The 54,672-nt window shown below is 40.7% G+C and carries 67 protein-coding genes, 1 tRNA gene and 2 pseudogenes; 50 read left to right on the top strand and 20 right to left on the bottom strand.

All coding sequences use genetic code 11. From position 1 onward, the window contains the following. Window positions 1-1,097: 1,097 nt before the first annotated feature. The 6 genes from ACFIKX_RS08860 to ACFIKX_RS08835 all read right to left on the bottom strand — a co-directional run bounded on the left by ACFIKX_RS08860 (window position 1,098) and on the right by ACFIKX_RS08835 (window position 5,224). Window positions 1,098-1,310 carry a hypothetical protein gene (locus tag ACFIKX_RS08860; RefSeq protein WP_375610233.1) on the bottom strand — a complete coding sequence of 71 codons (213 nt, stop codon included), beginning with the start codon at window positions 1,308-1,310 and terminating at the stop codon, window positions 1,098-1,100. Then, window positions 1,303-1,515 carry a hypothetical protein gene (locus ACFIKX_RS08855; RefSeq protein WP_375627760.1) on the bottom strand — a complete coding sequence of 71 codons (213 nt, stop codon included), beginning with the start codon at window positions 1,513-1,515 and terminating at the stop codon, window positions 1,303-1,305. The genes ACFIKX_RS08860 and ACFIKX_RS08855 overlap by 8 nt, the downstream gene beginning before the upstream one ends. Next, window positions 1,439-1,675, bottom strand: coding sequence for a hypothetical protein (locus tag ACFIKX_RS08850; protein ID WP_273790902.1), 237 nt, complete (start codon window positions 1,673-1,675; stop codon window positions 1,439-1,441). The genes ACFIKX_RS08855 and ACFIKX_RS08850 overlap by 77 nt, the downstream gene beginning before the upstream one ends. Then, a complete protein-coding gene (locus ACFIKX_RS08845) occupies window positions 1,672-2,334 on the bottom strand; it encodes a lysozyme (protein WP_375611604.1) in 663 nt (220 codons plus the stop codon). The genes ACFIKX_RS08850 and ACFIKX_RS08845 overlap by 4 nt, the downstream gene beginning before the upstream one ends. Window positions 2,335-3,030: 696 nt before the next feature. Continuing rightward, window positions 3,031-3,957, bottom strand: coding sequence for a YopJ/AvrA family T3SS effector serine/threonine acetyltransferase (locus tag ACFIKX_RS08840; RefSeq protein ID WP_375627759.1), 927 nt, complete (start codon window positions 3,955-3,957; stop codon window positions 3,031-3,033). Window positions 3,958-4,279: 322 nt separating this feature from the next. Then, window positions 4,280-5,224, bottom strand: coding sequence for a YopJ/AvrA family T3SS effector serine/threonine acetyltransferase (locus tag ACFIKX_RS08835; protein ID WP_375627758.1), 945 nt, complete (start codon window positions 5,222-5,224; stop codon window positions 4,280-4,282). A gap of 968 nt (window positions 5,225-6,192) precedes the next feature. Here ACFIKX_RS08835 and ACFIKX_RS08830 point away from each other — a divergent pair. Further along, entirely contained in the window at window positions 6,193-6,372 is a 180-nt protein-coding gene (locus tag ACFIKX_RS08830; protein WP_375627757.1) for a hypothetical protein, read from the top strand. 601 nt (window positions 6,373-6,973) lie between these two features. On the opposite strand, the gene ACFIKX_RS08825 is transcribed toward ACFIKX_RS08830, so the two are convergent. Continuing rightward, window positions 6,974-7,540 (bottom strand): hypothetical protein, encoded by a 567-nt coding sequence (locus tag ACFIKX_RS08825; RefSeq protein ID WP_375627756.1) that lies wholly within the window; start codon window positions 7,538-7,540, stop codon window positions 6,974-6,976. A gap of 1,822 nt (window positions 7,541-9,362) precedes the next feature. Here ACFIKX_RS08825 and ACFIKX_RS08820 point away from each other — a divergent pair. From ACFIKX_RS08820 to ACFIKX_RS08740, 17 genes are all read left to right on the top strand, one after another. Further along, window positions 9,363-9,884 (top strand): hypothetical protein, encoded by a 522-nt coding sequence (locus tag ACFIKX_RS08820; RefSeq protein WP_375627755.1) that lies wholly within the window; start codon window positions 9,363-9,365, stop codon window positions 9,882-9,884. Window positions 9,885-9,892: 8 nt separating this feature from the next. Then, window positions 9,893-10,447: a hypothetical protein gene (locus ACFIKX_RS08815; protein WP_375627754.1), complete on the top strand. Its 555-nt coding sequence runs from the start codon at window positions 9,893-9,895 to the stop codon at window positions 10,445-10,447. Window positions 10,448-10,495: 48 nt separating this feature from the next. After that, the gene (locus ACFIKX_RS08810; RefSeq protein WP_375627753.1) at window positions 10,496-11,050 is read left to right on the top strand and encodes a hypothetical protein; all 555 of its coding nucleotides are present in this window, start codon (window positions 10,496-10,498) and stop codon (window positions 11,048-11,050) included. Between the two features lies 1 nt (window position 11,051). Further along, complete coding sequence (locus tag ACFIKX_RS08805) at window positions 11,052-11,249, top strand: hypothetical protein (RefSeq protein ID WP_375627752.1); 198 nt, start codon at window positions 11,052-11,054, stop codon at window positions 11,247-11,249. A gap of 61 nt (window positions 11,250-11,310) precedes the next feature. After that, window positions 11,311-11,541 (top strand): hypothetical protein, encoded by a 231-nt coding sequence (locus ACFIKX_RS08800; RefSeq protein WP_375627751.1) that lies wholly within the window; start codon window positions 11,311-11,313, stop codon window positions 11,539-11,541. Window positions 11,542-12,631: 1,090 nt separating this feature from the next. Beyond that, a complete protein-coding gene (locus tag ACFIKX_RS08795; RefSeq protein WP_375627750.1) occupies window positions 12,632-13,150 on the top strand; it encodes a hypothetical protein in 519 nt (172 codons plus the stop codon). Window positions 13,151-13,159: 9 nt separating this feature from the next. Next, window positions 13,160-13,711, top strand: a complete 552-nt coding sequence (locus tag ACFIKX_RS08790; protein WP_375627749.1) for a hypothetical protein — start codon at window positions 13,160-13,162, stop codon at window positions 13,709-13,711. 57 nt (window positions 13,712-13,768) lie between these two features. Next, window positions 13,769-14,326, top strand: coding sequence for a hypothetical protein (locus tag ACFIKX_RS08785; protein ID WP_375627748.1), 558 nt, complete (start codon window positions 13,769-13,771; stop codon window positions 14,324-14,326). A 198-nt stretch (window positions 14,327-14,524) separates the two neighbouring features. After that, window positions 14,525-14,884, top strand: a complete 360-nt coding sequence (locus tag ACFIKX_RS08780; RefSeq protein ID WP_375627747.1) for a hypothetical protein — start codon at window positions 14,525-14,527, stop codon at window positions 14,882-14,884. 597 nt (window positions 14,885-15,481) lie between these two features. After that, window positions 15,482-15,733: a hypothetical protein gene (locus ACFIKX_RS08775; protein ID WP_375611617.1), complete on the top strand. Its 252-nt coding sequence runs from the start codon at window positions 15,482-15,484 to the stop codon at window positions 15,731-15,733. A gap of 161 nt (window positions 15,734-15,894) precedes the next feature. Continuing rightward, window positions 15,895-16,089 (top strand): hypothetical protein, encoded by a 195-nt coding sequence (locus tag ACFIKX_RS08770; protein WP_375611618.1) that lies wholly within the window; start codon window positions 15,895-15,897, stop codon window positions 16,087-16,089. Between the two features lie 387 nt (window positions 16,090-16,476). Then, window positions 16,477-16,833, top strand: coding sequence for a hypothetical protein (locus ACFIKX_RS08765; RefSeq protein WP_375627746.1), 357 nt, complete (start codon window positions 16,477-16,479; stop codon window positions 16,831-16,833). A gap of 229 nt (window positions 16,834-17,062) precedes the next feature. Continuing rightward, complete coding sequence (locus ACFIKX_RS08760; RefSeq protein ID WP_375627745.1) at window positions 17,063-17,425, top strand: hypothetical protein; 363 nt, start codon at window positions 17,063-17,065, stop codon at window positions 17,423-17,425. Between the two features lie 230 nt (window positions 17,426-17,655). Further along, window positions 17,656-18,021 carry a hypothetical protein gene (locus tag ACFIKX_RS08755; protein WP_375627744.1) on the top strand — a complete coding sequence of 122 codons (366 nt, stop codon included), beginning with the start codon at window positions 17,656-17,658 and terminating at the stop codon, window positions 18,019-18,021. A gap of 28 nt (window positions 18,022-18,049) precedes the next feature. Continuing rightward, entirely contained in the window at window positions 18,050-19,186 is a 1,137-nt protein-coding gene (locus ACFIKX_RS08750) for a DUF6990 domain-containing protein (RefSeq protein WP_375627770.1), read from the top strand. 88 nt (window positions 19,187-19,274) lie between these two features. Then, window positions 19,275-19,649: a hypothetical protein gene (locus tag ACFIKX_RS08745; protein ID WP_375627743.1), complete on the top strand. Its 375-nt coding sequence runs from the start codon at window positions 19,275-19,277 to the stop codon at window positions 19,647-19,649. A 10-nt stretch (window positions 19,650-19,659) separates the two neighbouring features. Next, window positions 19,660-20,235 carry a hypothetical protein gene (locus tag ACFIKX_RS08740; RefSeq protein WP_375627742.1) on the top strand — a complete coding sequence of 192 codons (576 nt, stop codon included), beginning with the start codon at window positions 19,660-19,662 and terminating at the stop codon, window positions 20,233-20,235. Between the two features lie 1,743 nt (window positions 20,236-21,978). Here ACFIKX_RS08740 and ACFIKX_RS08735 read toward each other — a convergent pair. Next, on the bottom strand, window positions 21,979-22,443 hold the full coding sequence (locus ACFIKX_RS08735) for a short-chain dehydrogenase (RefSeq protein ID WP_375627741.1): 465 nt from the start codon (window positions 22,441-22,443) through the stop codon (window positions 21,979-21,981). A 68-nt stretch (window positions 22,444-22,511) separates the two neighbouring features. Beyond that, the gene (locus ACFIKX_RS08730; protein WP_273790873.1) at window positions 22,512-23,075 is read right to left on the bottom strand and encodes an NADPH-dependent FMN reductase; all 564 of its coding nucleotides are present in this window, start codon (window positions 23,073-23,075) and stop codon (window positions 22,512-22,514) included. 602 nt (window positions 23,076-23,677) lie between these two features. Between ACFIKX_RS08730 and ACFIKX_RS08725 the strand changes: the two genes are divergently transcribed. From ACFIKX_RS08725 to ACFIKX_RS08685, 9 genes are all read left to right on the top strand, one after another. Beyond that, window positions 23,678-23,860 carry a hypothetical protein gene (locus ACFIKX_RS08725; RefSeq protein ID WP_375627740.1) on the top strand — a complete coding sequence of 61 codons (183 nt, stop codon included), beginning with the start codon at window positions 23,678-23,680 and terminating at the stop codon, window positions 23,858-23,860. Window positions 23,861-24,058: 198 nt separating this feature from the next. Next, entirely contained in the window at window positions 24,059-24,592 is a 534-nt protein-coding gene (locus ACFIKX_RS08720) for a hypothetical protein (protein ID WP_375627739.1), read from the top strand. Between the two features lie 30 nt (window positions 24,593-24,622). After that, window positions 24,623-24,772 (top strand): hypothetical protein, encoded by a 150-nt coding sequence (locus ACFIKX_RS08715; RefSeq protein WP_375621752.1) that lies wholly within the window; start codon window positions 24,623-24,625, stop codon window positions 24,770-24,772. A gap of 115 nt (window positions 24,773-24,887) precedes the next feature. Next, window positions 24,888-25,424, top strand: coding sequence for a hypothetical protein (locus tag ACFIKX_RS08710; protein WP_375627738.1), 537 nt, complete (start codon window positions 24,888-24,890; stop codon window positions 25,422-25,424). Between the two features lie 30 nt (window positions 25,425-25,454). Continuing rightward, entirely contained in the window at window positions 25,455-25,592 is a 138-nt protein-coding gene (locus tag ACFIKX_RS08705) for a hypothetical protein (protein ID WP_375627737.1), read from the top strand. Window positions 25,593-25,720: 128 nt separating this feature from the next. Beyond that, window positions 25,721-26,278 (top strand): hypothetical protein, encoded by a 558-nt coding sequence (locus tag ACFIKX_RS08700; protein ID WP_375627736.1) that lies wholly within the window; start codon window positions 25,721-25,723, stop codon window positions 26,276-26,278. 147 nt (window positions 26,279-26,425) lie between these two features. Continuing rightward, the gene (locus ACFIKX_RS08695; RefSeq protein ID WP_375627735.1) at window positions 26,426-26,632 is read left to right on the top strand and encodes a hypothetical protein; all 207 of its coding nucleotides are present in this window, start codon (window positions 26,426-26,428) and stop codon (window positions 26,630-26,632) included. Between the two features lie 348 nt (window positions 26,633-26,980). Continuing rightward, window positions 26,981-27,352, top strand: a complete 372-nt coding sequence (locus ACFIKX_RS08690; RefSeq protein WP_375627734.1) for a hypothetical protein — start codon at window positions 26,981-26,983, stop codon at window positions 27,350-27,352. A 17-nt stretch (window positions 27,353-27,369) separates the two neighbouring features. After that, entirely contained in the window at window positions 27,370-28,539 is a 1,170-nt protein-coding gene (locus ACFIKX_RS08685) for a DUF6990 domain-containing protein (protein ID WP_375627733.1), read from the top strand. Window positions 28,540-29,461: 922 nt separating this feature from the next. Here ACFIKX_RS08685 and ACFIKX_RS08680 read toward each other — a convergent pair. Beyond that, window positions 29,462-29,785, bottom strand: a complete 324-nt coding sequence (locus tag ACFIKX_RS08680; protein ID WP_375613621.1) for a hypothetical protein — start codon at window positions 29,783-29,785, stop codon at window positions 29,462-29,464. A gap of 517 nt (window positions 29,786-30,302) precedes the next feature. Between ACFIKX_RS08680 and ACFIKX_RS08675 the strand changes: the two genes are divergently transcribed. The 4 genes from ACFIKX_RS08675 (at window position 30,303) to ACFIKX_RS08660 (ending at window position 31,773) form a co-directional block, all read left to right on the top strand. Continuing rightward, window positions 30,303-30,497, top strand: coding sequence for a hypothetical protein (locus ACFIKX_RS08675; RefSeq protein WP_375661242.1), 195 nt, complete (start codon window positions 30,303-30,305; stop codon window positions 30,495-30,497). Continuing rightward, a complete protein-coding gene (locus tag ACFIKX_RS08670) occupies window positions 30,484-30,630 on the top strand; it encodes a hypothetical protein (RefSeq protein ID WP_375661241.1) in 147 nt (48 codons plus the stop codon). The genes ACFIKX_RS08675 and ACFIKX_RS08670 overlap by 14 nt, the downstream gene beginning before the upstream one ends. Before the next feature lie 678 nt (window positions 30,631-31,308). Then, complete coding sequence (locus ACFIKX_RS08665) at window positions 31,309-31,512, top strand: hypothetical protein (RefSeq protein ID WP_375627732.1); 204 nt, start codon at window positions 31,309-31,311, stop codon at window positions 31,510-31,512. Between the two features lie 33 nt (window positions 31,513-31,545). Then, entirely contained in the window at window positions 31,546-31,773 is a 228-nt protein-coding gene (locus ACFIKX_RS08660; RefSeq protein WP_375627731.1) for a hypothetical protein, read from the top strand. Window positions 31,774-33,773: 2,000 nt separating this feature from the next. Here ACFIKX_RS08660 and ACFIKX_RS08655 read toward each other — a convergent pair. Further along, window positions 33,774-34,343 carry a hypothetical protein gene (locus ACFIKX_RS08655; protein WP_375627730.1) on the bottom strand — a complete coding sequence of 190 codons (570 nt, stop codon included), beginning with the start codon at window positions 34,341-34,343 and terminating at the stop codon, window positions 33,774-33,776. Between the two features lie 174 nt (window positions 34,344-34,517). Between ACFIKX_RS08655 and ACFIKX_RS08650 the strand changes: the two genes are divergently transcribed. The 6 genes from ACFIKX_RS08650 to ACFIKX_RS08625 all read left to right on the top strand — a co-directional run bounded on the left by ACFIKX_RS08650 (window position 34,518) and on the right by ACFIKX_RS08625 (window position 37,549). Then, complete coding sequence (locus ACFIKX_RS08650) at window positions 34,518-34,685, top strand: hypothetical protein (RefSeq protein ID WP_375627729.1); 168 nt, start codon at window positions 34,518-34,520, stop codon at window positions 34,683-34,685. 356 nt (window positions 34,686-35,041) lie between these two features. Then, a complete protein-coding gene (locus ACFIKX_RS08645) occupies window positions 35,042-35,506 on the top strand; it encodes a hypothetical protein (protein WP_375627728.1) in 465 nt (154 codons plus the stop codon). 57 nt (window positions 35,507-35,563) lie between these two features. Then, entirely contained in the window at window positions 35,564-36,181 is a 618-nt protein-coding gene (locus tag ACFIKX_RS08640) for a hypothetical protein (RefSeq protein WP_375654124.1), read from the top strand. A 31-nt stretch (window positions 36,182-36,212) separates the two neighbouring features. Continuing rightward, window positions 36,213-36,536, top strand: a complete 324-nt coding sequence (locus ACFIKX_RS08635; protein ID WP_375627726.1) for a hypothetical protein — start codon at window positions 36,213-36,215, stop codon at window positions 36,534-36,536. Window positions 36,537-36,591: 55 nt separating this feature from the next. Next, window positions 36,592-36,834, top strand: a complete 243-nt coding sequence (locus ACFIKX_RS08630; protein WP_375627725.1) for a hypothetical protein — start codon at window positions 36,592-36,594, stop codon at window positions 36,832-36,834. A gap of 31 nt (window positions 36,835-36,865) precedes the next feature. Further along, window positions 36,866-37,549 (top strand): hypothetical protein, encoded by a 684-nt coding sequence (locus ACFIKX_RS08625; protein ID WP_375627724.1) that lies wholly within the window; start codon window positions 36,866-36,868, stop codon window positions 37,547-37,549. Between the two features lie 31 nt (window positions 37,550-37,580). On the opposite strand, the gene ACFIKX_RS08620 is transcribed toward ACFIKX_RS08625, so the two are convergent. Then, entirely contained in the window at window positions 37,581-37,835 is a 255-nt protein-coding gene (locus ACFIKX_RS08620) for a hypothetical protein (protein ID WP_375627723.1), read from the bottom strand. Between ACFIKX_RS08620 and ACFIKX_RS08615 the strand changes: the two genes are divergently transcribed. After that, the gene (locus tag ACFIKX_RS08615; RefSeq protein WP_375627722.1) at window positions 37,834-38,046 is read left to right on the top strand and encodes a hypothetical protein; all 213 of its coding nucleotides are present in this window, start codon (window positions 37,834-37,836) and stop codon (window positions 38,044-38,046) included. The genes ACFIKX_RS08620 and ACFIKX_RS08615 overlap by 2 nt on opposite strands. A 114-nt stretch (window positions 38,047-38,160) precedes the next feature. Here ACFIKX_RS08615 and ACFIKX_RS08610 read toward each other — a convergent pair. Both ACFIKX_RS08610 and ACFIKX_RS08605 read right to left on the bottom strand, forming a co-directional pair. Beyond that, window positions 38,161-40,845 (bottom strand): annotated as a pseudogene (locus ACFIKX_RS08610) (toprim domain-containing protein); the annotation flags it as partial. Window positions 40,846-40,997: 152 nt separating this feature from the next. Further along, window positions 40,998-41,180, bottom strand: a complete 183-nt coding sequence (locus tag ACFIKX_RS08605) for a hypothetical protein (protein WP_375627721.1) — start codon at window positions 41,178-41,180, stop codon at window positions 40,998-41,000. 32 nt (window positions 41,181-41,212) lie between these two features. Between ACFIKX_RS08605 and ACFIKX_RS08600 the strand changes: the two genes are divergently transcribed. Continuing rightward, window positions 41,213-41,482 (top strand): hypothetical protein, encoded by a 270-nt coding sequence (locus tag ACFIKX_RS08600; protein WP_375627720.1) that lies wholly within the window; start codon window positions 41,213-41,215, stop codon window positions 41,480-41,482. Between the two features lie 166 nt (window positions 41,483-41,648). Here ACFIKX_RS08600 and ACFIKX_RS08595 read toward each other — a convergent pair whose 3' ends face one another. Further along, window positions 41,649-42,719, bottom strand: a complete 1,071-nt coding sequence (locus ACFIKX_RS08595) for a YdaU family protein (RefSeq protein WP_375627719.1) — start codon at window positions 42,717-42,719, stop codon at window positions 41,649-41,651. Window positions 42,720-43,135: 416 nt separating this feature from the next. Here ACFIKX_RS08595 and ACFIKX_RS08590 point away from each other — a divergent pair, with 416 nt between their 5' ends. The 8 genes from ACFIKX_RS08590 (at window position 43,136) to ACFIKX_RS08555 (ending at window position 47,608) form a co-directional block, all read left to right on the top strand. Beyond that, entirely contained in the window at window positions 43,136-43,453 is a 318-nt protein-coding gene (locus ACFIKX_RS08590; RefSeq protein ID WP_273790852.1) for an XRE family transcriptional regulator, read from the top strand. Between the two features lie 312 nt (window positions 43,454-43,765). Further along, a complete protein-coding gene (locus tag ACFIKX_RS08585) occupies window positions 43,766-44,155 on the top strand; it encodes a hypothetical protein (protein ID WP_375627718.1) in 390 nt (129 codons plus the stop codon). Window positions 44,156-44,157: 2 nt separating this feature from the next. After that, a complete protein-coding gene (locus ACFIKX_RS08580; protein WP_273790850.1) occupies window positions 44,158-44,346 on the top strand; it encodes a hypothetical protein in 189 nt (62 codons plus the stop codon). A gap of 595 nt (window positions 44,347-44,941) precedes the next feature. Beyond that, a complete protein-coding gene (locus ACFIKX_RS08575; protein WP_375627717.1) occupies window positions 44,942-45,115 on the top strand; it encodes a hypothetical protein in 174 nt (57 codons plus the stop codon). 73 nt (window positions 45,116-45,188) lie between these two features. Beyond that, a complete protein-coding gene (locus ACFIKX_RS08570; protein ID WP_375627716.1) occupies window positions 45,189-45,368 on the top strand; it encodes a hypothetical protein in 180 nt (59 codons plus the stop codon). Window positions 45,369-45,851: 483 nt separating this feature from the next. Beyond that, window positions 45,852-46,616, top strand: coding sequence for a lambda exonuclease family protein (locus tag ACFIKX_RS08565; protein ID WP_375627715.1), 765 nt, complete (start codon window positions 45,852-45,854; stop codon window positions 46,614-46,616). Between the two features lie 210 nt (window positions 46,617-46,826). After that, window positions 46,827-47,054 carry a hypothetical protein gene (locus tag ACFIKX_RS08560; RefSeq protein WP_375627714.1) on the top strand — a complete coding sequence of 76 codons (228 nt, stop codon included), beginning with the start codon at window positions 46,827-46,829 and terminating at the stop codon, window positions 47,052-47,054. Between the two features lie 260 nt (window positions 47,055-47,314). Continuing rightward, window positions 47,315-47,608 (top strand): hypothetical protein, encoded by a 294-nt coding sequence (locus ACFIKX_RS08555; RefSeq protein WP_375627713.1) that lies wholly within the window; start codon window positions 47,315-47,317, stop codon window positions 47,606-47,608. A 428-nt stretch (window positions 47,609-48,036) separates the two neighbouring features. Here the strand turns inward: ACFIKX_RS08555 and ACFIKX_RS08550 are convergent. The 4 genes and pseudogenes from ACFIKX_RS08550 to ACFIKX_RS08535 form a co-directional block, all read right to left on the bottom strand. Beyond that, window positions 48,037-48,276, bottom strand: a pseudogene (locus ACFIKX_RS08550) (DnaJ domain-containing protein); the annotation flags it as partial. A gap of 229 nt (window positions 48,277-48,505) precedes the next feature. Then, on the bottom strand, window positions 48,506-49,003 hold the full coding sequence (locus tag ACFIKX_RS08545; protein WP_375627712.1) for a hypothetical protein: 498 nt from the start codon (window positions 49,001-49,003) through the stop codon (window positions 48,506-48,508). Between the two features lie 230 nt (window positions 49,004-49,233). Next, window positions 49,234-49,767 (bottom strand): hypothetical protein, encoded by a 534-nt coding sequence (locus ACFIKX_RS08540; RefSeq protein WP_375627711.1) that lies wholly within the window; start codon window positions 49,765-49,767, stop codon window positions 49,234-49,236. 94 nt (window positions 49,768-49,861) lie between these two features. Next, window positions 49,862-50,599, bottom strand: a complete 738-nt coding sequence (locus ACFIKX_RS08535; RefSeq protein WP_375611651.1) for a hypothetical protein — start codon at window positions 50,597-50,599, stop codon at window positions 49,862-49,864. A gap of 509 nt (window positions 50,600-51,108) precedes the next feature. On the opposite strand from ACFIKX_RS08535, the gene ACFIKX_RS08530 reads away from it, so the two are divergent. Then, window positions 51,109-51,261: a hypothetical protein gene (locus ACFIKX_RS08530; protein ID WP_375611652.1), complete on the top strand. Its 153-nt coding sequence runs from the start codon at window positions 51,109-51,111 to the stop codon at window positions 51,259-51,261. 1,142 nt (window positions 51,262-52,403) lie between these two features. Here ACFIKX_RS08530 and ACFIKX_RS08525 read toward each other — a convergent pair. Beyond that, window positions 52,404-52,478, bottom strand: a tRNA-Thr gene (locus ACFIKX_RS08525). Between the two features lie 176 nt (window positions 52,479-52,654). On the opposite strand from ACFIKX_RS08525, the gene ACFIKX_RS08520 reads away from it, so the two are divergent. Together ACFIKX_RS08520 and murA are read left to right on the top strand one after the other, a co-directional pair. Further along, on the top strand, window positions 52,655-52,807 hold the full coding sequence (locus tag ACFIKX_RS08520; RefSeq protein WP_375607050.1) for a hypothetical protein: 153 nt from the start codon (window positions 52,655-52,657) through the stop codon (window positions 52,805-52,807). A gap of 176 nt (window positions 52,808-52,983) precedes the next feature. Beyond that, the gene (murA, locus tag ACFIKX_RS08515; RefSeq protein WP_375613603.1) at window positions 52,984-54,279 is read left to right on the top strand and encodes a UDP-N-acetylglucosamine 1-carboxyvinyltransferase; all 1,296 of its coding nucleotides are present in this window, start codon (window positions 52,984-52,986) and stop codon (window positions 54,277-54,279) included. Window positions 54,280-54,672: the final 393 nt, after the last annotated feature.

The following is a 54,672-nucleotide window of genomic DNA, read 5'->3' as shown; positions in this document are numbered from 1 at the left end:
TTTATGCATGCATCGTTAAAAAATCCTGTGTTTGTGCTTCATAAGGTGAGAGGTCACTACGGTTTTTATGAACCAACGCAATCATTAAAAGTCAGTAGTTAAAAAGAGTCAGTAGTTAAGAGTTAGTACCTATTGAGCGTTGGAAAGACAGAGTTGAAAAGAGCATGATGGGGCTGGTTTGTTTTTTTATGAATAAGATGCTGGTATTTCAAGCTTTTGCATAGGAGAATAAGCATCTCTCTGTTTCGTTGATCTCTGAAATGGGGAGACTGCTCCATTTGAGAAGCTTAAAGATAAAAGCTAATTTTTTGCCTTGCTCTCATCTTTTTTTCGGTAAGCTCATCACCTAAACTGGAGTCAAACCCATGTTGTTATACTCAAGTTCTGTTTGTTGCCTATATTGTGACAGAAAATTCTTGAGTGGGGAGCAATTTTTGAACTAAGGGGACCATGACAGGTAGCCGAAAAAAATCATGACAGACAGTAGGCGTGCTTATTTTAGAATTTTTAATGCTTCTGATGATAAAGGCACGCGAAATTCTGTTGTAGCCTCATGCCTTCTTTTCATATTTTCGAGCCAAGGATTTTCCATATATTCTCTTCAACTTGACCTTTATGCATAGAACATAAGGGAATTGGGAGGGTGGAAATTGGGAGGCAGGGAATTGAGAGGCAGGGCATTGGGAAGGTGAGAGGAGCCGGCTTGCTTTTTTATTCAACGTAAAGATGAGAGGCTTTATGTAAGGCTACCATTACATTGCTTGTTTATGCACTTCTTTAAAAGAAATGTCTTTTAATACAAATTCTTGGCAATGCTATTTATGAAGAGTATAAAATCATTTGGATATCAATAGTTTATTAAAAAAATGTATGTTGGTATGATCCTTTTCTTATGTTACCAAAGTTGCTGACTTACGCGTTGGTTAAAAATCTCTCTTCATACCCCTAAATTCATTTCATGAAAGTGTTTGTGAAGAGTGTATAAAAATTTCTCGTGAGACATGAAAAATCATCAATAAAATCTCCATGTTTTCAAAAAATAACGAATGGCTTTTTATATTTAAAAGATTTAACACGTCTCACGTTTTTTATTTATTTTAGAGCTGAATATTCGATTTTTGTGTAAAAATACTTCCCAGCACATCTACGATCCGTGAAAAATCAAGTGCTAATAAGAAAATGATGAATATAATCCATTTCGTATAGCGTGACATCATTTTTACACTTTTATACGTTGTGATGATTTCTTGTAGGACTTCTTTTTCCTTTTCTGTAAGCTCTGTTTGTTTTTCCGTTTTTTTTCTAGCCATGTTTCCACCCACACATGTGTTCCCCTTGTTTGTTATGCTTTAAAATATCTCTTGCGAGATTTGAACTGATGATATTGAGATCTTTGTTGTCTAAATAAATGGGCATCCAACCAACGCAAGAAAAAGGCTCATTGATTGTTTTTATCGCGCAACCAGTGAGTAAGAGCAGCGCGTACATCAGCATCACTTTTTTGATTAATTTCATTTTCCACCTCTAGCCGTGTTGTTGATGACTTTAGCGTTTTTTCTATTTGCTTTTGTTGTTCAACCTTCTTTCCAAGAGTGAAAGCTTTTGCTAAAGCGATAAAAAAAGCGGTCAGAGCCGCTCCTGTTATCATCAGATTTTTTTTCAACCACCACATCATAAGCGCTGCTCCCGAAACCGTTTTGCCACAAAGAAAATGCCAACGCAGGCGGCTAAAACCATAATGGTTGCTAATGCCCATTGGATGGGACCATTGCCTGCCAATAAGCCCCCAAGTCCAGAAAAAGAACCAATAATCGGTGTAAGCGCTTCTGCTTTGAAAAATCCCATTGGAGCTTGCGTTTCTACAGTTTGGTAGTTGGGAGAAACATAAGCCCCTTTTGCCCATAATCCCGATTCTGCTGCACGACGGTGCACTAAACCGTGAAGACGTTTTCCTCCTGCTTTAGTCCACTTTTGTAACTCAGCAGGGACGGCTTCATATTCGCCATTATTGAGTTTTTTGAGCAGGGTCGAATTACAAAAAGCCGATGTTCCTATATTATAGCAAAACGATACGAGCGCGGCGAATTGTTCATCCGTTAAAGAAACCGTCACATGTTTTTCAACGGTATTTTCAAATTGTCTTAAATCTTGAGAAAGAACTTCTTCTGCTTGTTTTTCAGTAATGATCATGCCCTTGTGAACGAACGGTTTGCCAGCCGCGCTGGTATGACCATAGCCAATTGTCCACACCCCGATGGCATCTTTATAGGCTTGTAAACGCAATCCTTCCCATTGTTTAATGAGCGCAAGCCCTGCTGATGATATTTTTCTCATTTGCTTCTCCATAAAATAAAGCCTCACGTTAACGTGAGGCTGGTTGACAGATTAAAAATGAATTTTTTCACGCTTCAAAAACAGAAGAGATGTGAAACTTTTATGAAATCAAAAGGTTGGTTATGACATCTTAGGGAATGGGGGAATGGTTGGTCAAAAGGGATAATAGTTGGGTAAGTGGAATAATGGCTGGGCAAGAGGAGTAATAGTTGGGCTGGTGTTTTCCGTTAAGAGAGGTTGTAGATTTTAAGAGCTTGTCCTGGTGTTTTTGATGGAGCCTTCTTGGGGTGCGGGAAGCTGTTTGGTTGATGCACGATAAGCGTGATCTATTGCGGTTGTGTTCGTCGTATGGCATTGATGTGGGGGGCTTGAGATACGAAGTGGTTACTCTCAGAAAAACAAGACATATGCTTTTACTGAAGACGAAAGCATTAAATATTTTATGTATCAAGCGTTTTGCTTATCCAAAGAGTCTCATTATTACACAGAGCTTTGGGCTAACAAGAGCTGTGGAATTTTGATACAATTTTAAGAGGGGCTGGTTTTTATAGGACAATGGTGCTTTTTCCCTTTAAGGGAAAAGTTGTTTGCTATTTTTGTTTTATGAGCGCAAAAGCTGGTTTGCTTAGAGAAATCTTAGCCGTAAAGCAGCCTCTCTTCGTTCTTTGATGAATAGGAATATGGAAAAAGCCTCAATTACATCGTTAAAGATTTGTATTCAGTGAGCCTTTTTTGGTGGGAGGAAACGGAAACAGTTTTTCCCTCTGTTTCTCTTAAGTTTTTTTCAAATCTCTCCCTCAGGGTTTCGCCTTTTTTGTTGACTGTTTCATGTTCAGCATCGGGATTGGCTTTTAAATAGTGTTCTAGACGTCTTCTTCCTTGTGTGTGTTTATAAAAAGTGGTTGGAAGATAGGAATCTAACTTTTCAGCAGATAAAGATGAATTGGGTTCACATAATACACCCTTAACATTATCTTTGTGCAATCTTGCTAATTTATCAGATTCAAGATGAAGCTTTTTGGCAAGGCTTAAGCTGAACATCCCGCATTCAGAAGAGCTTCGCTGAATATCCATTTCTGCCGTGGTAAAAGAATAAGGAGGCAGTTGAAGACATTGAAGGGTTTGATTTATTTTTATCCCTAGTTTGCAAGCCGTGATATTCTGAAAGGTTGTAGGTTCAAGCATAATCAAAGAGATTTTGTCATCAACTTTTTTATAATCAAGGACGGCAAAGTGGATTTTGCTTCCCGAATTGACTATAAATCGGGCAGATTTTGCGTCGCTCTCAACGACTTCTTTTAGTGCGTGCGAAAACTCTTCTGCTGTAAGAGCCAATTTGAGATTCATTTCTGGATATTTGCTGTTTGCTTTTTCTACGAGAGCCGGCATCAATCTAATATCTGTGTTTTCATAATAAGAGTTAATCCAACGGCCGGTGACAAGATCTCTCTCTAAGCCTGTAATAATATCTTTTAATTCGTCAGAACTCGGTGCAACATGTTCTTCTTCTGTTTGGATGGAACTTTGCATTAAACGTGCAATAAGGTCTTCTAAAGATTCATTTGCACTTGTTCCTTCTGGTGTTTGTGAGGAATGAGGGAGGGAAGGATCTTGTGGCTTCATAATCTTAGCCTCTATATTGATGATCGATAAATGATATTATTTCTTCAATTTTGGCTAAACAATGTTTGCAGGAAAGATTTTTATCTAAAAAAAACAAAGAGATGAAATCATCTTTATTTAAAAAAATTGTTACGAAAGACAAAACCCCACGCTTTTCAGAGTCAAAGGTAAGGTATCTTTTTATCTTTTAAGAGATCACGTCGCTTACTGTTTGCATCTTTACCTCAAAAGAAGATTTGCTAACAGCAACTTATATCTTACCGTAAAGCCGCAGAGCTTCATTCTTTGTGGATGTGGAATATGGCTATGGCCAAAACGCTTATTACATCATTAGAGATTTGTATTCTGTGGCTCTTTTTCTGTGTTGTGAAACGGAAACAGTTTTTCCCTCTGTTGCTACCAAGCTTCTCTCAAACCTCTCGTTTAGGGTTTCGCCTTTTTTGTTTACTTTCTCCTGTGCTGCTTCTGGATTGGCTTTTAGATATTCCCCAAGACGTCTTCTGCCTTGCACGTGTTTGTATAAACGAGCTGGAAGATATGGATCTAATTTTTCAGCAGGTAAAGGCGTGTCTGGTTCACATAACACACCCTTAATATTATCTTTGTGCAGTCTTTCTAATTTTTGAGCTTCGAGATAAAGCTTTTTGGCAAGGCTTAAGCTGAACATCCCACATTCAGAGGAGCTTCGTTGAATATCCATTTCTACTATGGCAAAATGAATATTCGGAAATTGGTGATGTTCAATGGATTGTCGCGTCCTTAATGCAAGTAATGCGGGAAGCGTGTCACGCAGTAAGGTCGGTTCAAAAAAGATCAAAGATGTTTTATTATCAATGGTTTGATGATCGACAACCGCAAAATGAATTCCCCTATCCTGTGCGTTAACGATCAGCCTAGAAGATTTTATGCCCTTTTCGAGCGTTTCTTTGAGTGCAAGGGCAAAGCCGTCAGGGGGGCTTGTAAGTTTGAGATTCATCTCTGGATATTTACGATTTGCTTGATCGACCAAGGCTGGCATCATGTACAGATCTAGAATATCATAATAATTTTTGATCCAACTGCCAGCGGCATTATGCTTTTCTAAACCGGCAATAATATCTTTTAATTCCGCACGATTAAAAGGGGTGTTTTTTATTTTTTCAATGTTAAGCCGTTCTAAATGTGCAGTAAGAGTGTCTAATGATGCATTTGCATGCGCTCCTTCAGGTGCACTGGCTCCTTCTGGGGTTTGTGAGGAATGAGGTGGGGGAGAATCTTGTGGCTTCATAATCTTAGCCTCCATGTTGATGATCGATAGGTGATATTATTTCTTCAATTCTGGCTAAACAATGTTTTGAAAAACAAGCCTTTGCATCTTGAAAGGTGAGGCGATGAGAGCATAATGATGTCGTTTTCATATTTTTATGCGTGTATTGCTCATCATTGCTGTGATGTATGATATTGGTATTTTATGGGGGGATTATTAGGGCGTTCTATTGGGAGCCCTTATTGAATACCACTTGTTTTGAAAATCTCAAAATTATGGGGCTGTTGGTGATGCAAATTGTGTAATGCAAAAGAAAACAGTCAGAAAAGGACGAAAGACACATTCAAACCGTAAAGTTTTAAACATTGTCGCGAAACACACTGTTTTATAACAGTCTATAATAACTTATAATAGTCTATGATAATGCGAAAATTTTACGATGAAATCTGGACGCAGAAAACCCCTTACCGCACCTGTCATTAAATACGATTTTTCATATTCTGTCAACCGCAAAACGATTATTTTTCCTCCTTTATCGCGGGAAAAAATCTACAGAAAAAAGCTCATTCATTAGCTATGCAGCAAAATATCTTGTTTTAATGGAAAAGTTTTTGATGTGGCAAAAAACATTTTCTCCTTTGAGAAAGGAGGGGACAAGATGAAGGGAGAATTGTGGTTTTGAAATCCGTGGTATTTTATTGATGAAATTGGGAAGGCGGTGGTTGGAAGGTGTTGCGGGGGCAAAGCTTTAGGTATTGCGCAGGGGGTGTTCCGAGGGGAATGACGAGGTGGGGGGCTCGTGGGTGCTTAGAGGCGTGATGGCTCTTCGAGTGGCTGTTGGGGTCTCTAAAGGTTTCTGTATAAAGATTTATTGAGTAAATGCTTTTTCTCCTTTGAGAAAGGCGGGGACAAGATGAAGGGAGAATTGTGGTTTTGAAATCCGTGGTATTTTATTGATGAAATTGGGAAGGCGGTGATTGGAAGGTGTTGTGGGGCAAAGCTTTAGGTGTTGGCGATTTGTGCGGGTGAATTGGGGCTATGCTGGCTGTCGTATTAGTGGTGATGTGATGGGAGGGTTATCGGTGCAGTTGTTGATGAGGGAGGAGATTGTTGGTAGGGGCTTTTTCTTTCGTTTAAGGGATGATGCTTTTAATTGTGTCAAAAAATAACGGGTTATTTTAATGATAAGTTATTGATTTATAGTGGATATTTTATCGTTATTTAGTCTTGAATGAGAAATCCAGATTATGCTGAAATAAAAGCCATAGCTCTTGTCCGTCATAAGATCAGAAGAGCCATATAGAATTGTACAAGAAAAGACGTAAAATGACGATAATGAATTGTCTGAAGAGCTAAGGATGTCGTGATATTGGAGGAAGCGTATGATGAGGGTGGTTTGTTACAATGGGGGGTAGAGGGAAGAATGTTGCTGTTTTAAAGAGGGGGCAATATTTATCCTGCCCATGCCGTGAATATGCCGTGAAATATTGTCCTTTGAGGCATGGATTAAGTGAGGCATGGGTAGATATAAGGTTAAGTCTCTTTGACAGTTGAAGTATTTTTTTAAAGGGCGTGGTGGATATTTTTAAGCTTGTTTGTTGTGCGCTTTAAGCTTGTTAACCCATGAAATTTTATGAAAGGGCAAGCTCAGTGGATCTCAAGTGTCATTTGCCAAAAGGGGGCTTTACAAAGGCGCTGGTTATAAAGAGGCATGTTATAAAAGGAGGGGGAGAATCTTTATCCTGTGAGGGGGAGGAAATGATGGGTGTTTTAGCCAAGGCTCTTTTGGGTAGAACTGTCAAAATGTTTATAAAGGGCATCAAGAATAATACGCAACGAACCAACAAGATTAGGCAGCGGTTGATCTTCTATAACAAGATAGTGTAATGCCGCATGAAAGTTGTGTTGACGATGTAGATATTGTGCTTCTTTAATCGCTTCTTGCATAGCTTCATAGTGTTCGGTTGCTCTTTGGACCCATTGCTTTTTTGCTTTCTCATCTGATGCGCTGTGCGTAAAACCATCATAATAACCGTTTGGTAAACCTTTTGCACATAAATAGTCGTTTCTAATTTGCAAGTATTGTTGCGCCGTGTCATATTGCTCTTTACTGATGCCTGATGAAACCTCTTTATAGCCAAGCAAACAAAGACGCCCAATATAGGTTCCGACAAGCGGATTTTTCGCTTCTTCGAGGCTTAAACCAAAGTGTTTTGCACGCATTTCAATCGCAGATTGAAGCGCAGATTCGCTGGAATTTTGGGCACGTGAAATACAGCTATTGGGCTCTCGCTTTCCTGTTATTTTCGATCTACCGCGTTTTTTACGTATTTTCATGAACTTAACCATTTGAATGAAAAAGAAACTGTCTGTTGATGGGGGACAGTGATGTAAAAAGCACTTGGCGCAAATATTGGGGGGAGCAAATACTTAAGAGGGGGAAAATACTTAAAAGGAGGAAAATACTGGGAGAGTGAGCAAATACTGGGAAATATCAGCCGTTACAGATCAAAAAACAAACGATACTAAAGGCGTTTTAAATGCAAAGAAAAGCAACGGTGTGGGGCGAAAAAATCATCTTTAAAGTGTTTCTTACCTTTTTTATCTTATCCCTATCAGTCTTATCTTCCGCCCCTATCATGCTTATTTTTTTATTGCTAGCGGATTATTTGCTTTCTAAATATTTCTTAACTGTTCTTGAGAAGTTGAAGGAAAATTTTTGTCAAATGTGAATGAAAAAATAACAATGGATTTCAAGGGCATGTCATCGTCTTTCTAATAGGAAGTTTTTTCTAATGGGATTATTTGTCTCTTTTTTCACGAGCGCTTTGTGGAAATTTTTCAATTCCACTTTTGAAAGGTCATTGTTTTCTTAAGTTGGAAGCTTTTTATTTGGGTTCTCTTATTTTTTTGTTGTTGGGCGCTTTCCCAAGATATTTGATATACATCACGCTGTTAAGCATACTTTTATCCTTTATAGGAGATATATTGTCTTCTGTTGAGTGGCAGAGAGCGGCAAAAAGCAAACCTCCGCATTCTATTATAATAGCATAAGATGCCCTATATTTTCAAATAAAATATCGTTTATCGGCTTAAAATAAACTGTGAATGATCTCGCTATTTTGTTTGGTGTATCCTTTGTAAGTATCCTTTATAGAGTATAAATTTCCGTTTTAATGGATCTTATTATAAAACGAGGGGATGTCGTTTAAAGGACGGAATGCATTATCGAAAGAAGCTGTTTTTATAAGAAGAAAATGCCTTTATAAAAGATGCTTTTATAGGAGATGCCTTGATGAATGTAGGGGCTGTACAAATGTGGGGGCTGTGAGATATTTCATCTTTAATGAAGGATTTTTAAAATGAAGCCTTTTTGATTAAGAAGCTTTCAAATGAGGATTAAGGTTGTTTGTTGCACGCTTTTCATACTGGATAATCGGTTGCGTGTTTGACTTTGTTTTGTGTTGCTTTTTAAAGAGCCATGTCTTAGGGCTCTCTTTTGCCCATTTTGCAAGGGTGCTCATGAAGGGTATAACGATAAAGTCCCCAATGAAATCCATACAAAGTTTGAATAATATAAAATCTATTGCACACTTCCATTTTTACGCTTGTGAAGAAGAAAGTCCGTAGCATCACACATTTTGCCAGCTCTCATGGTTGCGGACAGCTCTTGGCATTTGAGACGCTTCCTTAGAGGCATTTATCATCCTTTCTTAATGTTTTACTCTATACGGCTCTTTCTGCTTGTAACGCGCAAGAGACATGGTTTGGGTTGATTTAATATGGAATAGGTTTGGAATAAGACAATCCTACGGTATTTAGGGTTCTCATTTAATATGAAAAACAATAAATTGTTATAAATCAGTGTATTGTTTGTAAACTTTACACATCAGATATTTCTTAGATTGAATATTTTTGCTTGTTGAGTTTTGTGAAACATTGTCTTTTGAAGTGTGGGTAATAGATAAGAGGACACAATGGCGTTTGTGCTTGTAAGGCTGAGGAATTGTATGTTGTCACGTATGAGGAATTTTAAAAATAGACTTAAAGGGTCTTATAGCGCGTGTTTCATGGTGAAAAGAGTGCTAGATAAACCGGTTTTGCTGGTTACATGTTCTCAAAGAGTGAGTGGGCATGTTAGAAGTGAGAAAATATCCGTATGATCGAAGATAAATCACAACACCAATCTGCCCATAAGGGAAATACGGCTTTTGCGTCACAGCCCGTGTTAAATCAGTGTGCGGTTTTCAAAAAATGGACGGCTCTCTCAAGAAAAGATTACGTCATCATTTTGTGTTTGGCTATCTTCTTGTTGGTGCTTTTTGCCGCGACTGTCTATATGAATCCTTTGGAGTTTTTTCACGTTATATCCAAAGAACAGTTTCAAGCACTGGGACAAATGGAACAAGGAGATCTTCGAAAAATGATTAAGGAGATCTTGAAACAGCCTTTTGAAAATAATCCTGCAATCGTGTTTTTGCGTGATGCGGGATGGAATAGTGTTTGGGCTTTTTTATGTCTTTTGCCGCAAATGATTTTTGGTGTTCTTGTGGTGTTCTTTCCACTCTTTTTTGTCTTTAACGCTATCTCTAAACGGGAGGTGAAGGAAATGATGAATCTGTGGGATACATTGCCAGAGCAGCAACAGCTAGACAACCAATCTCTCAACAAAACACAATAGGGAAACAAGTGGCTGCTTCTTTTATAAGTACTTTTGTAATTTTGACCACAGTATGGTGGAGTACTGTCATGTTTCTCGGGGAGATCATGATACTTTTTTCTACTCTGATGACAATCTTGGTACTTTATTATTCTTTGATAAAACGGACAATATTGTTGTGTGGGATGCGGCGGAAATTAAAAAAGGGTGCATTACAGAATTTGGGGCATAATCAGAAAGTCAGCATAGGACAAAATACAGTTTGTGCAATAAAGTTCAGTCCCCTTTCTTTTCAAGAATCTTTGGAACTTTCGAGAAAAGATTATTGTATCATCTTTTTTCTAGCTTTCATTGTGATTGTGGTTTTCGCAGTTTTGCTCGCTTTTTTTGCTTTTCTTCCAAAATCTGTGATTTTTTTACACAATTATATGCCTCTATTGTTTAAGGTTGGCGTTTTTGGCATGCAGCTGCTGTTTTGGTTTTGTGCGTGTATTGTTGTCGCTTTACCTGTCATTTTAATCTTCCATAGTTTCCTTCATTATGGCGTGAAAAAAACAATAAAGAAATTAGAAATGGTTGCTTGAGAAGAGAATAAAAATGATGATTTCACATCAATGCGATAGGGGAAACACGTGACTATTGTTATAAAATTTTTGGCTTTTTTAGGGTTCACCATCATTGCCATTGTAATGTTTATGGTTATGATCCGGCTTCCTTACCGGTTGATCAAGCATATGAGGTTATCTTTTAAACTCTCTCAAGACTTGAAAAAGAGTACAACACAAAAAAAGCAAGCCATACAACAATTGTGCAATGATCTGGGAGAAATGAAGAGACACAATCTCGCCCATAAGACCCTTGATGCGACAATGCGCTTTCTTAACTTCAAAGAATTTCTGCCTCTTTCTTCAAAAGAATGTAAAATAATCTTTTTTATCTTTATCCTCTTTACTGTTTTGCAATCTGCTTTCTTTGTCGCAAATTTGGTATGGTGGAAAAATGATAGTGTTGCCTTTATCATGCAGCTGTTGAGCATTCTATGGTTTGGGCTTCTTCTCTTTTTTCCGATCATTGGGATCATGTGTATAAAATTAACGAGAAAATTGAACAAAAAACTTCAACAATTGAAAGAAGCAATACAACAACGCGATCAGGCAATTCGTATGAAGAATGGGCGTGGAGGATAAAATGACCAGTAGTCTTATAACATTAATAGCCATTTCTTTCCTGTTCTGTACGCTCTTAAGTGTTTTAATGTGGGCGCCAATCGTTGTCATTTATTACCTGTTTATCAAGCGTGCGCGGTTGTATTGCCGCGTGAAAAAGGAACTGAAATGCGTGCTGAATGAACGCGATATCGCCTTAAAACAGATCTCTCAAAAATAAAAAACAGCTTTCTCTTGTTTGGCAAGACTATAAAAAAATATGCTATCTTTCTACGGTCATAGTGACAGCTCCAACGGTTATAACTGTTGTCGTTAAGATATGGAGAGGGCAGGACTTTGTTTCTCTTGTCGTATTCGAGCCACTGGCATGGCTGCTTGCCTGTACTTTTTTATTCTTACCGATTGTTTTTATTATGCGTTTTATCGTGACACGTCAGTTGAACAAAATGATACGGCAATTAGAAGAAGAGGTTGAGCAGAAAGGAGCTCTCCCATCATATTATACGATGTGAGTGAGGGGAAAGTGAGCGAGGGGAAAAAGTGAAGAGAGGCTTTTGCTTGAGCCTTGCTTTTGACTTGTTCATTAAGGAGCATGGGGTGCACTTCTCGTTTTATGCCTTTTTATATTTGTGTCGTGTTTTTTAAAAGAATTGAGGCTCTTGCTTGAGTGGGATTCTTGCTTGAGTAGGGCTTTTGCGAGCTTTTAAGGGGGGAAAGTGAAGAGAGGCTGCTCTTGGACTTTACTTGCTGTTTCTGTTCTCTTAAAGAGAGAAAATCTTGTAACTTATTTTCTTTTTATCAAGCATAAAAATGTGTTTTACCAAGCGATATTGAGAGCGAAAAATCTATACTTAAAGCAAAAGATATTTTGGTGTTTGGGGAAGAAAAGCCCATTTTTTGCAGGTGGAGAGGCAAGACGCAAAGAGAAGGTGAGCCAAAAGCACACGTTTTGCTCCATAGAAAGTGTAACAGTGCTTTTAAAGAGCCTGGGGTAGAGGGGGAAAATTGAAAGAAAAGAGGGACATCTATTTATTTACGAGACCGTTATTTATTTACGAGACCGTGAAGGACAGTTTCTCTCTCTGGATGAAAAAGGTTTTGTGCAATTTGATTATGGAATTGTGAGAGGCGCTGGTATCCATGCGGCGGCTTGCCAAATGATTAATCCTTATCATTTTGGGGCTTTATCATTTTGGGGGGGGCCAGATTGACAACGAGGCTTTGAGGCAAAGGGGTGGATTTTAAGGCAAAGGGATTGGAAATTTTTTGAGGAAGAGGTAAGCGTAGGGCGTTTACGTCGTGTGCTTGAGAAAGCTTTAGATGAGGCAATGACTGAGGTTTGATCTGGGACTGAGGTTGATCTTGGCCGCGTGCTTGGCTTTCAAGATGGGGGCACCACCTTGGGGATAGGGGGGGTGGCTTGTAAGTGCCTCACGTATAGTGCTTCATGTATAAGCGCGTATAGGGCAAATGAATAAAATACGTAGAGGGGATTTATAGTGCTTGCATTACTCTGAGAAGGGTGCTAAGCGAATTTACCGCGCTGGTGGCGTGCTATCAAATATTGAAGAGTGGGAATTTTAGAAGTGGGGGAGTATCCGTATGATCGAAGATAAATCACAACACCAATCTGCCCATAAGGGAGATAAGGCTTTTGTATCGCAGCCAGTGTTGGATCAATCGGCAACTTTCAAAAAATGGATGATGCTTTCAACAGGCGATTATATCATCATTTGTTGTTTGGCTATCCTCTTGTTGGTGCTTTTTTCCGCGTCTGCCTATATGACCCCTTTGGAATTTTTTCACGTTATATCCAAGGAACAGTTCCAAGCACTGGGACAAATGAAACAAGAAAGTCTTCAGGAAAGACTTCAGGAAAGTCTTAAACACCCTTTCCAAAATCCTATAATTCAGCATGTTCTTGATGCGGGGTGGAATAGTGTTTGGGCTTTTTTATGTCTCTTACCGCAAATGATTTTTGGCGTTCTTTTTGGTTTTTGTCCGCTCTTTTTTGTCTTTAACGCCGTATTTAAACGGGATGTGAAGGAAATGATGCTACAATGGGAAACCTTGCCAGAGCAGCAACAGCTAGACAACCAATCTCTTAACAGAAGACAATAGGGGGGGAAAGTGACCGCTTCTTTAATCATTGGAATGTTGACTGCCGTAGGGACGACAATTTTTATTTGTTCTGCAATTTTTATGGTATTCCTTTCTACCGTGGTGACAATCGTTGCACTTTATTATTCGTTGATAAAACGGACAATCTTGTTATTGGTGACGCAGCGAAAATTAAAAAAGGGTGCAGCGCAGAATTTAGGGCATAATCAGGTAGAGGGTAGAGGACAGAGGACAGTTCTTACAACACAGTTGCGTGCCTTTTCTTTTCAAGAATCTTTGCTTCTCTCAAAAAAAGATTATTTTATGATCTTTTCTATCGCCTTCGTTATGGTTGCACTTAGCACAGGTGTTGTCGTTTTTTCAGCTTTTCTTCCAAAATCTGCGGTTTTTTTGCACAATTACGTGCCTATGATAGTGCTTCACATTATTGATTTTGTCATGCGACTGCTGTTTTGGGTCTGGACATGTATTGTTGTTTCTTTACCTGTCATTTTAATTCTCCATAGTTTTCTTCAGTATGGCGTGCAAGAAACAGTAAAGGAATTAGAAACATTTGCTTGAGAAGAAAATAAAAATGATGATTTCACATCAATGCGATAGGGAAAAAAAGGGAGCATTATGATGCAGCATTTGGTTTTTTTAGGGTTCATTATCATTGCCATTTTAATGGTTATGGTTATGGTCAGGTTTCCTTACCTGTTGATCAAATATATCAGGCTATCTTTTAAACTCGCTCAAGGCTTGAAAAAGAGTACGACGCAACAAAAGCAAGCCATACAACAATTGCGCAATGATCGGGGAGAAATGAAAAGACACAATCTCGCCCATAAGACCCTTGATGCGAAAATGCGCTTTCTTAACTTCAAAGAATCTCTGCCTTTTTATTCAAAAGAATGTAAAATAATCTTTTTTATCCTTATTCTCTTTTCTGTTTTGCAATCTGCTTTCTCTATCGCAAATTTTGTATGGTGGAAAAATGATAATGTTGCCTTTATCATGCAGCTGTTGAGCCTTATATGGTTAGGGGTTCTTCTCTTTTTTCCGATCATTGGGATCATGTGCATAAAGTTAACGAGAAAATTGAACAAAATACTTCAACAATTGGAAGAAGCGATACAACAACGCGATCAGGCAATGCGTATGCAGAATGTGGAAGGGGGACAAAATGACGAGTAGTCTTATAACATTAATAGCCATTTCTTTCCTGTGTTTTACGCTCTTAGGTGTTTTAATATGGGCGCCAATCGTTGTCATTTATTACCTGTTTATCAAGCGTGCGAGGCTTTATTGTCGCGTGAAAAAGGAACTGAAATGCGTGTTGAATGAACGCGATATTGCCTTAAAACAGAACTCCCCAAAATAAAAAGCAGCAGAATGTTTGATAAAAAGCAGCTTTCTCTTGTTTGGCAAGACTATAAAAAAATATTCTATCTTTCTACGGTCATGGCGACTGCTCCAATAGTTATAACTGTTGTCGTTAAGATATGGAGAGGGCAGGACTTTGTTTCTCTTGTCGTATTCGAGCCACTGGCATGGCTGCTTGCCTGTACTTTTTTATTCTTACCGATTGTTTTTATTATGCGTTTTATCGTGACCCGTCAGTTGAACAAAATGATACGGCAATTAGAAGAAGAGGTTGAGCAGAAAGGAGCTCCCGTCATATTATACGATGTGAGTGAAGGAAAAGTGAGTGAGGGAAAAGTGAGCGAGGGAAAAGTGAGCGAGGGAAAGTGAGCGAGGGGAAAATGAGCGAGGGGAAAAAGTGAAGAGAGGCTTTTGTTGAGCCTTGCTTTTGACTTGTTCATTAAGGAGCATGGGGTGCACTTCTCGTTTTATGCCTTTTTATATTTGTGTCGTGTTTTTTTAAAGAATTGAGGCTCTTGCTTGAGTTGGTGCTCTTGCTTGAGTGCTGAGAGGAAAGTGAAGAGGGCTTTTATTGAGCCTTGCCTTTGACTTGTTCATTAAGGAGCATGGGGGACACTTCTCGTTTTATGCCTTTTTATATTTGTGTCGTGTTTTGAAAAGAATTGAGGCTCTTGCTTGAGTAGGATTCTTGCTTGAGTGCTGAGGGGAAAGTGAAGAGGGGCTGCTCTTGGACTTTACTTGCTGTTTCTGTTCTCTTAAAGAGAGAAAATCTTGTAACTTATTTTCTTTTTATCAAGCATAAAAATGTGTTTTACCAAGCGATATTGAGAGCGAAAAATCTATACTTAAAGCAAAAGATATTCTGGTGTTTGGGGAAAAAAAGCCCATTTTCTTGCAGGTGGAGAGGCAAGACGCATAGAGAAGGTGAGCCAAAAGCACACGTTTTGCTCCATAGAAAGTGTAACAGTGCTTTTAAAGAGCTTGGGGTGGAGGGGGAAAATTGAAAGAAAAGAGGGACATCTATTTATTTACGAGACCGTTATTTATTTACGAGACCGTGAAGGACAGTTTCTCTCTCTGGATGAAAAAGGTTTTGTGCAATTTGGTTATGGAATTGTGAGAGGCGCTGGTATTCATGCGGCGGCTTGCCAAATGATTAATCCTTATCATTTTAGGGCTTTATCATTTTGGGGGGCCAGATTGACAACGAGGCATTGAGGCAAAGGGGTGGATTTTAAGGCAAAGGGATTGAAATTTCTTGAGGAAGAGGTAAGCGTAAGGCATTTATGCTGTGTACTTGAGGAAGTTTTTGATGAGGGCAATGAATGAGGTTGATCTGGGACTGAGGTTGATCTTGTCTGCGTGCTTGGGCTTTCAATATGGGGGCACCACCTTGGGGAAAGGAAATTGTTCTATCTCTCAAGTGGCTTCTTCTTTACTTGCACACCCTTGTGGTTTTGACATTGCTTGGTGATGTTAACATTTGGCAGCTTTCTCATAAAAGCTTTATGGAAGATGAAAGTTTGGGTTTTGAAAAAAATATCGAAAAAATCAATTTGGGCCGGTTTTGTTGATGATTTAAATCGTCATAAAGACAAAGCAACCTCGTTACGATTTTCTTGCACTCGTTTGCTTCTTCTTTGGAAAGCAGCTTATCTTCCTGAAAATAAAAAGAGCACTTAGAATTTTAGAGTCAGAGACCCAAATTTGTGCAATAGAAGAAGATATTTTTATGAAAATTTGATCGAGGAGAAAAGAGAAGCCTTAAGATAATAGGGGGTACACTGTGAGTGATGAAAACATGATGTTTGAAGTTGATGAAAAAAAAGCACCCCTGATATTGTCTTTATAAAAAATGAGGGATACAAGCGCTTGATATTGATGAACCCTCATTCATTGTGAGGACGAAAGCTTCGGTTCATGAAAATGGCTTAAAAATTGAGACAAATGAGGGGTAAAAAATGAGGGGCAATGGAAAAAATGCACCATTGGATGAAGAGTTACGGTCTTTTTCGCTGGAAGAAGCGTTTTTGACACGCAAAAATTATAAAGTCATCTTTTGCATTGCTTTCATTGTGTCAGCTTTTATAATGGCATTCTTTATGTTTTTTAAGTGGGATTTGACAGGGTGGTGGAATTATATCCTGTTCATTTTAACATTAATATTGGTTTTTATATCAATGCTTCTTTTTGTGCTCATTCCTGTTGCCTTTGTGGTCCGTATCATCTTTACGCGTTTGTTGAAAAAAAAGATTGATAAGTTGGATCAAGAAATCTGGCAGCGAAGAAAAACGGCTTACCAACAAAACAGCGTGTGAAGGGAGGGCAGAAAATGAATACTGGTCTTTATATATTCTCATGCGTTGTAGGAGAGACCTTCTATTCGTGCGATGTTTGAAGTTGATGAAAAAAATGCACCCCTGATATTGTCTTTATAAAAGATGAGGGATACAAACGCTTGATATTGATGAGCTCTCATTCATTGTGAGGACGAAAGCTTCGGTTCATGAAAATGGCTTAGAAATTGAAACAAATGAGGGATAAAAAATGAGGGGCAATGGAAAAAATGCATCATTGGATGAAGAATTACGGTCTTTTTCGCTGGAAGAAGCGTTTTTGACAAGCAAAAATTATAAAGTCATCTTTTGCATTGCTTTCATTGTGGCAGCTTTAAGAACGGCTCTCTTCATACCAATGTGGCTTGAGTGGAAGTTGGCGGGGTGGGAAGGGGATGTCATAACAGTTCTCTTTTGCATCGTGCAGGTTATATTAGATTTAATTTTTGTACTCATTCCTGTTGCCTTTGTGGTCCGTATCATCTTTACGCGTTTGTTGAAAAAAAAGATCGATATGTTGGATCAAGAAATCTGGCAGCGAAGAAAAACCGCTTCTCAACAAAACAGCGCGTGAAGGGCGGGCAGAAAATGAATACTGGTCTTTATATATTCTCATGCGTTGTAGGAGAGACCTTCTATTCGTGCGATGTTTGAAGGTGATGGAAAAAAATGCACCCTTGATATTGTCTTTATAAAAGATGAGGGATACAAGCGCTTGATATTGATGAACCCTCATTCATTGTGAGGACGAAAGCTTCGGTTCATGAAAATGGCTTGAAAATTGAAACAAATGAGGGATAAAAAATGAGGGGCAATGGAAAAAATTCACCATTGGATAAAGAACCACGGACTTTTGCGCTTGAAGAAGCGTTTCTGACACGCAAAAATTATAAAGTCATCTTTTGTATTGCTTTCATTGTGGCAGCTTTAAGAATGGCTCTTCGCTTCGTACCCATGTTGCTTGGGTGGAAGTTGGCGGAGTGGGAAGGGGATGTCGTGGCAGCTCTCTCGTTAATTATGGAGCTTATATCATGGTTTATTTTTTTGTTCATCCCTGTTGCCTTTGTGGTTCGTATCATTTTCACGGTTCTGTTGAAAGAAAAGATCGATATGTTGGAGCAAGCAATCTGGAAGCGGAGAAAAACCGCTTCTCAACAAAACAGCGCATGAAGGGGCGGAGAAAATGATAGATATTAAAATGATGGATATTATTGTTGTACTCTCGTGGGGTGTGGGCTTGACGCTTTTCACGCTGCTTTCTGCCGTGGTCATGATGTTTATTTGGGCATTGTATTACTCTACTTTCAAGCGGGTGAGGCTGTATTGCCAAGTGACAAAAGAATTAAGCCGCGTGCTTGAACAACCTGTCGTTTTTGAGCCGTCTAGTGGGGAAATGCCGATGATTAAGCTGTTATCTGAGGAAAAAGAGTTTTCTCTTTCTGATGAGGAAATCTTAACGATGGAAAGTGCAACGGCGCTTTTAAAGAGTTTGGGGTGGAAGGTGGAAATTGAAGGAAAAGGAGATCATTTGGCCACCTATTATTTACCAGATCGTGAAGTGCAGTTTCTTTATAATGCTGAGAAGGGGTATCCGCGATTTGATTGTGCAATTGCGGTGGTTTCTGGTATCCATGCGGCGGCTTGCCAAACGATAGACCCTTATAATTCTGGAGGCTTGATTGCTCTTGAATTGAGTTTTGATGTGAAGGGGTTGGAAATTTTTGAAGAAAAGGTAAGCGTTGGATGTTTACGTCGTGCACTCGAGAAAGCTTTAGATGAGGCAATGACTGAGGTTGATCTTGGCAAGATGCTTCACTCTCAATATAGAATCCTGCCTTGGGAAAACAAAACGGTGGTCCCTCGGTTGGCTTCTTATTCCCTGCGTTATCTTGCGGCTCTGGCTTTGATGGGCGATGTTGAAACCTTACACTCTTATCACAAAAGCTTTATGGAAGGTGAGAAGCTGGGCTTTGAAACAAGTATCGAAGAGGAGCATCTGGAACGCGCAATGGTGATTGCTCAGGCGGTAGAAAAGACAAAGCAACCCAGTTACGATTTGCTTCAACAGGCGGCAAAGGATTTTTCCATGGAGGTAGAAAGCTATGAATGTTTTAGAGCCTCAGATCCCAATTTGTGCAATAGAAGAAGAGATTCTTATGAAAAATTGATCGAGGAAAAAAGAGAAGAATTAAGGCAACAGGGATATTTTGTTTACGAAAAGGACGCGATTTGTGAGGTTGATGGAAAAAACTATCGTCCCGATATTCTTTACATAAAGGATGGGGAGTTAGAATATATGGATGTAGAAATTAGGATTGATGAAAAAATTTATTGAGAAAAATAAAGAGTTTAGATAAGTTAAAAAGAGCTTAAACCTAAAAATAATGCGTAAAAAGCGCGAAGCGTAAAAGCAGAGGGGAACAATGCAGGAGAAAAAAGCAACATTTGAAGAGTCTTTCTTTTCATTTAGAAAATTTATGGTGTCTTCAGTGGAAAGGCGCAAAGGGGTGGGACGGTGTAAAATAATAGGGCACCGCTTTTTCATCATGTTTTGTACATGCCTTATCATGATGGCTTTAGAAGTTCCTGCGGGTGCAAAGTCTCTGGTACAGCCGTTGCAATGGACAAGATGGGAAGGAATTGGTTCTCTTATTTTTCTCTTACCAGTGTTGATATGGTTTTGTCTTCTCACACCCCTTCCTATTTTGTGGGGCATTTGTCGTTTTAAAGAGCGTAAATTGGAAAAAATAAAGAAAAAACTAAAAGAAAAAATAAAGCAGCAAGAGATTAATCAATGAGGTTATACGCATGAGGGGTGAGATCGCGTTTTTTATTTTGTTTCTGCCAGTTGAATATTTTCTTCTAAATGCAGTTACAGTTTTTGCCATTTTTGTGAATATGATTATTGTGGCGCCTTATTATTCTTTAATCAAGCGTTTGAGGCTCTATTACAGAGTGAAAAAACAAAGAGGTTTGATGAAAGAACATCCACAGCGTTTTTGTTTCTTTGAAAAAAGCGGAAAAGAAAAAGAGAGAGTGCCGCAAAACTTAACACTAGAAACACAGATAAGTTTCTATTCGTTAAAAAAATGGCTCGCTTTTTCACGCAAAGATTATATCCTCCACGCATGCCTTTCTTTCATCATTATGTTTTTCAAAGCTTATGTCTATGTGATTTTCTCTAAAGGGATAGCTGCTAAGGTAGATGAGAGCAGATTTGAATATTTTGCCATTCTCTTGCTTTTCTGGTTTTTTTTATCGGTATGTATTTTTGCAACGATCCCTGTTGTTGTGATCCTTCGTGAAATTTTAACTCATCGATTGAAAAAGAAGATTCAGCAGTTGGAAGAAGTGACTGAAGCAACCCAATCAATCAATTTATAAAGGGAAGGGGATAAAATGCATTACGAAATAGCGGTATTTTGGACGGTGATTTTGATCATTCTGCTGGGGGGTTTTTTTGATTTTTTCTTAACAATACCCATTGTGGCACTGTATATTTCTTTTATCAAGCGTTTGATCTCGTATTACAAGGTTACCAAACAATTAAACGCAGCGCTGAAAAAGCGCATGTAGTGCTCGTGTCATGGGGGAGGCATAAGTTTTAGATCATGCCATTGCTTCACGGCTTGGGGAGAGGGCATCGATTGTTTTTCTCATTTTACGCTGATCTCTGGGGGAAAAGGGCTGTTGGCAATGAATAGGCTGATGATAGGTTTGTAATAGGCTTGTATAGGCTTTAATGGGGCGGTTTATCGGAAGTTTTGTTGTTTTCTGTGAATTTGCAAAATCGTAAAAACGTGAAACTGCAAAAAGGCGTGTGGTTGCTCAAGAGCCGTGAGGGTTGTGGGGAGGATATGGGGAGAAAAGGTGCCAATGGAGGCGTAATGGTTGGATTGTGCAATGCGTCAAAATTGGAATGGGGTAATGGGGAATTGGGGTAATGGAGGGCGTTGGGGGAAAAGGGTTGATGGCAATGAATAGGCTTGTATAGGCTTGTAATAGGCTGATGATAGGCTTTAATGGGGCGGTTTATCGGCAGTTTGCTTGTTTTCTGTGAATTTGCAAAATCGTAAAAGCGTGAAACTGTAAAATGGTGTGTGATTGGTTAAGAGCCGTGAGGGTTGTGGGGCGGTTGGGGAGAAAAGGTGCCAATGGAGAGGCGTAAAGGTTGGATTGTGAAATGTGTCAAAATTGGAATGTGGGAATGGGGGATTGGGGGAAAAGGGCTGATGTGGCAATGAATAGGCTTGTATAGGCTTGTAATAGGCTTTAATGGGGCGGTTTATCGGAAGTTTGTTATTTTCTGTGAATTTGCAAAATCGTAAAAACGTGGAACTGTAAAAGGGTGTGTGGTTGCTCAAGAGCTGTGATGGTTGTGGGGAGGATATGGGGAGAAAAGGTGCCAATGGAGGCGTAAAGGTTGGATTGTGCAATGCGTCAAAATTGAAATGGGGGATTGGGGAATTGGGGTAATGGAGGGCGTTGGGGGAAAAGGGAAGTGTGTGTGGAATGGTGTTGAAAAGATAAGGAAAATAAAGTGCGCGTGTGGCACTGTATATTTCTTTATCAAGCGTTTGATCTCTTATTACAAGGTTACCAAACAATTAAACGCAGCGCTGAAAAAGCGCATGTAGTGCTCGTGTCATGGGGGAGGCGTAAGTTTTAGATCATGCCATTTCTTCACGGCTTGGGAGGAGGGCATCGATTGTTTTTCTCATTTTACGCTGATCTCTGGGGGAAAGGACTAATGGCAATGAATAGGCTGATGATAGGTTTGTAATAGGCTGATGATAGGCTGGTGATAGGCTTTAATGGGGCGGTTTATCGGCAGTTTGCTTGTTTTCTGTGAATTTGCAAAATCGTAAAAACGTGGAACTGTAAAAAGGTGTGTGGTTGGTCAAGAGCCGTGATGGTTGTGAGAGGGGGATAAGCCCGTGTGAGAAGGGTTAGAAAAACGTTTGGTTTTGAAGCTGTTGATATAGGCATGCTGTTTAGAGGCGTAAGGGAGGGGGATTGTTCGTTCTCAAAGCCTATGATGTAAGAGAGTATGAGTTATTTAAGAGGGTGTTCGGGTATGGATAGAGATTGAAGGGGCACTGCTTCTTTGCAAAGCAGAGGTATTGATCATAAGTTTTGTTTATTCATATGGTTTTTTATGGCATCCAGTACCTGTTGGCTTATCTCCTTATGGGTCAGCCATCGTAAACCTTTGGGCGTTGTTTTTTGTCCTAATTGAATGGGGATAAAATCAACCTTGTTTTTGTGCGCGCACTCGAGGATCATTTGATCATGCGTGTTGGAACCAAAAATATGAAGAATACATGGCGGTTTAGGCAAAAGAGCCAACTGCTCAATTAATGCGCAAGAAAATGCATAGGCGGGCGAATGAATCCATAATATGCAATATTTTAGATCATGCCATTGCTTCACAGCTTCTAAAAATTGCGCCTTTGATGCCGCACAATCATAATCCAACGACACGCACAACTGTTTGTTGTGCAATGCCTCAAGCTGGACTTTATGGGAAAGAAAGCGTGCAGCAATAATCACTTTTTGCGGCTCTAGTGATTGATACAAAGGGGCAAGCATCCCTGTGCCCCCTACCACTAAATAACGATAGTGCGCATCCTTTTTTTCATGCCCCCTCCCTTATTGCTTTAAATCCCACCTCTTTGCTTTAAAAATGTGTACATTTCATCAGCAAGTCTTTCACAACGTGTTTGTACCTCTTCACTTGTAACTTTCCAAGTACGACCTTCATCATCTGAGGAAAAATCTTCGTTGGAAGAGGCGATTTGACATTGGAGTGTATAACCATAAAGCGTGTGTACCACCGGCACTAAATGCTCACACGGTTGTGCGCATTTTTTGGCCGTACTCCCATGAGAGATAAGCCCAACAGGTTTATTTAAAAAGGCATTATAGCTCAAATTATCAAGAGCATTTTTTAAAACACCCGAATAAGATCCTTGATAAACAGGGCTTGCTAGAATAACGCCATCAGCCGCGGCAATGGTTTTGACAAACTCACGGACCGCAGCACTTGGATTAGCCTCTACCTGCTGATGATAATCTGGATCTGTCATCGGCAAGGGCTGTTCACGCAAATCAACCCACTGAAGTGATGCACCCCGCTTTATGAGGCAATCCGCTAAATAATTGGCTAAAGTTCTTGTTAAGGAAGGTTGACGCACAGACCCCAAAATAATTGCTATATTCAACAGGATTCTCCTTTATCTTTTCCCCACAAGCCTATAACGCAAGGCTTATAAAGAAGTGTGAGTAAAATGGCGCGTATCAATGCTGTTTATAAAGAGCAATTGTGCTGATATCGCATAGTTATAGAATCAATCCATGCTAACAAGATTGTTGACAAAACAACACCTCAAATTTGCAAGGGAATGTTAGTGCTTTCATTAATATTAAAATGCTTGATCTCAAGAATTGCGGCTGTCTCTCTGTCTTAGAAGCGCTTTGATGAATATATTCTAAGCTATTGGCTTGCAAGATCCCCAATGAAAAATGGAATGTATCGTCATATTTTGAATGATCATTGATCCTTTTTAATTGGAATAAGAAAGTTGTAAGATTTTCTCATTTCAAATGCTCTTATTGCGCGATCATTTGCAAATCAATGGAAGTTCCTTTTTTCATGTCTTAAGTGGGGGGTCCGAAAACAATTGAGAAAAGAATAAAAATGCTTCTGTCTTTTCAAGGGATAAAGGCTATCCGTAGAGGCTAGATATGCCTGTTTTTGGGGCACGGGGTGGGGTTGTCGTAGGAGCCTTAGGCTAATGGGGTTGTCCGTGTTGAGGAACGAGTTATGGCGTGGCTTGTTGCAAGGGAGGGTAAGGCTATTGTAGAGGCCGCAGGGGGCGTATATGAATGGTGCCGGATTACATTTTTTATTGAAACAATGGTAGTGATAGAGTTTATAGTAAGGGGATATATTCATGGGAGCGCTATTGTTATCCCTTTCATGGGGGATGTTCATGAAATGGGGTGATGCGCGTTGGTTTGGAAGTGTTGAGAGATTTCTTTAAAACAAGCACGTGAATTGGCAAAAATATTGGCAACATGAATATGCAATACGAGTATTCTCTGAGGTATTCTGTTTGACCATAATGGATGCAATTGTGCTTGAGAGATTATGCGTGTCCTTATAAAAGTTAGGGACAAACAGTTGCATAAAAGGGAAGAGCAAATGAAGGGGGAAAATTCCACATTTTATAACAAACGGTGCTCTCTTTTTTTTGGAAAATCATTTCGTTCTTATAAAGATCATATGATTATTTGTTTTATTTCTATCCTTGTTGGGATAGGTTATAAAGCTCTTTTGATTCCATTAGAAGCCAAGTGGCCGTTGAGTGTATCACAGGATAGCACTCTTTTGGCGCTCTTTGTGCTGCGTGAAGTCATCATGGTTGTTGTTGTTGCCTTGATGCCTGTTTTATTGGTGCTTTATCTCATCTTAATGTATTTGTTGAAAAAAAAGATTCAGCAGTTAGAAGAGGCTATCCAGCAACGGGGTCACACAATCGATCAACAAAATAATCCAGTAAAAAACAATAGAGAAAAAATAATCTGTTTTTTTATCGTATACTTTTGGTTGATATTTCTGCTAAACGTCTTTTTTCCTGCGGGTGTTGTCATGCTCATTTTAGAATTTTATTATTTTGTTTTCAAGCGCGTGAGAACCTATTGTAGAGTGAAACGGGAATTAAAACGCGTAAGATAAAGAGAGTGACAAGGCGCTTTTGTAGCTATCGTGAGGGGTAAGAGGCAATGTTTAGAAGCTCTCGTGACACAAGAAGAGGGGATGGTTGGAAAATCATCAGGCAAAGAGGATAAAGAAGCCTATCAGGTTTGTAATGAGGAGGATGCTCTTAATCATTGGGAAGAGCAACCACGCTTTTAGAAAATTGGGGTTTTTTGTTGAAAACAAGGGAAGCGCCATGCATCGTACTTTTCGTGGTTCTTAAAAAAGCGGGCATGAGATAAAGAAATGCATTTTTCATAAAAAAGGAAGAGCAATGAAGGGGAAAAATTCAGCATTTTATAATGGACTGCGCCATTTTTTCGAGAAAGATTATTTTTCTGTGCAAGAGCATGTTGTCATTTGTTTTCTCTCACTCATTATTGAGCTATGGAACAGGATTTTCTTTCTCTCATCTTTGGGTAGCCAAGAGAACTTGACAGGGTGGCAGGATACACCTCTTTTTCTCTCTCTGTATGCGTTTTGGAAAGTTATTACAGTGTGTGTTTGGGTCTTGTTCCCAGTTATGTTTATACTCTGCTTCATATTGCGGCGTTTGTTGGTAAAAAATATTCGGAAATTGAAAGGAATAGATCAGCAACGGGGTAAAATAACCGATCAAAAGGATCGATATAAAGAAAGTGTGAAGTGGAAAATGGACGATATTCTTGTTACAATATTCAGTTTCGTGCTTGTGTTCGTGACAGTGTGGTTTGCTGCTATTCCCGTGGGGATTTTACAACTTTATTATGGTGTCTTTAAGCAGGTGAGAAAGTATCGTAGAATGAGACGGCTACTAAAACGCGTAAGATAAAGAGAGTGACAAGGCGCTTTTGTAGCTATTGTGAGGGGGGAGAGGCAACGTTTAGAAGCTCTCGTGACACAAGAAGAGGGGATGGTTGGAAAATCATCAGGCAAAGGGGATAAAGAAGCCTATCAGGTTTGTAATGAGGAGGATGCTCTTAATCATTGGGAAGAGTAACCGCGCTTTTAGAAAATTGGGGTTTTTTGTTGAAAACAAGGGAAGCGCCATGCATCGCACTTTTCGTGGTTCTTAAAAAAGCGGGCATGAGATAAAGAAATGCATTTTTCATAAAAAAAGGAAGAGCAATGAAGGGGAAAAATTCAGCATTTTATAATGGACTGCGCCATTTTTTCGAAAAAAGTATTTTTTCTGAGAAAGAGCGTGTTGTCATTTGTTTCCTCTCCCTCATTATTGAGTTGTGGAACAGGATTTTCTTTCTCCCATCCTTGGGTAGCAATGGGGAACGGACAGAGTGGTGGGATACACCTCTTTTTCTCTCTCTGTATGCTTTTTGGAAAGTTATTATAGTGTGTGTTTGGGTCTTGTTCCCAGTTATGTTGATACTCTGCATAACATTGTGGCTTTTGTTGAGAAAAAATACTCAAAAATTGAAAGAAATAAACAAGCAACGGGGTAAAATAACCGATCAAAAGGATTGGTATAAAAAAGACGATAGAGAAAAATGGAGTGATATTCTTGTTACAATATTCGGTCTCGTGCTTCTGTTCGTGACACTGTGGTTTGCTTGTATTCCTATGATGATTTTACAACTTTATTATGGTGTCTTTAAGCAGGTGAGAACGTATCGCTGTTTAAGAAAAGAACTGAAAAACGTCTTGCAAGAAACAGGATACAGCGCTTGAGAAGTCATGAGAGGGAAAAAATAATGAAGAAATTATGAGAGATTCAGCCTTTATAGGGATTGCTCTCTATACCATTTTGCCTCTGATATTTTTTGGTGCTCTTTCATGAGGTGTCCGTAAACATTGCTCTAAGGAGCAGTGTTGAGGGTGGCATTGAGTGAAAGAAAAGCCGATTATGGATCAGTGTTGATAAAAGGGAATAAGAGCCCTTGGGGTTTAGAGCCTAGAGTGAGTGCTTGGGACTTACTTTATCGTTTGAGGCGTGAGGAAGGAACGGTTTTGCTTGTAGGGGCGCGCGGTATATGGGTTGTTTTCGTATTTTTAGGAGCCTTGTTCATTCAAGCTTTGAAATGAATCCTATTGAAGTGGGGCTGCAGGGTCATTTTCTTGAAAATAGGAGAATTTTTGGGAAGAAAAAGCTGAATTGTGACTATTGTTTACAGATTGGCGTGGTTTGAAAATCTTTATTGTTTGCAATGTGAGGAAGGTAAGAGGGTGGCAAGGTAGCAGGAATATTATAATTTTTATTATGACGCAAACCATAATGGTCTGTGTACTTTTCTTTATTCCGGTGGTATTTGGGTTTTGCATCATCATAATGCGTAAATTGGAAAAAAATCCAGAAACGAGAAGAGGCAATCTCTGTGTGATAGCAAATAAGCTCTCTGTCACACGGGTCTTTTCAAAGAGAGAGGGGAATACATGAAGGAGCAAAATTGGGCATCAGAGCAAGAAACGCATAAAGGAGTGCATTCTTTTTCGCTCCAGCAAGCGTTGCTTTCAGCAAAGGATTATAAAATTATCTTTGCTATTGCTGTTCTCATTATCATGTGGAAAATGGTTCTAGAAATACCAGGTGTATTGAATTGGCAGCTGACAGGGTGGCAATATGTTGTGCATGCCGTTCTCTTTAAAACAACGGACATCATAACGGTTTGTGCACTTTTCTTGATTCCGGTTATGTTACGGCTTCGCACCAAAGTGACGGGTGAGTTGCGAAAAAATATTCAGAAACTAGAAGAAGCAATCTCTGTGCGAGAGCACATAAGCTCTCTGTCGCACGGGCTTTTTTAAAGACTGAGAGGGGAAAAATGAACAGTGATCCTATAGCCGTATTTCTATTAGATCCCGAGTTCTGGGTATTTATTGTTATTTGCATGATCATTATCATGCTTGTTTTAGCTCTTTATACCTCTGTCTTTAAACGGATGAAAATGAATTTCCAAGTGAAAGGCGAGCTGGAAAGAGTGCTTCAAGAAAATGATCTTGCAACGCAGCAGTTTTGGAAAGATGAAGCCGTGCTGCAGGAGAGGCGTTTGCAACTAAAGGAAAAGGAAAAAGAACCCTTTGTCGGTTATGATGATGATGAAATTCTCACGATAGAAAGTGCAACAGCGCTTTTAAAAAGCTTGGGGTGGTCGGTGGAAATCGAGGGAAAGGGAGATTATTTGGCAACCCTCTTTTTACCAGATCGCGAAGTGCAGTTTCTTTATAACGAGAAACGAGTGGAAGAGTTTTCGCCTTTTGATCGCGGACTTTTAATTATGAGCGGTATTTTTGCGGCGGCTTGTCAGACGATTAATCCTCATAATTCTGGGGTTGTGCCAACGGTATTTATGAATTTTGTACCCAATGGATTGGAAATTTTTGAAGAAAAAGTGAGCGCTCAGCTTTTAAAGAAAGCACTCGATACAACTTTAAAATGGACAATGGAAGATGATTCTTTGCATGAAATGTTTCGCTCTCAATATGGTATTCCCCCTTGGGAAAAAGATTCTTTATCATGGGCAACGGATGGAGACATAGAGCTTGCACCTTATGCTTTGCTGCATCTTGCTGCTCTTGCCTTACTTGGCGATGTTGAGACTTTAGCTTCTTATGATGAAAGTTTTACGGCAGGGGAGAAGCTTGGCTTTGATGAAACCATTGAAAAAGTCCATTTGGAACGCGCGATGGTGATCGCTCAAGAAGTGAAAAGGGAAGGAAAGTTCAGTTACGATCTACTGGAACGGGTTGCTGAGAAGTGGTCCATAGCCATGGACTATCAGCTTTTCAGAGTGAGATCCCCTAATACGTGTAATCAAAAACGAGATTTTCATAAAAAAATAGTCGAGGAGAAAAAACAAGAATTAAGGGAACAAGGGTTTGAAGGGGTGAGTGATGAACAGTTCGTGTTTGAAGCAGAGGGGGTAAAACATGCTCCTGATATTACTTATATTAAAGATGGTAAAATCGCATTTATGGATATAAAAATTGATTAGTGTTGTACTCTCCTGTTGAAGAAAAGCACTTTTATTTAAAAGATGTGAAAGCGCCATGATTGAGACGCTTTCACACCTTTCTTACCAGAGCAAAATAAAGGGCTCGAAAAATCAAGAATAATAGCCAAGATTTTAAAAAATAGACTGGAAATGGCTTGATCCTCAAGAATAGGGGAGAAAAATCAATTATAAATTCTACTCTCTTCTTTAAGACTGTTCTGTTGTTTTGTTAGAAAATGCTCATAAATCATTGCTTATTCAAGCGCCTTATTTAAGCGGTATGAGGGGAAGCTCCATTGACTAAAGGCGCTATGGGGAAGCTCTATTGACTAAAGTGCTATGGGAGGGAAGCTAGGGGGTAGAGCCGGGGGTAGAGCCTTTGTCATTTGAGGTGAGAGGAAGGCAAAAAATGGCATTTTTGAGCAGTGTTAAGCTCTTTTGCCTTTGAGGTATTTTTTGTCTTTTTAAGAAGTCCTTGCCAATGAAGCAGCGCTTGTTAAGCTTCAACAGTGTTTCAGTATGGTGATATTGATATAAAAAGTTATGGTGTTTTTGTGTTTTTCAGTCTGCTTCATGGAGATCTGTAAGCCAATCCGATGACGTAGGGGATGCATGGTCATTTTCTTGAAAACAGAAGAATTTTTGGGAAGAACAAGAAGATTGCGGATCCTTATTAACGAAAGCGCTATGGGAGCGAAGCTAGGGAGTTAGAGCCTTTGTCATTTGAGATGTGAGACAAGTAAAAATGGCACTTTTGAAGGCGATGATATTTGGCCAATAAAAATAAAAACACAATAAAAACTAAACTAAAACAAAGGAAAAATTAAACTAAAAAAGGCCCCATTTTATAAAGGGCCTTTTTATTTAAATTTTACAATATATACAAAATGTATATAACCTTACTTTAAGAACTTTTTGTATCTTATATTCTAGTAGCAACAAGTTGTACGAAATATATAATAAGTGATCCTAAAAAACCAGCTATTGCATTCAATAAATTTTCTGCTTTATCGTATATATCGTTGATTGATGCTTGTTCTGATGCGCTTCTATTACTGACTCTCAGTATATTCAATGTATCCGATGTGTCCCTTACTTGTTTAACAAACTGTAAATTTGTTTTCTCAATAGTATAAGGAGCAACAATAGGAGAGGGTTGTTTATTGACTATACGATCAGATTTTTGAATCGCGAGAGCTAAACCACTTGTAATAGCCCCAGCTATGAAAAAATATCTGATATTCATAGTTTTTCTCCTATATTTATTTCGATAAATAAATATCGATACGTATCATATATAAATTCGATTTAAATAACTATAGTAAAAATACAACAATCACAAAAAAGAATAAACTTTGTCTATATTTTGACAAAATTTACTCTTAATTGCCTTAATGAATTCTTTCAGATTCGATTTTATGAAGGCGTAAAAAAGTTTGAAAGCTCTGTAGGTAAGTGGAATCCCATAAGGTGGGTGATACAATAGTTGCTAGAAAATTTCTTTTTGTGCCTTTGACCAAGGATTCATAAAAATGAGGGTTCATAAAAATGAGATGCGATGAAAATTGAGTAAAACCCTTGAAGGGAAGGATGCACTCTTTTGAAGGCTAGAGTGCATCCTCTTATGGATTGGATACTGCCTTATGAGGGTTTGGCAGTTTCCGTTGAGGGGAAGGATGCACTCTTTTGAGGGCTAGAGTGCATCCTCTTATGGATTGGATACTGCCTTTATGAGGGTTCGGCAGTTTCCGTTGAGGGGAAGGATGCACTCTTTTTTAAGGCGCGGAGTGCATCCTCTCATGGATTGGATACTGCTTTATTGTGAGGGTTTGGCGGTATCCGTTGAGGGGAAGGATGCACTCTTTTTGAGGGCTAGAGTGCATCCTCTTATGGATTGGATACTGCTTTATTGTGAGGGTTTGGCGGTATTCGTTGAGGGGAAGGATGCACTCTTTTGAAGGCAGAGTGCATCCTCTCATGGATTGGACACTGCTTTATTGTGAGGGTTTGGCGGTATTCGTTGAGGGGAAGGATGCACTCTTTTTGAGGGCTAGAGTGCATCCTCTTATGGATTGGATACTGCCTCTATGAGGGTTCGGCAGTTTCCGTTGAGGGGAAGGATGCACTCTTTTGAGGGCTAGAGTGCATCCTCTTATGGATTGGATACTGCCTCATGAGGGTTGAGGCGGTCTCCGTTGAGGGGAAGGATGCACTCTTTTGAGGGCTAGAGTGCATCCTCTTATGGATTGGATACTGCCTCATGAGGGTTTGGCAGTTTCCGTTGAGGGGAAGGATGCACTCTTTTTGAGGGCTAGAGTGCATCCTCTATAGATTGGATACTGCCTTTATGAGGGTTTGGCGGTATCCGTTGAGGGGAAGGATGCACTCTTTTTGAGGGCTAGAGTGCATCTCCTCTTATGGATTGGATACTGCCTTATGAGGGTTTGGCAGTTTCCGTTGAGGGGAAGGATGCACTCTTTTTGAGGGCTAGAGTGCATCCTCTATAGATTGGATACTGCCTTTATGAGGGTTTGGCGGTATCCGTTGAGGGGAAGGATGCACTCTTTTTGAGGGCTAGAGTGCATCTCCTCTTATGGATTGGATACTGCCTTATGAGGGTTTGGCAGTTTCCGTTGAGGGGAAGGATGCACTCTTTTTGAGGGCTAGAGTGCATCCTCTATAGATTGGATACTGCCTTTATGAGGGTTTGGCGGTATCCGTTGAGGGGAAGGATGCACTCTTTTTGAGGGCTAGAGTGCATCTCCTCTTATGGATTGGATACTGCCTTATGAGGGTTTGGCAGTTTCCGTTGAGGGGAAGGATGCACTCTTTTTGAGGGCTAGGGTGCATCCTCTTATGGATTGGATACTGCCTTATGAGGGTTCGGCAGTTTCCGTTGAGGGGAAGGATGCACTCTTTTTGAGGGTTAGAGTGCATCCTCTTATAGATTGGATACTGCCTCATGAGGGTTGAGGCGGTATCCGTTGAGGGGAAGGATGCACTCTTTTGAGGGCTAGAGTGCATCCTCTTATGGATTGGATACTGCCTTATGAGGGTTTGGCAGTTTCCGTTGAGGGGAAGGATGCACTCTTTTTTAAGGCGCGGAGTGCATCCTCTTATAGATTGGATACTGCCTTTATGAGGGTTCGGCAGTTTCCGTTGAGGGGAAGGATGCACTCTTTAAGGGCTGGAGTGCATCCTTTCCATGGATTGAATGCACTCTTTGGAGGCTAAAGTGCATCCATAGGGAAAGGCATATTCCATAAGAAACAGAGATAACAAAAAGATTTGTTTTTATATTTTTATTGATAGGTTGCTGTATTTGCGAGGGCTATTCATTCTTTATTCTCAATATTTAAGATGATTATGTGATAAGGGTTGTTCGTCAATACAATCGTAAAAGACGCTGATGTATTTTTATAAAAATTGAGATATTTTTGTGCCTTTTTCTTGTTTTTTTTGTGTTTACACAAGATATGCACGGCTTTTCAACAGTTTGTTTTTTTAGCTTTGCTAATGGCGATGGCGTTGGCTAAACACTTCAATTGTTTTAACTGCTTCAATACCGCCTTAAAAAACAGTGCTTTATAATATGACAAAATAAGCTGTATAACTTTTGATTCTTAAGCGATGCTAGAAAAAGGGGAATGTTAGGAGAGATGTTGTCTATATTCTCAGTTTATCTCTTAAGGTAGGAAGATTAACATATTTTCCGGATCTATTTTTATTCGGTTTGACGGTTAAAGAGCAATATCTGAATGGAATCACACTTGTCTCATGTTTTTATCTTCACGCTTTAGATTTTTTCTCATAGGGATTTTGTTTTTAATGGGGGATTTTGTTTTTTAATGGGAGTTTACGCGACTCACATAAAACAGAATATTCTAAATAGAATATATTTGTGTTGCACATTTACCTACTTGTTTAAAAACATTATGTGATCTTATTATCACAATTATATTGGTGATTGGGGATATTGGTAAATCTGATAATGGAGAAATCTCTTGTGAAGTGGATAAGCCTTTCTTTAAATTCTCATAAGGAAAAGCCAGCACATTATCATACTATTCGCGCCTCATATGATGACAGCCTTTGGCTCTTGAGCGTGTTCATAAGAGGCATTTTGATTCTTTATCTTTGAAATCTTTGAAGTGCGTTATTTCATATGTCTCTCATGTTTGTAATGTGGAAAAGACAAGGTGTTGATTGATGCAACATGAAATAAATTTAAAATGAGAGAATCCCTATGATATCTGCGTCTCTTAATTTTATATGGATAACGGGTTTTAATATGGATAACGGGATATGATGATTATAAATCAATATGTTGTCGTGATACATCAACCTGTTGGGGGGCGATAAAGAAAGTTATCCAATAGTTAAGTCATTCTGTTATGCCGTAAAACACGGTCATTTGAGGTTTGGTGATATGAAGCAAGCTTCTGTTGCGCCTTGAGTTTAGCGGAAAAACCTGAATAGAAGCCAAGAGGGAAGTGTATCCAAGCTGTTTGTAAATCAGATTGAGTTAAGAATCTGTGTTCTTTAAGAATGGAACGCAAGTCAATTTGACAAAAGAATGATCTATTTTGCGGGTAAACCTTATGGAGGAATTATCACAAAGCTCATAAGGAAGTGATTTAAGACAATACAGTTATAAAAAGTACAGTCATAAAAAAAAGTCCTCCGTCGCAATCAGAGGACCAAAAAGCAGGAGAATTTTAACATTGACTCGCAGGACGTGTCAAAAAAGAATAAATTTAAAAGGCCGTACTAAATACAAAAAAATCATACTTAAAGAACCTACCATATTATAGTTAGCAGAGAATTGAAAAAATAGCAATATAAAAAATAATTTTTACAAAAAAATTTGTCATTTTGCATTAAAACTTAATACTTTTTTCAATTGAATATTTGTTTTAAGACTCGATATTAATTAAACTATATTTAAAAATATTATGATGCATGCAAGCATCTTGAGAATATTCTTCAATCAAAAACGAATTAAGAGCCCCTCATGATTATAGGACTGATATGGGGGAAGGCTTTTTGTTTTTAAGAGTGTGGGCTGTATCTTAAGTATGTGTGGGGGGTGAAGTATTGTCCTTTTGGGTGTGGGGGGCAAGGTAATTAAAATGGGGGCGAGAGCTGCTCAATGGTTGAGCCCGTGTGGGGGAGGTTTCTTTAGAGGGGGCGGGGGCAACATGGGAGGCCGCTTAAAATGGCGAGGAGGGGGATTATTCAAAATGTTTATGGTTTGCATATCCCCAATGAAATGCGAGCAAGTCTAAACAATCTCGTAAATGATCGGCAAGGGAGTTTTGTTTGCGTTTTGAAGAACTTAATTCTTTTATCGCTTGTCCATAGCCGATAACGCGTTCAAGCAGTGAATAGCCAAGAATACCCAGTTGAACTTTGATTGTTCTTAAATGATTGGATGCTTCTATTTGACGTTCAATAGGGTGTGTGTACCCTTGGCTACAGGAAACCTTTTCACGGGTGTAGTCAAGGCTCATGTGGAGATCGGCTTGGCTTTGACGCCAGTAAAAATAAAAACGTTCTGCCGCTTTATATTGGGCTTTGCTGAGATGTCCTTTCGCATATAAAAGGGCAATGGGATGGCTTTGTGCATTGGCAATGGCATTGATAGTGCTCGGGTTGCTGGAACTTTCTGGATGATTGGGTTTAAAATAAGGATTACGCGTTTCAACAGGGATTTCTTGCGTCTTTAAATGACCAATGTGCTTTCCTTGATTTTGATGATCAAGCGGGCAGGTTTGCGTATTTTTTTTCTGCTTATGGGTCATAGCATCTCCTTAAAAATTTTAATTTTGCTTCTCGTTTTTAAAAAATGTTGCTTGCTCTAGGCAAAAGAGGGGGATGAGAGGAAGACATGTGTTGGAGTGTGCCGTGTGGGTATGCGCTCTTGGGGGTGACTTGGACTGTTGCGCTTGTGTGTGGGAGCCCCATGGATTTGGCTCTTGAAAAGAGGGGTGTTTTGCGCATGGTGGATTTTCCTTGAATGGCTTGATGGGGAGTGGCATGATGTTGCGCGGGCTTTTGTCTCTGAAGGGATTGGTATTTTTCTGCATTGTGGTTGTTGTCTTTGTGGTTCTGCTTCTTTAAAGGATGGGCGTTTTGTTGCATGATGGGCATTCTTTCTGATTTTATTGCTGTGGGGGAATTGATGTCGCAGGGTTTTGTTTTTTTGCCATGGTTGATGTTTTTCTGCCTCTTGGGGGCTTTATTTCTATTTATGTGGGATAAGAGGTATTTGAGGGATCATGAAAGGCATAAATTTTTTTAAGAGGATGGGGTTTGGGGACTTTATTGGCGGGGATCTCTTGTTGTTTATACGGTTGCTGAACGCATGGGGTGGCGCTGGCTTTGGTTCTCAATCCCGTGGAGTTTTGATGTCCTTTTGGGTCTTGTCATTGGGCTGGTTTATAGAGGTGTAAAGCATCTTGTTATGATTTGGCTTTAGAGCCTTGAAAAGAGAGGTGTTTTGTCGCATGGTGGATTTTCCTTGAATGGCTTGATGGGGAGTGGCATGATGTTGCGCGGGCTTTTGTCTCTGAAGGGATTGGTGTTTAGCTGTATTGTGGCCTATGTCTCTGTGGCTGTTTATGTGGAAATGAAGGCTCTTGGGATGACGTGGGGCGTATTTTTACGAGCTATGGCGTTTTATGGCATTCCCGGTATTTTCCTTATGTTGGGTTATGAAGTAATGCAGCGGCGTGGTGTAACGAAGGGTTTGTTCCTCAAGATGGTGTTGTTGAGCTTCATTTTGGCTGCTGTCATTGATTTTATTTATAAGCAAGCTGAGCACTTTGGTTTGACTTGGGTGTGGTTCTCAAACAGGTGGGTGTTTAACATTCTTTTTGGCGTTGTCTTTGGTCTTGTCCTTGGTCTTATTTATCGTGGGGCAAGGCGTTTGGGGTTTAGGCTTTCATTCTTTGAAAAGGATTGATCTTTTGCTGCATTTTTGGCATGGTCTCTGATTTTTATTGATGAAGGAGCGGGGCGTATGGTGTTTGCGCGGGACATGTTTTTGAAGGGGCTGGCGTTTTGCTGCGTTGTTGGCATGGTCCTTGGTTTTGCTTATGAAGATGCGGGGCGACCGGCTATTACGTGGGAGGTGTTTTGGCAGGGGGTGGAGCTTTCTTGCATTGCTGGAGCTGTCCTTTGTTTTATTGTTGTGGGAGCAAACAGTAGGACTGTATCGTGGGGCGTGTTTTTCAAGGCTGTGGTGTTTTGCACCATTGCTGTAGTGGTTCTTGGCTTTGCTTATAAGGGAGCGAAGCGTTTTGATATATCGTGGGAATTTTTAGTGATAGGAGCGGTGTTTGTTGCATTGCTGGCGCTGTCCTTGGTTTTGCTTATGAGGGTGCGGGGTAAATGGATATCGCGTGGGGTATTTTTATTGAAGTTTCTGGTGTTGGGTGGCGTTGTTGGAGCTGTTGTTGAGTTGGCGCATGTGGGAGTAAAGCATATGGGGGGGCGCTGGTTTGTGATCTCGAACAATGGGGTGTTTCTGGGCACTATTGGATTCGTTCCTTTGTTTGCTTATGAAGGTATAAGGTGTGTGCGTGTACTGTTGGGGGGGCTTAAAAAGGATGAGCATTTCTCTTCTCCACGGGCGTGATCTTTGATGTTCTTTCTGTGAGGGGTATTTGATGTCGAACGATGTGATGTTTTGGCAGTGGTTGGGGTTTTTCTGCCCTTTGGCTCTCGCCTTTGTTTCTATTTATGTGGGAATAAGGTTTTTCGGGTTTACAAGGAAGGACTTTTTTAAGGGTGGGGTGCTTGCATTCTTTGTTGGCGTGACCTCTAAGTTTGTTTATGCGAAAGCTGAGCATTTTGGTTTGGCTCAGGTGTGGTTTTCAAACAAGTGGGTTTTTTACATTCTTTTTGGCGTTGTCTTTGGTCTTATCCTTGGGCTTATTTGTCTAGGGGCAAAGCGTCTTGGGTTTAGGCTTTCATTCTTTGTAAAGGATTGATTTTTTGCTGCATTTTTGGTTGTTCCTTGGTTTTGCTTATGAGGGTGCGGGGTAAATGGATATCGCGTGGGGTATTTTTATTGAAGTTTCTGGTGTTGGGTGGCGTTGTTGGAGCTGTTGTTGGATTGGCGCATGTGGGCGCCAAGCATATGGGCTGGAGCACGCATTGGTTCTTGAACGATGGGGGGCTGGGCACTATTGGACTTGTTCCTTTTTTTGTTTTGGAGGGGGTACGGTGTGTGCGTGTACTGTTGGGGGGCTTAAAAAGAATGAGCATTTTTCTTTTCCACGGGCGTGATCTTTGATGTTCTTTCTGTGAGGGGTATTTGATGTCGAACGATGTGATGTTTTGGCTGTTGTCTTGGTTTTTCTGCTTTTTTGCTCTGGCCTTGGTTTTTATTTATAAGGGAGCAAAGCGTCGCTCTGTTACAGGGTGGATGTTTTGGAGATGGGTGGTGCTTTATGGCGCCCTTGCCACCTACCTTGGTTTTATTTATGTGGGCATGGGCCGGCGCACTGTTGACGGGGAGCTGCTCTTGAAGGGGGTGGTGTTTTCTTGCATTTTTGCAACTGTTCTTGGTTTGGTGCATTTGGGCGTCAAGAGTATGCCTGTTGCTTGGCAAGTTTTCTTGAAGGCGGTTATGTTTTGTTGCATGATGGGCTTTATCCTGTGGTTTGCTGCTGTGGGCGTCAGGGATATGGATAGCATAAGGGCGGTATTCTTAAAGGGATTGCTCTTGTCTGTATTGTTGAAAGTGCTCTTGGGGTTCTTTATACGCGAGCAAAGTGATACGGTGTTACAGAGGTTGTTGCGTGCTTTGAATTTTGTGCTGTTTTTCTGCATTTTGGCACCAATCCTTTGTTTTACCCGTCTGGGAGCAGAGAATCTAGGGTTGAGCTGGCTTTGGTTCTCGGATGAGAGGGTGTTGCCCTTTATTGTTGGATTTTTTTCTCCTTTGATTTATCAGGGTGTAAGGCGTGCGCGTGTTCTATGGGCTTGGTTCTTAAAGTAGGGGGTGTTTTTTTGTCTCATGGGTGTGATCTTTAATGGGCTTTCTGTGAGGGGTATTGATGTCGAACGATGTGATGTTTTGGCTGTTGTTGGTGTTTTCCTACCTTTTTATTATTGTCGTTATTGGTACTTATAAAGTTTCCAAGCGCTTCGATATTCCGTGGTGGCGGGCGGCGTTTTATTGTATTTTTGGTGTTTCCCTCTTTTGAAGGAAGTGCTGTTTTACGGCATTTTAGGAGTCGTCCTTTTTTTAGCTCTTGTGGGGATGGAGAATATGGACATACCATGGGGACTATTGTCCTTGATGGGGCTGGTGTTTGCTGCATTGTTGGAGTGGTTTTTGATTTTGCATATGAGGGGGTGGCGAGATGGGGTGGTGACGCATTGTTTGTGGTTATTGAAGGGGGTGGTGTTTTGCGCCGTTGTTGGAGCGATCTTTTTTTGTTTGCCTTTGGGAGCAGAGAAACTAGGGTTGAGCGGGCTTTGGTTCGCGAATGAGAGGGTGTTTTTCGTCATTTGTGGATTTATCCTTCCTGTTGTTTCTATGGGAGCAGGGCGTGTGCGTGTGAAAGCGGAGGCGTTTTTAAAGAGAGTGGGGTTTATGGGGTATTACAGATAACGTCGAGGGAATGATTGTTCAAAAGAACAGCGATAGCGGTAGGTTTGGGGATCAAACCAAAGCCCTATTTTGCCTTCAAAATCACCAGAACGTTGTTTGGCAATATTCATAATAACGCCGGGGCGTTTGGCTAAATCTGCTTTTTCTTGTGCGAGAGAGGCGGCAAAGATTTTGTCTTCTAACGGTCGATTGCGCCAAATGGTGATGATGTTAAAGGCATTGGCGCCAATCTCTGAGGCGCCTTTAATGTCTTCTGTGCTGGGGATATCTTTATCCAGACCGCTTTTGCGGGCATGGGCGACAAGGTGAATGTGCACACTGTTTAAAACAGCCCAATCAACCATTTTATAAACGGCTTGTTCTTGTCTTGCATAATCATCAGAGGCAATGCCAAGCCGCATGAGACTGTCGATGATAAATTGATCGCAGCCATAGCGTGCACGACAATAGTCAAAGACATCAAGCAAGGTGTCAACGCTTGATTTGCCAACATGCTCATAAAGAATAAGCCCTTCGTCTAAAAAATGAAGAATCCGTTCAATTGTCTCTTTTGTAGGCTGTTCTAAGCCGCCCGTTTGTTTGGTTAAACGGCGAAGTGATTGTTCTCCTTTCATTTCTAGAGACGCTAAGCAAAGGCGACTCTTTTGTGCAATCCAATGGGGAATACAGTCTGATAATAATTGGCTTTTACCTGCACCACTCGCACCACTCCAGAGCGTTAATTCTGCTGGGCGGAAATGCAATTTGTCCTTCAGTTTAGGATAGGGAACCGTATAACCAAGATGTTTTTCAGGCTCTGGCCAAAAAAGCCCAATCACTTGATCTTTATAGTCTGAGGCGCGCCGTAAACCTTCTGGGGCAAAGCTTTGTGCTGAGGAAAAGGCGGCTTTTATGGTGGCTTTATCAATCCCTGCGGTTAAACAGTCATTGGCATCTTTAAGGGGTAAACGGACACGGTAGCAACGGTGGCGTCCAAGCCTGCTGGCAATCTCACGGGCTGCTTCTTCTCCGGGCTTGTCCATATCGGTGGCTAAAAAAATCGTTTCAAAAGATTCTAAATGATCAAATTCATTTTCAATCCAGTTGTGTTTGCCTCCACTGCCTCCTCCAAAGGGAACAGAGACCGCCGGATATCCATAGGCGGCTAAGGATAGCGCATCAATTTCTCCTTCAGTGATAACAATGATACGGTTTGTTGAAGAAAAAATGGGGAATGGCGCCTGTTGGAGCGCATGCGTGGGTGCCTGTTGGTGTGTGTGTGTGGAGGTGGGGTTGGTTGAGGCAGTGTTTTGGGATGCCTGTGTAGAGGCGGGGTTGGTTGAGGGGGTGTTTTGGGGCGCTTGTGTAGAGGTGGGGTTGGTTGAGGGGGTGTTTTGGGATGCCTGTGTGGAGGTGGGGTTGGTTGAGGGTACCTGCTGAGGTGTGTGTTGGAATGCTTGCTGGGGTGCGTGCGTGGGTGCCTGCTGGGGCGCCTGTGTGGAGGTGGGGTTGGTTGAGGGTACCTGCTGAGGTGTGTGTTGGAATGCTTGCTGGGGTGCGTGCGTGGGTGCCTGCTGGGGTGTGTGTTGGGGTGCCTGCTGGGGCGCCTGTGTGGAGGTGAGGTTGGTTGTGGCGGTGTTTTGGGATGCTTGTGTGGAGGTGGGGTTGGTTGAGGGTACCTGCTGAGGTGTGTGTTGGAATGCTTGCTGGGGTGCGTGCGTGGGTGCCTGCTGGGGGGTGTGCGGGGATGCCTGTGTAGAGGCGGGGTTGGTTGAGGCGGGGTTTTGGGATGGTTGTGTGGAGGCGGGGTTGGTTGTGGCGGTGTTTTGGGATGCGTGTGTGGAGGTGGGGTTGGTTGAGGGTACCTGCTGAGGTGTGTGTTGGAATGCTTGCTGGGGTGCGTGCGTGGGTGCCTGCTGGGGTGTGTGCGGGGATGCCTGTGTAGAGGCGGGGTTGGTTGAGGCGGTGTTTTGGGATGCTTGTGTGGAGGCGGGGTTGGTTGTGGCGGTGTTTTGGGATGCTTGTGTGGAGGTGAGGTTGGTTGAGGGTACCTGCTGAGGTGTGTGTTGGAATGCTTGCTGAGGTGCCTGTTGGAGCGCCTGCGTGGAGGCGTGGTTTGTGGGGTAAAGGGCTTGCCAACCAAATAAAATCGGTTCACATTGGGAGGCTGTTGGTTTGGTTTTTGCTCCCGTTTGCGCAAGCCGTTCTTTGACTAAAGCAAGGGTGCCATCGGGTTTATAAAAGGGAAAAATGATTTTTTCGCCATCTTCTCCTATGCGGTAACGCTTTATAATCTCTAGAGGAATGCGGCGTTCTTCATGGAGATAGGTTTTTACAAGATTCTGCGGGCTCTGCCCTGTAGGAACCGGTGGACGGCGATAGGAACGATGGGGCGCCATAAAGGGTTTGGGGCGTGTCAGATTGAGAGTCGCGCGTGCTTCTTCTAAGGCTTGAGAGAGGCTAATGCCTTTGACTTCACACCAAAGGTCTAAAAGATCTCCTCCTGTGCTTTCTGCAAAATCATACCAAAGTCCTGCTTTGCTGCCGCTTAAGCAAATCGATAAACTTTGACCAGCTTCACCACGTGTGTTGCCTACAATCCAATTGTTGCCTCGTTTGTGCCCTTGGGGAAGAAGCATTTCTGCTATTCTATCGGCTTGTGAGATAAGTTTTTGTTTGATTTCAAAAATTGTGCTCATGGTCATTCGTGATATTATTGTCGTTTTTCTCAAGATGTGGGAGGTGAGAATTCTGTTTTTGCTGTTCTCACCATTCGATCTGATCGTAAAGTCCCGTGGTGCTATGGGGCTTGCCAGTTTACTTTGAGAGCTTCTTTGCCGCTCTTTTCTTGCTAATAGTCGCGAAACTTCTTGGCTTGCCAATGGGCTTGACTCTCACTCAAACCTTTTTGAAATGGCTGTGTTGATGTTTGTTTGCCAAGAGCATGGGAAGTGGCGCCTTGAGAAAAGGAGGAAGGTGGAAAGGAGGAAGGATGCAAGAAGGTGGGGCGGATGCCTGTGAGGGTGTGGTGCATGCTGGAGTGTCCTGTTGGGGAGGTGTTGGGGCATGTGTTGGGGTGCCTGTGTGGGAGGGGGGCCAAAGAGTTTGCTTTTCATTGAAGTTTTTTTTGAAGCTGCTGTGTTGGTGTCTGTTTGCCAAGAGCATGGGAAGTGGCGCCTTGGGAAAAGGAGGAAGGTGGAAAGGAGGAAGGATGCAAGAAGGGTGGGGTGGATGCCTGAGGGGGTGGTGCATGCTGGAGTCCTGTTGGGGTGTGTATTGGGGTGTGTGCGGGGGGTGCCTGTGGGGGGGCCTTGCGTGGGGAGAACGCTTTTGTGATGAGAGCAAAATGGGTGATGTTGTCTCGTTTTGCTGTGTGAATCGCCTATCCAAATGTTGTTTTGCCGCCTTTTGTTTTGTTCTGTGTTGTTTTGTCCGATGCTGTTGTGGTTTTGAAGCATTTTTATCCCCGCGCTTGCTTGAAAAATACGTTGTTTGTGTGATGTCAAAAATTGTCGTTATAGTTGATCAAACTGCGGTAAAGCGTGTCGTTGTTCTCAGAGGTAAAAGATGAGGAGCCTCCCTGTTTTTGCTGTTCTTGCCGTTCGATCTCACGGCGAAACCAGTTGCGCCATGTGGCTTGCCAGTCTACTTTGAGAGCTTCTTTGCCGCCTTTGGCTTGCCAATAGTCGCGAAACTTCTTTTCTTGCCAATGGGCTTGGCTTTCACTCAAGCCTTCTGAAACTGCCGCCTTGATGTCTGCTTGCCAATGCTCAGGAAGACGATGCCCTTTGGTAACTGAGGTTGTGTTTTTTTTGTTGGTGCAAAGCGGGATGGAGGCAGGAAGATTGCTGGGGGGAAGAGTGGTGGCGGATTTTGTTTTTTCCCCCGTGACAATTTGCGCGATAGGGGCGGGAGTGAACTCGGCTTGGGGAGCGTTTAAAGGGGAGGCATTTTTTTGCTCCGCTTCTGCTTGGGCAGGCAAAGGGAGAGGTGAATCAAGAGCCGATAAGGGTGATGGATGATCGCTTTGTTCAAAGTTCTCTTCGCAGGAAAAACAAGGTTCTGTCTCATCAAACAAAATTTTCTTTTCTAAAACACCGTAAGGTGTTTCCTTTTCTTCTGCCTTTTGAGCTTTTGAGTTTTGTGCAACATCTTTTGGACTTTCGTTAAGCAGTTGTTGCATCTCTGCATTGATTTTCTTGCGTTTTTTTGCCGAAGAACGACCCGCAAAGGATTTTTGTTCAAGCAATTTTTCACGCTCTTGAAAAACATTTTCGCAACGCTTGTTCCATAATCCATTGGCTAAATTTAAAATCTTACCCTCTTGGATGAGCATCTCTAAAACATTAACAAAAGTTCGCTTGTCACAACCACAAAGACGCGCTAAACGTTCTTTCGATATTTCTAAAGGTCGTCCACGGGCATACATTTCATTGAGAAGAATCGTATAGATTCCAATTTCGTGTGCGCGCATCCCACGTACACCTCCTAGAAAGTCATTTTGATACCAACAAACATATGGAAGCCTAGACGATTCATAATGAGGAGTTTCTTGTTGATTAGCGTGTTTCATACTGCAATCTACTTTCTTCTTTTTTATACATTTTTATTGATGATAAAAGCTCAAATAAGGATTTAACTTGTGTTGCTTTTGGCTCTGTTCAATGATGACTAGAGGCTTCTTTACGATGCTTATAAATGATTGGCTGTGCTTGAAGCGCATGCAAACTTACGATTTAAGATTGCGGTGATGGAAAAAATAAAGAATACCACACATTCTCAACGTACTTGCTTTTGGGCAGAAGCTTTGGAGGTGGTCTTTTATATCCGGTAGGGTGGTTAAAGTGTTTTTATGATCTAAAAATAAAAAAAAATTCCCCCTAAAAAGTAAAATTTGTTTCCTTAATTTTATCCTTTTTAGAGGATAATGCAAGCCCGTTTTATAAAAAGGACGTGTTTTTTTAAAAAGACGCGCTATATGGTGAAATTATGAATATCGATGGTTGGCGTCAAAGATTAAGAATCGCTTTGGAAAAAAGTGGGCGGTCAAAAAGATCTATCTCCCTCGCTGCCGGTAAAGGCGCGGGGTACCTTCATTCTATTCTTTCTGAAGGAAAAGAACCAACAATCGAATCTCTCTCGCGAATTTGTCACGAAATTAATATCAGTATGAATTATATTCTTTACGGGAAAGGGGCTAGCCCTGAAGATAAAGAATTTATAGAGCTTATTTCGAAACTCTCTCCGCAAGAGAGACAGGCGATTTTGACTCTTTTGCGGCGGCCAATTGACGAAGCTTCAAAATAACTTCCTTCTGTGCTTTTGAGTCAAGGCGACTCCAGTGTTTTATTAATATTATGTCACTCATTTTATCTCTCCTGTGTGTTTATAATTGCAATTTTGTAAGAACAAATAGAGAACAACAAAGGGGCATGAGAGGAACAAAGAATAATAGATTTTTCTTTACATATGTCATTTGAACCCCGTAGATATTTAAAATATATCTTTTATGAAGGATAAAATGGTTGACATCTCTCCTATAGAGGATATAAGACTAACGCTATATTTAGTCTTGTCAAGACAAGGCTATGCTTTATCAACTATCTAAAGGGGGAAATCATGAAAAATATTTCATTCGTTAAAGAGGATGAAATCATTGTCGTTTTATGCGAAGAGGAAAATCCTTGTACTTATGAAGGACCAATCGACGAAATCGAAGAAGTGCTCGAACTGATTGAAGAATGTGAAACTGTTTATAGAGTTTTACGACTCGATCTGACAACTTCTCATGCTGAAGATATTACGGAACAAATGGCGGATTTTTATGTCGAAAATCATGAAATAAATGAAGAAAATACACAATTGCAGCCCTTCATTTTGAATAGTGAAGCTTATCATGCTTGTTTAAATGAAAGAGCGGCTTGCGATTATGAAGATAATCTCTATGGCTCTTATGAAAAACAGCATCGTTTACGCCCATGTGATGTCTTGACAGATTATTGGTGGTAAACATGCCAAGTTATCTCAAGACTTCTTATCAAGGGATTCCGCTTTATTATGCTGGAAATATGCGAAATTTAATCAGACTCGAACCACAAAAACACAACGCTATACTTTTTATATCGCAAGAGGTGGCTCAGTCTATGGCAAAAAAATTGGAGGAAGAATATTGCCGCCATGATTTTTCCGTAGTGCAGTAGCAGGGTTGAAAGAGAGAACACCCGAAGGGGCAAGTGGTTTTTTTATTGAGGAGAAAATATCACGCGTTATGCTTTCGTTCTTGGGAGGGAAGCTTAGGGGAGCCGCTTGGGGGAGAGCTTTGCGGGGATTTTCTTAGCCGATATGGAAAGGGGGGTATGAAGAAAAGAGCCTATATATGAGAAATTGCGGGCGCTTGTGTGGGGGGAAGTTGCTGGCTGGTTCATTGGGGGGATAAGGCAATGGTGGGGCAGGTCGTCATTCAGTGACTTGGAGTGACACGGAAAGCATGCTGGAGAACAAAAATGAAGGCTTAGGGGGAAGAGAAGCAGCAGTACAGACAGGTTCCAACCTATAAAAAGGCAAGTTCAAGGGGGAAAAGAGCCGGTTTTTGTGTTTTTGCGGCACGCAAGTAGGGAGCTTGGAATGATACGTAAAGCATGCTGGAAAATGGAAGGAGGTGTTTGACGGGGGAGGTCGTTAAAGCTTGTTTAGACGTATTGGGACACGTGGGGGGGGCTTTGGGGTGCTTTTGTGTTGAGTGCTGGGAGAGCGCAATGATGGGCCCAAGTGCTTTTTCATTGTGGTGACAATGGTGTGCGTTATGCTTTCGTTCTTGGGGGGGACGACTTGGGGGGCTTAGCTGATATGGAAAAGGAGGGGATGAGAAACTTGTGGGGAGGAGGGATGTTGGGGGGAAGCTTGTTGGGGAAAATGTTGGTGGTTGGCTGGTTAAGAGGGAGGACGAGTGGGGGGAGGAGGAGAGCTTGAAGCGTATGCAAGGCATATGCTGGAGGGGAGATATGAGGTGTGGAAAGGGGGGCATGAAGAAAAGAGCCTATATATGAGGAATTGCGGGCGCTTGTGTGGGGGGAAGTTGCCGGCTGGTTCATTGGGGGATAAGGCAATGGTGGGGCAGCGGGTTATCCAGTGGGGTTGGAGCGATACGGAAAGCATACTGGAGAACAAAAATGAAGGCTTAGGGGGAAGAAAAGCAGCAGTACAGACAGGTTCCAACCTATAAAAAGGCAAGTTCAAGGGGGAAAAGAGCCGGTTTTTGTGTTTTTGCGGCACGCAAGTAGGGAGCTTGGAATGATACGTAAAGCATGCTGGAAAATGGAAGGAGGTGTTTGACGGGGGAGGTCGTTAAAGCTTGTTTAGACGTATTGGGACAACGGGGGGCTTTGGGGTGCTTTTGTGTTGAGTGCTGGGAGAGCGCAATGATGGGCCCAAGTGTTTTTTCATTGCGGTGACAATGGTGTGCATTATGCTTTCGTTCTTGGGGGGGCGACTTGGGAGGGGCTTAGCTGATATGGAAAAGGAGGGGATGAGAAACTTGTGGGGAGGGGGATGTTGAGGGGGGCGTTTCCAACAGCTTTTGTGATTTCAGCAGCACAATATTTAAGGATGCTGTCATTCTTAGTGGGGAATGCATCTTAAAAGATATGAATGTTTCAAAGAGAATATGTTGCAAAAAAACACCTTAAAGATGAAGGGGAGAAATACTATGCCAATCATTATCGATTGTATTCAAGGAACAGAGGAATGGCAGCAAGCGCGTAATGGTTTGATTACGGCTTCGTTGTTTGAGATGGTTATGGCACGAACAAAACAAGGGCAAAAAACGTCACGCTATCAGAGTGTGATGATGAAATTGGCGGGAGAAAGAATTACAGGAAAAACTGTTGATGAAGGGGCAACACTTTCTATGCGACGTGGAACTGAATTAGAACCAATCGCGCGACAGCTTTATGGGAAACTGACACATACAGAACCTGAATGTATTGGCTTTGTTTTGGCTGATGATCGCGGACAAGGATTTTCTCCCGATGCTTTTGTGGGAAAAAATGGATTGTTGGAAATTAAAACAAAAAAACCTGAAATTTTAATTCCTCATTTCATGCAAAAGGGCTTTCCAGCAGAACATAAAGCACAATGTCAAGGAGGGTTATGGATTTCTCAACGCGAATGGGTGGATTTAATGCTCTATTGGCCAAATATGCCACCTTTGATTAAACGGGCTTATCGTGATGAAGCGTATATTTGCAAGCTTGAAAATGAAATTAGCCGTTTTAATGAGGCGTTGGAGAAGATGGTACAGCAAATTAAATCGGTTGAGACAGGTTTTCATATAAGAACAGAAATTGCTTTGAAGGAGGGAGAAGAAAGGGTGCTTGGAATGAAGACAAGACGTATGCTGGAGGGCAAAACAAGAATGAGACGGGGTGGGAAGGGATCTTGTGTAGCGTTGAGGAGAGGCAAAGTTCTATAAAAAGGAAAGAGCAGAGGGGGAAAAGAGCTGGTTTTTGTGTTGGAGGAGGGTGCCAAACAAGGGGGCGCAGGGAAGCAGGGAGCATAGCGAACTTTAGGGGACAGGAATGTGAAAGGCATGGTGGGAAAATGTGGGAAGAAAGGGTGCTTGGAGCGCATGCAAGGCGGCGCGGTATGCTGGAGGGGAAAACGAGAATGGGAGTAAGGCTAAGTGTTCAGAGGTATGGAGGCTGTGATTTTGGGTGCTTTTGTGGTGAGTGTTGGGGGGGGAGCCGCAATGAAAGGGCTGAGTTGCTTTTTCATTGTGGTGACAATGGTGTACGTTATGCTTTCGTTCTTGGGGGGAGAGAGCTTTGCGGGGGCTTGGGGGATTTTCTTAGCCGATATGGAAAAGGGGGAGATACGCGGCTTTGGGAAGAGAAATGTTGGAGCGGGATGAGGAGGAAATGGTGGGGATGAAGGGGGCAGGTCGTTATCCTGTGACTTGGAGTGACACGAAAGCATGCTAGAGAACAAAAATGAGGTTTAGGGGGAAGGGAAGCAGCAGTACAGACAGGTTCCAACCTATAAAAAGGCACGTTCAAGGAGGAAAAGAGCCGGTTTTTATGTTTTTGCGGCACGCAAGTAGGGAGCTTGGAATGATACGTAAAGCATGCTGGAAAATGGAAGGAGGTGTTTGGCGGGGGAGGTCGTTAAAGCTTGTTTAGACGTATTGGGACAACGGGGAGCTTTTGGCCGCTTTTGTGTTGGGGGGGGCGTGTTCGGGGGTGCGATGAAAGTCCCCCCATGATGGCGAAGTTGCCGGACAAGTGCTTTTTCATTGGAGAGGAAATGGTCCTTGTGGTACTTTTGTTCATTAAGAAAGAGTCGTTTGAGGGGCGTTTTTTTTTAGCCGATATGGGAAAAGGATGTAGGGGCATGAGAAAAAGTCTGTGTGGAGTCAAGTGGGCTTGTTGGGGAAAAGATTGGGGGGCAGGTTGTGGAAAAAAATAGAGGGGTGTAGGAAACGGGAGAATAAGAAAAGAACGGATAGAGACATTATAATCTTTATGTTTTTCTACACTACCTTGTTATAGAAAATCAAAAATGACCACACCTTGTGAATTCACTGTGGGGCTGATCTTAAAGCTCTTCAAAAGCACTGATCAATAGATACTTCTCCATATAACTTTGATAAATGATATTAGTATGATCCCGAAGATAAATGCACCAATATTTACCAAATATCCTTTTATACTGATGAAAATTAATAACCCTATACTTATTATTCCTAGTGGTATATTCCACGTAAAAAACGAAATTATATAACACATTATAGGTATTATTCCACAAATAATGAAAATTACATTCATGATACTACCAATTACATGCTCGGTATTATCTTGTCGTCTGTTCTCTTGCTTTCTACTAATTTCAGAAGCCTTGTCATTATCTTTAAAAGTTTTATGATAGAACTGATTGTAAGCAGCTCTCTTTTGAGGATCTTTAAGAACTTCATAGGCTTCACAAATTTTTCTGAATTTTTGTTCTGCTTCGGTACTAGAATTATGATCAGGGTGGTATTGCAGAGCTAATTTACGAAAAGCAGATTTTATCTGTTTATCGTTGCATGCGTAGCTTACACCAAGAATTCCATAATAATCGTCTTCATTTACTATCATTAAATACAGCCACTTTGTGTATTGCTCTTATTTTATAAGATCGTTTAATTGATCTCTTTTGAATGTATCGACATGTGTTATTTTTATGTTAAAAATATGGTGAAAATTGTATTGAGTGGCATGGCTGTACTTGGGGCTATTGTCTCTAAATGAGAGGAGATACAGTTCAAAACGCTTAAAAATGCAGGGTGTTTTTAATATTTTAGAAATATTTTTTTACAAAAATAGATTAAAAGAGAGACGATAAATCAAATGTAAAAGGGACGGCAATAATAGCCAAGGTTGTCATTATTGTAAATAAACAGGCAGAAACCTTAAATCTAAAACGCCAAAGTAAACTTATGGGAACAGACATTATCGTTGTTATTATGAATGCTACGATAAACCATTGCAGGAATAAGTTCATTATATTAATTTCATTATTAAAACGATTTTGTTTTAGTTCTTCCTCTGAAACACAATCGATAATAGAAAAGCCATAATAAACAGGAAATTTTCCACCTGGACAAGCGCTAACAGAAAATTGTTCAAGCTCTAACCATTCTCTTTCGCGTTCTTTTTCTAATAGCTTCTTTTTTATTTTCTGTCTTATATATTCTTTTGAAATACAATTGATCGGAGAAGTACTTCCAACAAAAAGACCATCTGTTGTACATCCACTCGTTGTATGATGCGTAAATAAAACAGCGCTTATTACGATAGCGAAGAAAATAAAGTGTTTAAACATAAGGTATTTATTGTCGTTTGTTTCTGATGAGCTTTTATAAGTCATTTCTGTTAAATAAATCAATATGTGTTATTTTTGTGTTGGTAAAATACAACAAATTGTATGATAACGTTACTGTACTTTGGCACTCTGTATCTAAAGATGGCGATAGATAGTTCAAAACGCTTGAAAATACAGGGGACCCTTTGAGAAGCACTTTTCATAAAGTTATGGAATGAATAGATCAAAGTTTATGGTAATTTTGTATATTCTATGATAACTTTGTATAAGATCTCAATTTCATGATCAAGTTTCTCAAGTTCTTTCTTGTTTTTAGCTATACGCTCTTGATATGTCTCTATGTGTTTCATAAGGTTTGAGAGATGTGTATGCTTATGAGAGTGTTTTGCTTCATTCACATGTCGCATTGCATCTATTTCTAATTCTATAAGGGTGCACAGAGTATTAAATACATGATGTCGTTTTTTGATTATATTCTGCCATTTTTTTATTATATTGACATGTTTTTCATAGAGCGGTTGCGATAACTGCTGCTTGTTTTCCAAAAAAAATGTTTTTTCTATCCAGAGAATTTGGTAGAATTTTTCTTCCCACCAGCGACTTCCATTAACAAGGAAAATGCGGAAGAAACTCTCTCTTTCTGTAATTTCTTTTGAAGAGAACACTTCATTCGAATGAGTATATCCCTTTGAAGAATAAAAAAGATGCGTTGTTAAAAGAGCGATAATTAAGACGCTTCTCAATAAAGACTGTTTAATTAACATTGTTTTTTATACCCTCTTTGTGCCTGATTATAGTCATTGTGAGGGGGGCTTAATGGTTCTTTAGAAGTATTTTGAAAGGCATTTTATGATCCGTTTAAAGATTTTTTAAATACTGCTTCCATTTTTCAAAAGTGCTATATCTTACGGGCGGTTTTACATTTTCTTTGGGCATCATGGCAAGGTATACCTCTCTAGCCATAACGCACATTGTTGCTGTGTTTCTAAAACGAGTGAGTTCATTGCCTATTATGAGCAGCTCTGTCTGGAGAGTTTGTTCTTTTCGACTAATGCCATTAGGGGAATCCAAAAATTTTTCTGCGTACGCAAACATTGGATCATCAAAGTTTGTTTCAAACTTTGCTTTGAGGAAAATATTTTCTATATAATCCCAATTTTTCCTGTATTTCATCCCGTTAGCTTTAAAATCCTTCAGTCTTGTTGGTAAGTCGTTAAAGGTAAGTGTGGGCATCGTTTTATCACCTTGCCATAAATCAAAAAAACGTCCACAAAAAACAAGCAATATGTGATAATGTTTAAAAATATTGAATTCTGGAGGATTACTGGGCAATGTTATTAAATGCCTCCAAAATTGACTTTTGTCATGGGGTATGTCTACAGTCCATTCCATATACGCTTTTAAATATTCTACCTCTTTTTTTGCTTTTTCTAATTTCTGAGAATATGCTAAAGGAGTGTAATTTTCATGGACATATTTTTGGTAAAGCCTATCGTATTCAGCAAGGTCGCTTACTTGAGTACAACCCAATAATATGAATACAGAAAAAAACGTTATAAATATTATGACGTACGTTCTGAATAATAATTTCATCATTTTAACTTTTAATGATTATCATGAATATTTAATTGATTTCTGTTAAATAAATCAATATGTGTTATTTTTGTGTTGAAAATATACGTAAAAACGTATTTAATAAAAATGGTTATAATGATCATAATGTGTCTAAATAAAGGTGTGGTACTGGCTAAAACCCCGCATATGTGGGGTTTTAGCTTATTGGAGGAGGTATGACAGCAGAAAATATAAGGGGATCTGTAGCCAAAATGGTTGTCCTAGGGTGGGGAGAGTGGGGAATATCCAAAATACTCCAAATGAAATATACTTGTTCTTGTACATTCACGCACTTGTTTTAATAAAGATATCTCGCTCTAAGCTCATTTCACAGCCATTTCATGCCTGGCGTTCGTAAATTTCATACTGGCGCTTGTGAATAATATCGTGAGGGGTATAACGGTCAAGCCCCGTAGATTATAAAGTCCGTAGATTATACCCCCAGAGATTATAAACATTGCGCACCCTATCTTACTTTATGAAAAAGTAAGTTGGTACTATTGGGGCCCGTTGCCAAAATTGCGGCATGGGCTGTAGCTCTTGAGACGATTCATAATCTCGTTTACTGGGAGGCTTCTTACGAAGAGATATGCTTTTCTTGGAAAGTTTCTCGCCATACGGATCTTTCTGCTTGTGAAGTGTAAGCGAAGAGGGGTGATTGATTTCAATAGAACAGAGGGAGAGAGCTTTTCGCTCTTGGGGCTCTTATGCAAGACGAATAACGCTATCCGTATCAATCAAAGTATTCGTATAAAAAAGATGCGTGTTGAAAGAGGGAGGCTTAGAGCACGTGGAAAATCATAGTGTATAAAATTGGTAATGAGGGATCTTCTTTGAAAAGGCAGGCTCTCAATTTTCTGCCATATGGGATGTCTGGTATATGGGGATGCCTGTCATATGAGATGTTTGGTATATGGGATGTTTGCCATATGGGAGCGTGGGGTGCTTAGTGAAAGCTTCACTGTGGAGGGGTATCACTGTTTGTTTTTTTTTCTTTTGGTAAGGGGTGGGGAGAATGGGAAAGGCGTTGAGAGGAGGTTCTGGAAATGGCTCTGTTAGATTTGTTGTAAATGACGAATAGGATCGATGAAGCTTATTCTAATTTTTACAGGGAATGCTTGTGTTGCTTGAGGTGGATAGAGAGGCTGGAAAGATAAGATTATGGGTTTGGAGGCGGCTAAAGGTATCAATGGGATATGTTCAAACAATGAGTTTATAATAATTCATTATTGAGATTCAATTTGAATTTCAATGAGAGCCCGAAATAGTGTGAGATGTTCTTATTTCAACCCTTCTTATTCAGACGCTCTTATATTGAATCAAGTAAAATCGTTTGTTTGCATATTACAAACAGGGTGAGCTTGTGGGGAAAAATATTCAAGAAATAAAATATTGAAAAAATAAAAATGCCTATACCGTCTCAAGTGCTAAGAGCTGTTGCAATAGTGAGGCTTGGCAAAGAGAAGGAGTAAAGGGGGACAATCTTACAGAAATGAAAGAGAGGGGAGGCAAGGAAAGAGGGGGGAGGCAAGGAAAGGGGAGGGAGGCAAGGGGTGGGGGATATTCTTTGGGGGGCGGTCAATTTCAAAAGCCGTTCGTAAGGCATTTTAGAGATTAAGCGTGGCATTGAGGCTCTTGATTTTGAAGCTACTGATTTTGAGGCTATTGAAGCGCATGGTTTAAAGGATGGAGGATTTGATGAAGCCGATGAAGGTTGGGGGAAAAGATTTAGGCTTATAGGGAAGACTTATAAGGGCAAGAAGAGAGAGGCAAAAGAAGAATAAAATGGTGCTGCGAGAGAGGATTGAACTCTCGACCTCTCCCTTACCAAGGGAGTGCTCTACCACTGAGCTACCGCAGCCCTTTTCAATCTTTGCGCTGTCTTGTGCCATATTGTCAGAAAATAGGCAAGAGAACATTTGTATATTCTTGCAAGAAAACGTATCTTATGTCATGACATATGTTTCTTATATGCTTAAATATTTAAGGTTATGAGTTGCTTGGATAGAAGCTCAACACTGTTTAAAAGGTTGCGCAATGACACAAATGCATCAAAAACAAAAACAAAATGAAATTAATCATCAAGATGAAAAAGCAAAACGACGTCAAGAAAGATTGGCACAACAATTGCGTCAAAACCTGAAACGTCGAAAAGAGCAAAGCCGAAAAAGAGCACAACCAGAGCTCTAAAATGCAAAAAGCTCTAAAATGCAAAAAAATGTTTTTTAGTAAATTTTTGCAACCAAACTTCTCAATAATTTGTTCTCATAGTTAGAATGCGTTCTAAAACGATTAATAAAGCATAACTTCCCGAAGGGGGACAATCCTTTGGAAGGGCAGGCACAAAGGAAAAGAGGGAAAACACGATGGATTCTATTCAAATTGTTGGGGGAGAAAAACTTCAAGGAACAATTCCTATTTCTGGAGCAAAAAATGCTGCATTGCCTCTTATGATTGCGGCGCTGCTTACAGAAGAAACGCTCACTTTAGAAAATATTCCGCATCTGGCCGATGTTGAATTGCTTATTCGTATTCTCAATAATCATGGTGTTGGATATGCCGTTGATGGACAAGAGTTTAACGATGAATGTGTGAATTCAAGAACAATTCATTTTACGGCGCAAAAAATAGCTACAACACGGGCGCCATATGAACTGGTGAAAAAAATGCGTGCAAGCTTTTGGGTTATCGGACCACTGCTTGCACGATGCGCAGAGGCTTATGTTTCGCTTCCTGGAGGATGCGCTATTGGAACAAGACCTGTCGATTTTATCCTTGAGGGACTTAAAACTTTAGGCGCACAGATTACTATCGAAAATGGATATGTTCATGCAAAAGCGCTAAAGGGGTTAAAAGGTGCTCACTATCGTTTCCCTAAAGTCACTGTTGGTGGAACCCATGTGCTGCTGATGGCGGCGACAATGGCAAAGGGAACAACCACTCTTGAGAATGCAGCTTGTGAGCCAGAAGTGACAAACCTTATTCGAACTCTGAATGCTATGGGGGCTCAAATAACCGGTGAAGGAACAACAACGCTTACAATTGAAGGGGTTAAAAAACTCAACGGTGCTAGAGTACGCGTTATTGCTGATCGAATCGAAGCGGGAACATATGCAATGGCTGTTGCTATGACGGGAGGAGATGTCTTTCTTAAAAATGCAAATCCTAATCATCTCACAAAAGTGCTTAAGGTGCTCCAAAAAACAGGACTCGAGATTCAAATAGAACCTCAAGGAATTCATATTAAGCGAAATCCAAAGAACACCAAAATTATGCCCGTTGATATTAAAACAGGACCTTATCCTGCTTTTCCAACTGATCTCCAAGCGCAATTCATGGCGCTCATGACACGGGCTGAAGGAATCGCGCATATTACAGAGACGGTTTTCGAAAATCGTTTTATGCATGTTCAAGAACTCAATCGCTTAGGAGCACAGATAAAGCTTGATGGGCAGACGGCAACTGTCTATGGAACAGAGAATTTGCAAGGGGCTCCTGTCATGGCGACGGATTTGCGTGCTTCTGTTTCTCTTGTGATTGCAGCATTGGCGGCAAAGGGAGAAACAATCGTCAATCGTGTCTATCATCTTGATCGTGGATTTGAGAGATTGGAAGAAAAATTGGCTCGTTGTGGTGCCAAAATTCAACGCATTACAGTGTAAATCTGTTAAAGAGAGTCGATATTTAGGGAAGTTTGGAGGAGGTTGTTTAGAGGAAGTTGCTTTTGAGTGGCATATTTTACGGTTGCGCTTTGGGGGAGGATAATGCTTAGCTCAGAGCTCTTTTCAATGGGGCGTTTTCTTTTGTGGAGAATTTTCGGCGGAGAATAATTTTCTCGAGCGCTCTTCAAGTTTCAAGGGCATGGCTTTTGTGGCTGTTTTTTTCTTTTCGGAATGGTTTTTCTTTGTGTAAAGTTTTGCTTCTCTAACTCTTGAGGAGGCTTGAGATTATTGTCTAAGTTTCGTTTACGGCGCTTATGACACGGGGTTGAGGAAACCGCGCGAAATTACAGAGACAGTTTTCGAAAATCGTTTTATGCATGTTCAAGAACTCAA

It is taken from the genome of Bartonella sp. CM86QHHN, assembly GCF_042194695.1.
In the GTDB taxonomy this organism is placed as follows: domain Bacteria; phylum Pseudomonadota; class Alphaproteobacteria; order Rhizobiales; family Rhizobiaceae; genus Bartonella.
Note: the sequence above shows the minus strand (reverse complement) of the source record. Positions and strands in the feature narration are given on the sequence as shown.

What these genes read in the sequence shown, in the direction of transcription:
- ACFIKX_RS08680 (WP_375613621.1), bottom strand. Translation starts at nt 29,785, where the DNA reads ATGAATATCAGATATTTTTTCATAGCTGGGGCTATTACAAGTGGTTTA.
- ACFIKX_RS08670 (WP_375661241.1), top strand. Translation starts at nt 30,484, where the DNA reads ATGCACTCTTTTGAAGGCAGAGTGCATCCTCTCATGGATTGGACACTG.
- ACFIKX_RS08595 (WP_375627719.1), bottom strand. Translation starts at nt 42,719, where the DNA reads ATGAAACACGCTAATCAACAAGAAACTCCTCATTATGAATCGTCTAGG.
- ACFIKX_RS08720 (WP_375627739.1), top strand. Translation starts at nt 24,059, where the DNA reads ATGAAGGGGGAAAATTCCACATTTTATAACAAACGGTGCTCTCTTTTT.
- ACFIKX_RS08725 (WP_375627740.1), top strand. Translation starts at nt 23,678, where the DNA reads ATGGCGTGGCTTGTTGCAAGGGAGGGTAAGGCTATTGTAGAGGCCGCA.
- ACFIKX_RS08735 (WP_375627741.1), bottom strand. Translation starts at nt 22,443, where the DNA reads ATGCTTGCCCCTTTGTATCAATCACTAGAGCCGCAAAAAGTGATTATT.
- ACFIKX_RS08585 (WP_375627718.1), top strand. Translation starts at nt 43,766, where the DNA reads ATGAAAAATATTTCATTCGTTAAAGAGGATGAAATCATTGTCGTTTTA.
- murA (WP_375613603.1), top strand. Translation starts at nt 52,984, where the DNA reads ATGGATTCTATTCAAATTGTTGGGGGAGAAAAACTTCAAGGAACAATT.
- ACFIKX_RS08690 (WP_375627734.1), top strand. Translation starts at nt 26,981, where the DNA reads ATGAAGGAGCAAAATTGGGCATCAGAGCAAGAAACGCATAAAGGAGTG.
- ACFIKX_RS08615 (WP_375627722.1), top strand. Translation starts at nt 37,834, where the DNA reads ATGGGGACTATTGTCCTTGATGGGGCTGGTGTTTGCTGCATTGTTGGA.
- ACFIKX_RS08845 (WP_375611604.1), bottom strand. Translation starts at nt 2,334, where the DNA reads ATGAGAAAAATATCATCAGCAGGGCTTGCGCTCATTAAACAATGGGAA.
- ACFIKX_RS08545 (WP_375627712.1), bottom strand. Translation starts at nt 49,003, where the DNA reads ATGTTTAAACACTTTATTTTCTTCGCTATCGTAATAAGCGCTGTTTTA.
- ACFIKX_RS08620 (WP_375627723.1), bottom strand. Translation starts at nt 37,835, where the DNA reads ATGGTATGTCCATATTCTCCATCCCCACAAGAGCTAAAAAAAGGACGA.
- ACFIKX_RS08820 (WP_375627755.1), top strand. Translation starts at nt 9,363, where the DNA reads ATGATCGAAGATAAATCACAACACCAATCTGCCCATAAGGGAAATACG.
- ACFIKX_RS08665 (WP_375627732.1), top strand. Translation starts at nt 31,309, where the DNA reads ATGGATTGGATACTGCCTTATGAGGGTTTGGCAGTTTCCGTTGAGGGG.
- ACFIKX_RS08640 (WP_375654124.1), top strand. Translation starts at nt 35,564, where the DNA reads ATGGTGTTTGCGCGGGACATGTTTTTGAAGGGGCTGGCGTTTTGCTGC.
- ACFIKX_RS08850 (WP_273790902.1), bottom strand. Translation starts at nt 1,675, where the DNA reads ATGATGTGGTGGTTGAAAAAAAATCTGATGATAACAGGAGCGGCTCTG.
- ACFIKX_RS08755 (WP_375627744.1), top strand. Translation starts at nt 17,656, where the DNA reads ATGAGGGGCAATGGAAAAAATTCACCATTGGATAAAGAACCACGGACT.
- ACFIKX_RS08605 (WP_375627721.1), bottom strand. Translation starts at nt 41,180, where the DNA reads ATGCACCACACCCTCACAGGCATCCGCCCCACCTTCTTGCATCCTTCC.
- ACFIKX_RS08580 (WP_273790850.1), top strand. Translation starts at nt 44,158, where the DNA reads ATGCCAAGTTATCTCAAGACTTCTTATCAAGGGATTCCGCTTTATTAT.
- ACFIKX_RS08805 (WP_375627752.1), top strand. Translation starts at nt 11,052, where the DNA reads ATGACCAGTAGTCTTATAACATTAATAGCCATTTCTTTCCTGTTCTGT.
- ACFIKX_RS08765 (WP_375627746.1), top strand. Translation starts at nt 16,477, where the DNA reads ATGAGGGGCAATGGAAAAAATGCACCATTGGATGAAGAGTTACGGTCT.
- ACFIKX_RS08840 (WP_375627759.1), bottom strand. Translation starts at nt 3,957, where the DNA reads ATGAAGCCACAAGATCCTTCCCTCCCTCATTCCTCACAAACACCAGAA.
- ACFIKX_RS08700 (WP_375627736.1), top strand. Translation starts at nt 25,721, where the DNA reads ATGAAGGGGAAAAATTCAGCATTTTATAATGGACTGCGCCATTTTTTC.
- ACFIKX_RS08590 (WP_273790852.1), top strand. Translation starts at nt 43,136, where the DNA reads ATGAATATCGATGGTTGGCGTCAAAGATTAAGAATCGCTTTGGAAAAA.
- ACFIKX_RS08770 (WP_375611618.1), top strand. Translation starts at nt 15,895, where the DNA reads ATGGGGGCACCACCTTGGGGAAAGGAAATTGTTCTATCTCTCAAGTGG.
- ACFIKX_RS08535 (WP_375611651.1), bottom strand. Translation starts at nt 50,599, where the DNA reads ATGATGAAATTATTATTCAGAACGTACGTCATAATATTTATAACGTTT.
- ACFIKX_RS08675 (WP_375661242.1), top strand. Translation starts at nt 30,303, where the DNA reads ATGCACTCTTTTTTAAGGCGCGGAGTGCATCCTCTCATGGATTGGATA.
- ACFIKX_RS08825 (WP_375627756.1), bottom strand. Translation starts at nt 7,540, where the DNA reads ATGAAAATACGTAAAAAACGCGGTAGATCGAAAATAACAGGAAAGCGA.
- ACFIKX_RS08600 (WP_375627720.1), top strand. Translation starts at nt 41,213, where the DNA reads ATGTGTTGGGGTGCCTGTGTGGGAGGGGGGCCAAAGAGTTTGCTTTTC.
- ACFIKX_RS08760 (WP_375627745.1), top strand. Translation starts at nt 17,063, where the DNA reads ATGAGGGGCAATGGAAAAAATGCATCATTGGATGAAGAATTACGGTCT.
- ACFIKX_RS08685 (WP_375627733.1), top strand. Translation starts at nt 27,370, where the DNA reads ATGAACAGTGATCCTATAGCCGTATTTCTATTAGATCCCGAGTTCTGG.
- ACFIKX_RS08710 (WP_375627738.1), top strand. Translation starts at nt 24,888, where the DNA reads ATGAAGGGGAAAAATTCAGCATTTTATAATGGACTGCGCCATTTTTTC.
- ACFIKX_RS08655 (WP_375627730.1), bottom strand. Translation starts at nt 34,343, where the DNA reads ATGACCCATAAGCAGAAAAAAAATACGCAAACCTGCCCGCTTGATCAT.
- ACFIKX_RS08780 (WP_375627747.1), top strand. Translation starts at nt 14,525, where the DNA reads ATGTTTGATAAAAAGCAGCTTTCTCTTGTTTGGCAAGACTATAAAAAA.
- ACFIKX_RS08630 (WP_375627725.1), top strand. Translation starts at nt 36,592, where the DNA reads ATGGATATCGCGTGGGGTATTTTTATTGAAGTTTCTGGTGTTGGGTGG.
- ACFIKX_RS08540 (WP_375627711.1), bottom strand. Translation starts at nt 49,767, where the DNA reads ATGTTAATTAAACAGTCTTTATTGAGAAGCGTCTTAATTATCGCTCTT.
- ACFIKX_RS08565 (WP_375627715.1), top strand. Translation starts at nt 45,852, where the DNA reads ATGCCAATCATTATCGATTGTATTCAAGGAACAGAGGAATGGCAGCAA.
- ACFIKX_RS08570 (WP_375627716.1), top strand. Translation starts at nt 45,189, where the DNA reads ATGAGGAATTGCGGGCGCTTGTGTGGGGGGAAGTTGCCGGCTGGTTCA.
- ACFIKX_RS08750 (WP_375627770.1), top strand. Translation starts at nt 18,050, where the DNA reads ATGATGGATATTATTGTTGTACTCTCGTGGGGTGTGGGCTTGACGCTT.
- ACFIKX_RS08520 (WP_375607050.1), top strand. Translation starts at nt 52,655, where the DNA reads ATGACACAAATGCATCAAAAACAAAAACAAAATGAAATTAATCATCAA.
- ACFIKX_RS08835 (WP_375627758.1), bottom strand. Translation starts at nt 5,224, where the DNA reads ATGAAGCCACAAGATTCTCCCCCACCTCATTCCTCACAAACCCCAGAA.
- ACFIKX_RS08795 (WP_375627750.1), top strand. Translation starts at nt 12,632, where the DNA reads ATGATCGAAGATAAATCACAACACCAATCTGCCCATAAGGGAGATAAG.
- ACFIKX_RS08625 (WP_375627724.1), top strand. Translation starts at nt 36,866, where the DNA reads ATGTCGAACGATGTGATGTTTTGGCTGTTGTCTTGGTTTTTCTGCTTT.
- ACFIKX_RS08740 (WP_375627742.1), top strand. Translation starts at nt 19,660, where the DNA reads ATGAGGGGTGAGATCGCGTTTTTTATTTTGTTTCTGCCAGTTGAATAT.
- ACFIKX_RS08785 (WP_375627748.1), top strand. Translation starts at nt 13,769, where the DNA reads ATGATGCAGCATTTGGTTTTTTTAGGGTTCATTATCATTGCCATTTTA.
- ACFIKX_RS08635 (WP_375627726.1), top strand. Translation starts at nt 36,213, where the DNA reads ATGTCGAACGATGTGATGTTTTGGCAGTGGTTGGGGTTTTTCTGCCCT.
- ACFIKX_RS08860 (WP_375610233.1), bottom strand. Translation starts at nt 1,310, where the DNA reads ATGGCTAGAAAAAAAACGGAAAAACAAACAGAGCTTACAGAAAAGGAA.
- ACFIKX_RS08745 (WP_375627743.1), top strand. Translation starts at nt 19,275, where the DNA reads ATGCAGGAGAAAAAAGCAACATTTGAAGAGTCTTTCTTTTCATTTAGA.
- ACFIKX_RS08855 (WP_375627760.1), bottom strand. Translation starts at nt 1,515, where the DNA reads ATGAAATTAATCAAAAAAGTGATGCTGATGTACGCGCTGCTCTTACTC.